This window comes from Burkholderia sp. 9779_493 (assembly GCF_015712215.1).
GTDB lineage: Bacteria > Pseudomonadota > Gammaproteobacteria > Burkholderiales > Burkholderiaceae > Burkholderia > Burkholderia cenocepacia.
Genome location: NZ_JACCQA010000022.1, coordinates 1 through 57671, shown reverse-complemented (window position 1 = coordinate 57671; position 57671 = coordinate 1). Strand labels below are relative to the sequence as shown.

General features: G+C 67.1%; 52 protein-coding genes and 1 tRNA gene (1 of these 53 running past the window's edge). 23 read left to right on the top strand and 30 right to left on the bottom strand.

The genetic code is table 11. The features are described 5' to 3' along the window. The 7 genes from esaS to def all read right to left on the bottom strand — a co-directional run. On the bottom strand, positions 1-862 hold the 5' end (the start) of the coding sequence (esaS, locus tag H0X95_RS22545; protein ID WP_034178451.1) for a sensor histidine kinase EsaS. It extends 1553 nt beyond the left edge of the window; the window shows 862 of its 2415 coding nt (coding positions 1-862); it begins with the start codon at positions 860-862; its stop codon lies beyond the left edge, outside the window. Then, positions 852-1442: a DUF4390 domain-containing protein gene (locus tag H0X95_RS22540; protein WP_006477467.1), complete on the bottom strand. Its 591-nt coding sequence runs from the start codon at positions 1440-1442 to the stop codon at positions 852-854. The genes esaS and H0X95_RS22540 overlap by 11 nt, the downstream gene beginning before the upstream one ends. Next, positions 1439-2830, bottom strand: a complete 1392-nt coding sequence (gene rsmB, locus H0X95_RS22535) for a 16S rRNA (cytosine(967)-C(5))-methyltransferase RsmB (protein WP_006485768.1) — start codon at positions 2828-2830, stop codon at positions 1439-1441. Before rsmB ends, H0X95_RS22540 begins: the two co-directional genes overlap by 4 nt. Before the next feature lie 220 nt (positions 2831-3050). Then, entirely contained in the window at positions 3051-3908 is an 858-nt protein-coding gene (gene htpX / locus H0X95_RS22530) for a zinc metalloprotease HtpX (protein WP_006485774.1), read from the bottom strand. Between the two features lie 99 nt (positions 3909-4007). Beyond that, the gene (locus H0X95_RS22525) at positions 4008-4649 is read right to left on the bottom strand and encodes a LysE family translocator (RefSeq protein WP_048987587.1); all 642 of its coding nucleotides are present in this window, start codon (positions 4647-4649) and stop codon (positions 4008-4010) included. A 120-nt stretch (positions 4650-4769) separates the two neighbouring features. Next, entirely contained in the window at positions 4770-5762 is a 993-nt protein-coding gene (gene fmt, locus H0X95_RS22520; protein WP_059720851.1) for a methionyl-tRNA formyltransferase, read from the bottom strand. Positions 5763-5796: 34 nt separating this feature from the next. After that, entirely contained in the window at positions 5797-6300 is a 504-nt protein-coding gene (def, locus tag H0X95_RS22515; protein ID WP_006485794.1) for a peptide deformylase, read from the bottom strand. A 185-nt stretch (positions 6301-6485) separates the two neighbouring features. On the opposite strand from def, the gene dprA reads away from it, so the two are divergent. The 3 genes from dprA (at position 6486) to H0X95_RS22500 (ending at position 11006) form a co-directional block, all read left to right on the top strand. Beyond that, positions 6486-7799, top strand: coding sequence for a DNA-processing protein DprA (gene dprA / locus H0X95_RS22510; RefSeq protein WP_059720850.1), 1314 nt, complete (start codon positions 6486-6488; stop codon positions 7797-7799). 36 nt (positions 7800-7835) lie between these two features. Further along, positions 7836-8216, top strand: coding sequence for a thioredoxin family protein (locus tag H0X95_RS22505; protein ID WP_006485786.1), 381 nt, complete (start codon positions 7836-7838; stop codon positions 8214-8216). A gap of 192 nt (positions 8217-8408) precedes the next feature. After that, complete coding sequence (locus H0X95_RS22500; RefSeq protein ID WP_012492332.1) at positions 8409-11006, top strand: DNA topoisomerase III; 2598 nt, start codon at positions 8409-8411, stop codon at positions 11004-11006. Positions 11007-11134: 128 nt separating this feature from the next. On the opposite strand, the gene H0X95_RS22495 is transcribed toward H0X95_RS22500, so the two are convergent. Further along, positions 11135-12184 carry a LysR family transcriptional regulator gene (locus H0X95_RS22495; RefSeq protein WP_006485796.1) on the bottom strand — a complete coding sequence of 350 codons (1050 nt, stop codon included), beginning with the start codon at positions 12182-12184 and terminating at the stop codon, positions 11135-11137. Positions 12185-12611: 427 nt separating this feature from the next. On the opposite strand from H0X95_RS22495, the gene H0X95_RS22490 reads away from it, so the two are divergent. Then, positions 12612-13625: a D-2-hydroxyacid dehydrogenase family protein gene (locus H0X95_RS22490; protein WP_059720849.1), complete on the top strand. Its 1014-nt coding sequence runs from the start codon at positions 12612-12614 to the stop codon at positions 13623-13625. Between the two features lie 50 nt (positions 13626-13675). On the opposite strand, the gene H0X95_RS22485 is transcribed toward H0X95_RS22490, so the two are convergent. Then, a complete protein-coding gene (locus tag H0X95_RS22485; RefSeq protein WP_059720848.1) occupies positions 13676-14542 on the bottom strand; it encodes a patatin-like phospholipase family protein in 867 nt (288 codons plus the stop codon). Between the two features lie 8 nt (positions 14543-14550). After that, positions 14551-14955 carry a PaaI family thioesterase gene (locus tag H0X95_RS22480; RefSeq protein WP_034201217.1) on the bottom strand — a complete coding sequence of 135 codons (405 nt, stop codon included), beginning with the start codon at positions 14953-14955 and terminating at the stop codon, positions 14551-14553. A 190-nt stretch (positions 14956-15145) separates the two neighbouring features. Here H0X95_RS22480 and H0X95_RS22475 point away from each other — a divergent pair. Both H0X95_RS22475 and H0X95_RS22470 read left to right on the top strand, forming a co-directional pair. Then, a tRNA-Lys gene (locus tag H0X95_RS22475) sits at positions 15146-15221 on the top strand. Positions 15222-15412: 191 nt separating this feature from the next. Continuing rightward, positions 15413-16459: a DUF3592 domain-containing protein gene (locus H0X95_RS22470; protein WP_059720847.1), complete on the top strand. Its 1047-nt coding sequence runs from the start codon at positions 15413-15415 to the stop codon at positions 16457-16459. Between the two features lie 36 nt (positions 16460-16495). Here H0X95_RS22470 and H0X95_RS22465 read toward each other — a convergent pair whose 3' ends face one another. Next, entirely contained in the window at positions 16496-17110 is a 615-nt protein-coding gene (locus H0X95_RS22465; protein ID WP_006495393.1) for a CGNR zinc finger domain-containing protein, read from the bottom strand. 82 nt (positions 17111-17192) lie between these two features. Here H0X95_RS22465 and H0X95_RS22460 point away from each other — a divergent pair, with 82 nt between their 5' ends. After that, a complete protein-coding gene (locus H0X95_RS22460) occupies positions 17193-18008 on the top strand; it encodes an alpha/beta fold hydrolase (protein WP_006495394.1) in 816 nt (271 codons plus the stop codon). A gap of 24 nt (positions 18009-18032) precedes the next feature. On the opposite strand, the gene H0X95_RS22455 is transcribed toward H0X95_RS22460, so the two are convergent. The 5 genes from H0X95_RS22455 to phnA all read right to left on the bottom strand — a co-directional run bounded on the left by H0X95_RS22455 (position 18033) and on the right by phnA (position 23166). Beyond that, positions 18033-18791: an amino acid ABC transporter ATP-binding protein gene (locus H0X95_RS22455; RefSeq protein WP_006485792.1), complete on the bottom strand. Its 759-nt coding sequence runs from the start codon at positions 18789-18791 to the stop codon at positions 18033-18035. Then, positions 18788-19468 (bottom strand): amino acid ABC transporter permease, encoded by a 681-nt coding sequence (locus H0X95_RS22450; protein ID WP_006495395.1) that lies wholly within the window; start codon positions 19466-19468, stop codon positions 18788-18790. The genes H0X95_RS22455 and H0X95_RS22450 overlap by 4 nt, the downstream gene beginning before the upstream one ends. 14 nt (positions 19469-19482) lie before the next feature. After that, a complete protein-coding gene (locus H0X95_RS22445; protein WP_006485790.1) occupies positions 19483-20265 on the bottom strand; it encodes an amino acid ABC transporter substrate-binding protein in 783 nt (260 codons plus the stop codon). 179 nt (positions 20266-20444) lie between these two features. Beyond that, a complete protein-coding gene (gene phnY / locus H0X95_RS22440; RefSeq protein WP_196446223.1) occupies positions 20445-21899 on the bottom strand; it encodes a phosphonoacetaldehyde dehydrogenase in 1455 nt (484 codons plus the stop codon). Between the two features lie 28 nt (positions 21900-21927). Then, complete coding sequence (phnA, locus tag H0X95_RS22435) at positions 21928-23166, bottom strand: phosphonoacetate hydrolase (RefSeq protein ID WP_006485766.1); 1239 nt, start codon at positions 23164-23166, stop codon at positions 21928-21930. 209 nt (positions 23167-23375) lie between these two features. On the opposite strand from phnA, the gene H0X95_RS22430 reads away from it, so the two are divergent. The 5 genes from H0X95_RS22430 to H0X95_RS22410 all read left to right on the top strand — a co-directional run bounded on the left by H0X95_RS22430 (position 23376) and on the right by H0X95_RS22410 (position 29997). Continuing rightward, positions 23376-24431 (top strand): putative 2-aminoethylphosphonate ABC transporter substrate-binding protein, encoded by a 1056-nt coding sequence (locus H0X95_RS22430; protein WP_006485797.1) that lies wholly within the window; start codon positions 23376-23378, stop codon positions 24429-24431. A 97-nt stretch (positions 24432-24528) separates the two neighbouring features. After that, entirely contained in the window at positions 24529-25611 is a 1083-nt protein-coding gene (locus H0X95_RS22425; protein ID WP_006485771.1) for a putative 2-aminoethylphosphonate ABC transporter ATP-binding protein, read from the top strand. Next, positions 25608-27335 (top strand): putative 2-aminoethylphosphonate ABC transporter permease subunit, encoded by a 1728-nt coding sequence (locus tag H0X95_RS22420; RefSeq protein ID WP_006498682.1) that lies wholly within the window; start codon positions 25608-25610, stop codon positions 27333-27335. Before H0X95_RS22425 ends, H0X95_RS22420 begins: the two co-directional genes overlap by 4 nt. Positions 27336-27382: 47 nt before the next feature. Beyond that, entirely contained in the window at positions 27383-28513 is a 1131-nt protein-coding gene (locus H0X95_RS22415; protein ID WP_006485770.1) for a 2-aminoethylphosphonate--pyruvate transaminase, read from the top strand. 95 nt (positions 28514-28608) lie between these two features. Further along, entirely contained in the window at positions 28609-29997 is a 1389-nt protein-coding gene (locus H0X95_RS22410) for an FAD-dependent oxidoreductase (protein WP_059721161.1), read from the top strand. A 99-nt stretch (positions 29998-30096) separates the two neighbouring features. On the opposite strand, the gene H0X95_RS22405 is transcribed toward H0X95_RS22410, so the two are convergent. Both H0X95_RS22405 and H0X95_RS22400 read right to left on the bottom strand, forming a co-directional pair. Then, positions 30097-30822, bottom strand: a complete 726-nt coding sequence (locus H0X95_RS22405) for a phosphonate utilization associated transcriptional regulator (RefSeq protein WP_006485791.1) — start codon at positions 30820-30822, stop codon at positions 30097-30099. A 195-nt stretch (positions 30823-31017) separates the two neighbouring features. Further along, positions 31018-33189 (bottom strand): phosphocholine-specific phospholipase C, encoded by a 2172-nt coding sequence (locus H0X95_RS22400; protein ID WP_012492328.1) that lies wholly within the window; start codon positions 33187-33189, stop codon positions 31018-31020. Positions 33190-33418: 229 nt separating this feature from the next. Between H0X95_RS22400 and H0X95_RS22395 the strand changes: the two genes are divergently transcribed. After that, a complete protein-coding gene (locus H0X95_RS22395) occupies positions 33419-34354 on the top strand; it encodes a LysR family transcriptional regulator (protein WP_006498685.1) in 936 nt (311 codons plus the stop codon). A 96-nt stretch (positions 34355-34450) separates the two neighbouring features. On the opposite strand, the gene H0X95_RS22390 is transcribed toward H0X95_RS22395, so the two are convergent. After that, positions 34451-36091, bottom strand: coding sequence for an L-lactate permease (locus H0X95_RS22390; RefSeq protein WP_006498686.1), 1641 nt, complete (start codon positions 36089-36091; stop codon positions 34451-34453). A 422-nt stretch (positions 36092-36513) separates the two neighbouring features. Between H0X95_RS22390 and H0X95_RS22385 the strand changes: the two genes are divergently transcribed. Next, the gene (locus H0X95_RS22385; protein WP_059721162.1) at positions 36514-36831 is read left to right on the top strand and encodes a DUF4148 domain-containing protein; all 318 of its coding nucleotides are present in this window, start codon (positions 36514-36516) and stop codon (positions 36829-36831) included. An 87-nt stretch (positions 36832-36918) separates the two neighbouring features. Here the strand turns inward: H0X95_RS22385 and gshA are convergent, their stop codons facing one another. The 3 genes from gshA to ada all read right to left on the bottom strand — a co-directional run bounded on the left by gshA (position 36919) and on the right by ada (position 41045). Further along, positions 36919-38532, bottom strand: coding sequence for a glutamate--cysteine ligase (gene gshA, locus H0X95_RS22380; RefSeq protein ID WP_059721163.1), 1614 nt, complete (start codon positions 38530-38532; stop codon positions 36919-36921). A 465-nt stretch (positions 38533-38997) separates the two neighbouring features. Further along, positions 38998-39957 carry a DNA-3-methyladenine glycosylase family protein gene (locus tag H0X95_RS22375; protein ID WP_006492382.1) on the bottom strand — a complete coding sequence of 320 codons (960 nt, stop codon included), beginning with the start codon at positions 39955-39957 and terminating at the stop codon, positions 38998-39000. Then, positions 39954-41045 carry a bifunctional DNA-binding transcriptional regulator/O6-methylguanine-DNA methyltransferase Ada gene (ada, locus tag H0X95_RS22370; protein WP_034201204.1) on the bottom strand — a complete coding sequence of 364 codons (1092 nt, stop codon included), beginning with the start codon at positions 41043-41045 and terminating at the stop codon, positions 39954-39956. The genes H0X95_RS22375 and ada overlap by 4 nt, the downstream gene beginning before the upstream one ends. A 431-nt stretch (positions 41046-41476) precedes the next feature. Here ada and H0X95_RS22365 point away from each other — a divergent pair, with 431 nt between their 5' ends. After that, positions 41477-41890: a VOC family protein gene (locus tag H0X95_RS22365; RefSeq protein WP_006498690.1), complete on the top strand. Its 414-nt coding sequence runs from the start codon at positions 41477-41479 to the stop codon at positions 41888-41890. Between the two features lie 21 nt (positions 41891-41911). On the opposite strand, the gene H0X95_RS22360 is transcribed toward H0X95_RS22365, so the two are convergent. The 3 genes from H0X95_RS22360 to speG form a co-directional block, all read right to left on the bottom strand. After that, a complete protein-coding gene (locus H0X95_RS22360; protein ID WP_006498691.1) occupies positions 41912-42466 on the bottom strand; it encodes a YaeQ family protein in 555 nt (184 codons plus the stop codon). Between the two features lie 188 nt (positions 42467-42654). Further along, positions 42655-43002 carry a surface attachment protein Sap1 gene (gene sap1, locus H0X95_RS22355; RefSeq protein ID WP_006489950.1) on the bottom strand — a complete coding sequence of 116 codons (348 nt, stop codon included), beginning with the start codon at positions 43000-43002 and terminating at the stop codon, positions 42655-42657. A gap of 487 nt (positions 43003-43489) precedes the next feature. Continuing rightward, positions 43490-44047 carry a spermidine N1-acetyltransferase gene (gene speG / locus H0X95_RS22350; RefSeq protein WP_062911472.1) on the bottom strand — a complete coding sequence of 186 codons (558 nt, stop codon included), beginning with the start codon at positions 44045-44047 and terminating at the stop codon, positions 43490-43492. Between the two features lie 151 nt (positions 44048-44198). On the opposite strand from speG, the gene H0X95_RS22345 reads away from it, so the two are divergent. From H0X95_RS22345 to H0X95_RS36205, 4 genes are all read left to right on the top strand, one after another. Continuing rightward, the gene (locus H0X95_RS22345) at positions 44199-44369 is read left to right on the top strand and encodes a hypothetical protein (RefSeq protein ID WP_006489933.1); all 171 of its coding nucleotides are present in this window, start codon (positions 44199-44201) and stop codon (positions 44367-44369) included. Positions 44370-44484: 115 nt separating this feature from the next. Next, entirely contained in the window at positions 44485-44733 is a 249-nt protein-coding gene (locus H0X95_RS22340) for a DUF2795 domain-containing protein (protein ID WP_006489924.1), read from the top strand. 109 nt (positions 44734-44842) lie between these two features. Then, a complete protein-coding gene (locus tag H0X95_RS22335; RefSeq protein ID WP_111442811.1) occupies positions 44843-46201 on the top strand; it encodes a sensor domain-containing diguanylate cyclase in 1359 nt (452 codons plus the stop codon). 150 nt (positions 46202-46351) lie between these two features. Beyond that, positions 46352-46477 (top strand): hypothetical protein, encoded by a 126-nt coding sequence (locus tag H0X95_RS36205; protein WP_257785894.1) that lies wholly within the window; start codon positions 46352-46354, stop codon positions 46475-46477. Between the two features lie 141 nt (positions 46478-46618). Here the strand turns inward: H0X95_RS36205 and mnmE are convergent, their stop codons facing one another. After that, positions 46619-48013, bottom strand: a complete 1395-nt coding sequence (gene mnmE, locus H0X95_RS22330; RefSeq protein WP_059721165.1) for a tRNA uridine-5-carboxymethylaminomethyl(34) synthesis GTPase MnmE — start codon at positions 48011-48013, stop codon at positions 46619-46621. A gap of 337 nt (positions 48014-48350) precedes the next feature. Here mnmE and H0X95_RS22325 point away from each other — a divergent pair, with 337 nt between their 5' ends. Continuing rightward, a complete protein-coding gene (locus H0X95_RS22325) occupies positions 48351-48785 on the top strand; it encodes a transcriptional regulator (RefSeq protein WP_006489946.1) in 435 nt (144 codons plus the stop codon). Between the two features lie 124 nt (positions 48786-48909). On the opposite strand, the gene yidC is transcribed toward H0X95_RS22325, so the two are convergent. From yidC to rpmH, 4 genes are all read right to left on the bottom strand, one after another. Next, a complete protein-coding gene (yidC, locus tag H0X95_RS22320; RefSeq protein ID WP_012329458.1) occupies positions 48910-50571 on the bottom strand; it encodes a membrane protein insertase YidC in 1662 nt (553 codons plus the stop codon). Positions 50572-50579: 8 nt separating this feature from the next. After that, positions 50580-50846 (bottom strand): membrane protein insertion efficiency factor YidD, encoded by a 267-nt coding sequence (yidD, locus tag H0X95_RS22315; protein ID WP_006489939.1) that lies wholly within the window; start codon positions 50844-50846, stop codon positions 50580-50582. Between the two features lie 75 nt (positions 50847-50921). Beyond that, entirely contained in the window at positions 50922-51383 is a 462-nt protein-coding gene (gene rnpA, locus H0X95_RS22310) for a ribonuclease P protein component (protein ID WP_006489941.1), read from the bottom strand. Positions 51384-51398: 15 nt separating this feature from the next. After that, positions 51399-51533, bottom strand: a complete 135-nt coding sequence (rpmH, locus tag H0X95_RS22305; RefSeq protein WP_004198824.1) for a 50S ribosomal protein L34 — start codon at positions 51531-51533, stop codon at positions 51399-51401. Positions 51534-51954: 421 nt separating this feature from the next. On the opposite strand from rpmH, the gene dnaA reads away from it, so the two are divergent. From dnaA to gyrB, 3 genes are all read left to right on the top strand, one after another. Further along, positions 51955-53532, top strand: coding sequence for a chromosomal replication initiator protein DnaA (gene dnaA, locus H0X95_RS22300; RefSeq protein ID WP_059721166.1), 1578 nt, complete (start codon positions 51955-51957; stop codon positions 53530-53532). Positions 53533-53700: 168 nt separating this feature from the next. Then, a complete protein-coding gene (gene dnaN, locus H0X95_RS22295; RefSeq protein WP_006490996.1) occupies positions 53701-54807 on the top strand; it encodes a DNA polymerase III subunit beta in 1107 nt (368 codons plus the stop codon). 191 nt (positions 54808-54998) lie between these two features. Further along, entirely contained in the window at positions 54999-57473 is a 2475-nt protein-coding gene (gene gyrB, locus H0X95_RS22290) for a DNA topoisomerase (ATP-hydrolyzing) subunit B (RefSeq protein ID WP_059721167.1), read from the top strand. The last annotated feature ends 198 nt before the right edge of the window (positions 57474-57671 follow it).

Below are 57671 nucleotides of genomic sequence, written 5' to 3'. Positions count from 1 at the left end.
GCGCGAGCGTCGGCGGCACCGGCTGCGTGAGCTGCAGGAACCGCTCCGCCGGCTGCAGCAGCGACGTCGTCGCGTCGGGAATCGGCCGCACGACGCGCAGCCGCAGCGCGCCCTTCGCGCCGTGTGCGCGCGGGTCGCCGTCGACTTCACCCTCGATCGCCGCATACGCGCCGTGTTCGCGCGCCTGGCTCAACATCAGCGGCGTCGGCAGGTCGTCCGGAATCAGCGCCGCGAAATTGCCCGACGCCTGCGCGACGATGTGCAGGTCGGGCGCGGCGCCCGAGCCGCCGCGGCTCGGCTCGACGATCGTCGCGTCCTGCACGCCGAACTGGTCGCGCAGCCGCAGCAGCGTGAGCGTCGTGCCGTTCGTGTTCGCATCGACGCTCGCGAGCTGGTCGGACATCAGCCGCGCCTTCGTCTGCAGATCGGACAGCGACGCATCGAGCATCCCGCGGCCGAGGTTCAGGCCGGCCGTCAGCGCCGTCTCGACGTTCACGTCGAACCACGACTCGATACTGCGCGACACGAACTGGTACGACACGATGTAGATGATCCCGCCCGGCACCACGCCGACGAGCGCGAAGAACACCGCGAGCTTCGCGAGCAGCCGTGTGCCGAACTTGCCCTTCCTCAGGCGCACGACGATCATCCCGATCAGCCCGAGCACCACGAGCAGGAACACGAGCGCGACGACGATGTTCGTCGCGTACAGCCACGAGTAGTAGCGATCGAAGAATTCGGTGTTCGCGCTCGCGGCCGCCAGCAGCACGAGCAGCAGCAGCGCGGTCAGCGCGACGGTCGAGACGATCACGCGGACGAGGAGGCTCTTCCCGCTGGCCGCGCGGCGTACTTTATTTAGCACGTTCGGTCACCGTGAAGTTGAAGCGCTTCCAGTCCGACCCGAGCGTCCAGTCGCGATTGTTTACCGCGTCGACCTGGAACGGCTTCGGCATCAGCGCCGTATCGAGCTGCATCCGCACCGACGCCGTGTAGGTTTCGCCGGCACGCACCTGGTTACGGTCGATCACGTGCCACGACGTGATGTGCCGTACCACCGCGAGCGCATCCTTCAGCGACGGGAAGCCGAGCTGCAGGCCGCCCGTCGACACGCGGTACTCGCGCGTGAGCGGCTGGAACGACAGGCGGATCGTCTGCGTGACCGCTACCGGCTGCTCGTCGAACCAGTACCAGCGCGCGCGGCTCAGCTCGAAGTCGGTCGTGAAGTAAAGCGGGATGCCCTTGTTGACGGCATCCTCGAGGTTCGGATTCAGCTCGAAGTCGAACCGTGCGTCGAGGCTCCAGCCGCTTCCGTCGGACTGGAGCGACGCGCGTTGCACGGCGATCGATTCGGCATGCGCCGGCCGCACGACGGCCAGGCACAGCGTCAACGCGACCAGCAAGACGGCCGCGAGCCGAAAGGGAAAAAGGTGTTTGATCGTCACCGTTTCTGAAACCGCGCGTAGAAAAATCCGTCGTGATCGGTGTTCTGGTCGAGTGCGCCGGCGGCCGCCCGTCCCTGCACGCCGCCCGGCAGCAGTTGGCCGGGGGCGTCCAATCGTACCGCATCTTCACAGGCCGCTTCAAACCAGCGGGCCTGCCCTTCGCCTTCTTCGGGGAAGATCGAACAGGTCACGTAAAGCAGTTCGCCGCCCGGCTTCACGAGCGGCCACAGCGCCGACAGGATGCGACGCTGCTCCGCGACCAGCGCCGGGATGTCGGCCTCGCGGCGCAGCCAGCGGATGTCGGGGTGCCGCCGCACGATGCCGGACGCCGAGCACGGCACGTCGGCCAGGATGCGATCGAACGGACGCCCGTCGTACCACGCGTCCGGCGCGCCCGCGTCGCCGACGCACACGTTCGCCGCGAGCGACAGGCGCACGAGATTCTCGCCGATGCGCGCCGCGCGCGTCGCGTCGCTTTCGAGCGCCACGACTTCCGCGTCGGCGAGTTCGAGAATATGGCCGGTCTTGCCGCCGGGCGCCGCGCACGCGTCGAGCACGCGCATGCCGTCGCGCGCGCCGAGCCATTCGGCCGCGAGCTGCGCGCCGGCGTCCTGCACCGACACCACGCCGTCGGCGAAGCCCGGAATGCGGTCGACCGGCAGCGCCGACGCGAGCCGCACCGCATGCCGGCCGATCGCGACCGCTTCGATTCCGCTCGCACGCAGCGTGTCGAGATACGCATCGACGTTCGCGCGACGCGCGTTCACGCGCAGCGTCAGCGGCCCCTGGCGCTCGCCGGCCGCGAGGATCGCCTGCCACGCGTCGGGCCATGCGCGCTTCACCGCATCGACCCACCACGCACGGTAGTTCCAGCACGCAACCGGATCGTCCTGCATCGCCGCGACGAGTGCGTCGCGCTCGCGCAGGAAACGGCGCAGCACCGCGTTGACCATCCCCTTCGCGAACGCGAATTCGCGCCGCGCACCGATGACGGTGACGGCCTGGTCGACCACCGTGAACGCCGGGTACGCAGCTTCGTCAGGCGGGTCGAGCAGCAGCGCGAACGCGCCGGCGAGCACCGCGTGCACGTGCGCGGGCGGCGCCTTGCTGACGAACTTGCCGATCAGCCAGTCCGCGCTGCCGAGGCGACGCATCGTCCGGTAGGCGACGTCCTGCGTCGCGCCGCGTGCGAGCGCCTGCGCGCCGGACGGCATCTGCGCGAATACCGTCGACAGTGCCGCCGGCAACGCGGTGCCGCGTCGCACCGCATCGACCGCCTGCGCGGCCGCGTCGAGCGCGAAGCCGAGCGAATCGGGCGCCAGGTGCAGCGCAGCCAGGCGCGCCGGGCGGCCGGAAGAAGTCGGAGCGGAAGAACGGGGTCGTGTCATCGGTACGGAATCGGCAAGCAGGCGCGGCAAACAAATGCGGCAAACGGCGGGATCGCAGTCGCCGGATGGCCCGGCGATCCCAAACCGCGCATTGTAGCGTGCGACCATGCTGCCCCTTTGGCCCCTTTACGGCGAGCGCAAATGAAACACCCCGCAGCACGGCGCATGCGGGGTGGCAAGGGGGCCTCCGCGCGACATCAGCCGCGCGGTACACCGGAGGTCAATCGAAGCGGCCGGTGCGCGCCATCTCCATCAGGCGCGCGATGCGTTCCTCGGTGGCCGGGTGCGTCGAGAACAGGTTCTGCAGGCCGCCGCCGTGCAGCGGGTTCATGATCATCATCTGCGCGGTGGCCGGATGGGCCTCGGCCGCCTGGAACGGAATGCCCGCCGCATAGCGATGAATCTTGTCGAGCGCGGTGGCGAGCGACTGCGGATCGCCGGAAATCTGCGCGCCGCCGCGGTCGGCCTCGAACTCGCGGGCCCGCGAAATCGCCATCTGGATCAAGGCGCCCGCGATCGGCGCGAGCAGCGCGACCGCGATACCCGCGATCGGATTGGCCGGCCGGCCGTTCTCGTCGCGCCCGCCGAAGAACATCGCGAAGTTCGCGAGTGCCGAGATCGCACCCGCCATCGTCGCGGTGATCGTCGAGATCAGGATGTCGCGGTGCTTCACGTGCGCGAGCTCGTGCGCCATCACACCGCGCATCTCGCGCTCCGACAACACGCGCAGGATACCCGTCGTCGCGGCGACCGCCGCGTGCTCGGGGTTGCGGCCCGTCGCGAACGCGTTCGGCGCATCCTCGTTGATCAGGTAGACGCGCGGCATCGGCAGGTTCGCGCGCGTGGCCAGCTCGCGCACCATCCGGTAGAACTGCGGCGCCGTGTTCTCGTCGACTTCCTGCGCGTTGTACATGCGCAGCACCATCTTGTCCGAGAACCAGTACGAGAAGAAATTCATGCCGAGCGCGAACAGCAGCGCGATCGTCATGCCGCGCGAGCCGCCGATCATCCCGCCGATCACGATGAACAGGGCCGTGATCGCGGCCATCAGCATCGCCGTTTTGACCCAATTGAACATACCCACTCCTTATCCGTCAGGGGACCGCCGCGCATCACAGGGCGCGGCGGAAAATTGTAAGCGATTTGTTAGATAAGGTCTTGCCGGAAAAATTCAATCTCAGCGTTGCGACGTTGCAAGACGAAGTCCGAGGCCGACGAACGCGCTGCCGACCGTGCGGTCGAGCCACTTCTTGACGCCCGGCTTGCCGGAAAAGCGCTGTGTGACGCTGCCCGCCACCCACGCGACCAGGCTCGTCCAGACCGTGCTCATCGCGACGAACACCGCGCCGAGGGTCAGGAACGCCCATGCCTTGTGCGGACTGTCGGCCGAGACGAACTGCGGGAAGAACGACACGAAGAACAGCACGACCTTCGGATTCAGCACGTTGGTCCAGAAGCCCTGCATGAACAGCTGGCGCAGCGGCTTGGCGGCCGCGGCCTGCGCGGCTGCGGCGCCCGACGGCGCGGCGGCCTGCTTCGCGATGATCATCCGCACGCCGAGATAGATCAGGTAGGCGGCGCCGACCAGCTTGATCACCGTGAACGCGGTGGCCGACGCGGCCAGCAGCGCGGTCAGGCCGAACGCGCAGGCGAGCGCGTGAACGCAGCAGCCGGCCGAAATGCCGAACGCCGACATCAGCCCCGCGCCGCGCCCCTGCGCAACGCTGCGGCCGACGATGTAGGCCGTATCAGGGCCGGGCGTGACGTTCAGCAGGAAAACCGCGAACACGAAGAAGCCGAAATGGGTGATGCCGAACATGAAAACCTCGAAACCGGAGAGCGCAGGGAAATTCTACGCGCGCCTGCCGCACCGCGCGACTCGGCCGTCCGGCCAGTTGCGCCGGGCCGGCAGACCGGGTCGAATGGCACTCAGGCCGTGTCAGTCGACGTCGGGCAGCGCGAACCGCTGGCCCGCGGCGAGCGGCGAACCGGCGAGGAATTCGCGCGCGGGCAGCCGCTTGCCGCCCGGCTTCTGCAGCTGAGTGACGCGCAGCGCGCCGCTGCCGCATGCGACCACCACGCCTTCCGGCGCGGCTTCGACGATCGTGCCGGGCGCCGCGTTGGCCATCGTGCTGCGCGCCGCCACGGGCTCGGCCGCCCACAGCTTGATGGCCGCGCCGTCGAGCGTCGCGACGCCGCCCGGGAACGGATCGAATGCACGCACCTGGCGCGCGAGTACGTCGGCCGGCTTGCGCCAGTCGAGCGCCGCTTCGTGCTTGCCGATCTTTTCCGCGTAGGTCACGCCGTCGGCGGGCTGCGGCGTCGCCGGCAGCGTGCCGTCACGCTCGAGCCGCACGAGCGCGTCGACGATCAGCCGCGCGCCGTCGGCGGCGAGGCGGTCGTGCAGCGTCGCGGTCGTATCGTCGGGCGCGATCGCGATGCGCGCCTCCTCGATCATCGCGCCGGTGTCGAGGCCGACGTCCATCTGCATCAGCGTGACGCCCGTCTCGGCGTCGCCGGCCTCGATCGCCCGATGGATCGGCGCGGCGCCGCGCCAGCGCGGCAGCAGCGACGCGTGGATGTTGATGCAGCCCGCGCGCGGGATGTCGAGCACCTCCTGCGGCAGCAGCAGGCCGTACGCGGCCACCACCATCACGTCGTGCGGCGTCGTGCGCAGCAGTTCGATCGCGTCGGCCGCCTCCGCCGGGTACTTGCCGGCGCGACGCAGCGACGGCGGTTGCGCGACGGTCATCCCGTGCTCGACGGCGTAGCGCTTCACGGCACTGGCCTGGAGTTTCATCCCGCGGCCGGCCGGGCGATCGGGCTGGGTAAGCACGAGCGGCACCGGGAAACCGGCCTCGTGGATCGCGGCAAGGGCAGCCGCGGCGAATTCCGGCGTGCCGGCAAAAATCACGCGCAACGTATGGGTCATGACAGCGTTCGGGGTCGGGCTGGGTGCACGCGCATCACATCGCGCGTTCGAGTTTCTTCATCTTCGTCTTGATGCGCGTCTGCTTGAGCGGCGACAGGTATTCGACGAACACGCGGCCCATCAGGTGATCCATCTCGTGCTGGACGCACACGGCGAGCAGACCCTCGCAGTCGAGCTCGAACGTCTCGCCCTGCTCGTTGAGCGCACGCACGCGCACGTGGTCGGGGCGCTCGACTTCGTCGTAGATGCCGGGCACCGACAGGCAGCCTTCTTCATAAGTCTGCTTCGCGTCGCTCGACCACACGATTTCCGGGTTGATGAACGCGCGCAGCTCGTTCTTCTCCTCGGAGACGTCGATCACGATTACGCGCTCGTGCACGTCGACCTGCGTGGCCGCCAAGCCGATGCCGGGCGCCGCGTACATAGTTTCGGCCATGTCGGCGACGAGCTTGCGGATCCGGTCGTCGACCTTGTCGACGGGCTTCGCGACCTTGTGCAGCCGCTTGTCGGGGTAATGAAGAATATTGAGCAAAGCCATGGTGTTCGGTATTCGGTGGAGCGGCGTGCCGCATCGGCCATCCGGCCGGCTGGCGCCGCCGCCGGGATGCAATGAAGATGAGGCGGATGCGTGGCATATCAATGCCGCGGATCGCGCCTCCTGCAATCGGCCGGGCGCCTGCGCGCACGGCCCTGTCGAGTATTTCGGATGATGAAAATTTTATCATGGCGCCACGCGCTTCGCTGGCCGCCGCATTCGAGGGCCGCCTCATGTCGCCGCAAGCGCTGACGCCCGCCGCGCTGCGCGCATGGCTGCAGTTCGCGCATGCGCCCGGCCTCTCGCCTGCCGTGCTGCAACTGCTGCTCGCGGCATTCGGCTCGCCGGAGGCGTTGCTGCGCGCGTCCGACGAGGCGATCGCCACCGTGAGCAGCCCCGCCGCCGCGCAGGCCGTGCGCATGAGCGAGCGCGACGATCTCGATACGCGCACCGCCGCCGCGCTTGCGTGGCTCGACGGGCCGGGCAACGTGCTCGTCACGCTGAGCGATCCGGCCTACCCGCCGCGGCTGCGCGACCTGCACGATCCGCCGCCGCTGCTATATGTAAAGGGAGGGCTCGAGCTGCTGCACGCACGCGGCCTCGCCGTGGTCGGCAGTCGCCATGCGACGCCGCAAGGGCTCGCCGACGCCACGCAGTTCGCCCGCACGTTGTCCGACGCGGGCCTCACGATCGTCTCCGGCCTGGCGCTCGGGATCGACGGCGCCGCGCACAGTGGCGGGCTCGACGGCCGGTCGGGCACCGTCGCGGTGATCGCGACGGGCGCCGATCTCGTCTATCCGGCGAGGCATCGCGCGCTCGCCCACGAGATCGCCGCACGCGGCGCGATCGTGTCGGAATGGCCGCTCGGCACGCCGGCCCGCGCCGCGCATTTCCCGCAGCGCAACCGGCTGATCGCCGCGCTCGCGATCGGCGCGCTCGTCGTCGAGGCCGCCCCGCGCTCGGGCTCGCTGATCACCGCGCGGCTCGCGAACGAATTGGGGCGCGACGTGTTCGCGATACCCGGTTCGATCCACGCCCCGCTCGCGCAGGGCTGCCACGCGCTGATCCGCGACGGCGCGAAGCTCACCGCGGCGCCGCTCGACGTGCTCGAGGAATACGGGCTGGACGAACCGGCGGCGCGCGCAACGAGCGGCGCAATGCGAGCCGGCAATCAGGGCTCGAACACCGACGCGCTCCGCGAACCTGAAACTGCCGGCATCGCGCAAGCGAATCCCACGGCGGCGACCACCACACCGGCCTCAATCGAAGCCGCTCCACCAGGCAATCCGTCGGAACGAGCGGTGCTCGCCGCCCTGGGATACGGCCCCGTGACATACGAATGGCTGGCCGAACACAGTGGCCTGTCCGACGACGTGCTGCATGGCGCGCTGCTCGCGCTGGAACTGGCCGGCCGCGTCGCGAGCGTCGCCGGCGGCCGCTTCGCGCGGCTTGACGCAGCGCCCACCCCCTCCACGCGGGGCGTGCTACATTCCCCGGCATAGGGGCGGCCCGGCCGCCGACGCTACCCAAGGAATGCCATGCCCGCGCTGAATCTCGACACCGATGCCGATCGGATCGCCGAGCGCCTCGCCGATCCCGGCACGTTGCTGGTCGCCTGCCTGTGCGCCGAGTGGTGCGGCACGTGCCGCGACTACCGCACCGCCTTCGACCAGCTCGCCGACGCGCATCCGGACGCCTGCTTCGCCTGGATCGACATCGAAACCCATGCCGACCGGCTCGACGATCTCGACGTCGAGAACTTCCCGACCATCCTGATCGAGGATGCCCACACCGCGCGCTTCTTCGGCACGGTGCTGCCGCACGCGGCGATCGTCGAGCGCATGCTGTCCGACCTGAGCGCGGTGCCAGGTGCGCCGCACGCACCGAAATTGCGCGACGTCCTGAACGTCGAAGCCTGAATCCGCGGCCGGCCCGGCGGTTTTGCGCCCGTTTGCGCGCGCCGCCGCGTCGGACGCTTGCCGCCGTTGCGGCCCCCCTCTATGATGAGCCGCTTTTTATACGCCGAGCCGCCGTCGCTGCGGCGTGTGCTATAAAGCGGTCGTAAAAGGGACCCACAACCGGCGAACCCGGTCTACCAACACACACCTGTCATGTCCAAAGCACTGATCATTGCGGAAAAGCCTTCTGTCGCGAACGACATCGCACGCGCTTTGGGCGGCTTTACCAAGCATGACGAGTATTACGAGAGCGACGATTTCGTCCTTTCGTCCGCTGTCGGCCACCTGCTGGAAATCGCCGCCCCGGAAGAGTACGAGGTCAAGCGCGGGAAATGGAGCTTCGCGCATCTTCCCGTCATTCCGCCGCATTTCGACCTGAACCCGATCGCAAAAAGCGAGTCACGCCTCAAGGTGCTCACGAAGCTGATGAAGCGCAAGGACGTCGACCGCCTGATCAACGCATGTGACGCGGGGCGCGAAGGCGAGCTGATTTTCCGCCTGATCGCGCAGCACGCGAAGGCCAAGCAGCCGGTCCAGCGCCTGTGGCTGCAATCGATGACGCCGCAGGCGATCCGCGACGGTTTCGCGAACCTGCGCAGCGACTCCGACATGCAGCCGCTCGCCGACGCCGCACGCTGCCGCTCGGAAGCCGACTGGCTCGTCGGGATCAACGGCACCCGCGCGATGACGGCGTTCAACAGCAAGGGCGGCGGCTTCTTCCTGACCACCGTCGGTCGCGTTCAGACGCCAACGTTGTCGATCGTCGTCGAACGCGAAGAGAAAATCCGCCGCTTCATCCCGCGCGACTACTGGGAAGTGAAAGCCGAATTCGCGTGCGCGGGCGGCTTCTACGAAGGCAAGTGGTTCGACCCGAAATTCAAGCGCGACGAATTCGATCCGGAAAAGCGCGACTCCCGCCTGTGGAGCCTGCCGGCCGCCGAAACGATCGTCGCCGCCTGCCGCGACCAGGTCGGCACGGTGTCCGAGGAATCGAAGCCGTCGACGCAGCTGTCGCCGCTGCTGTTCGACCTGACGAGCCTGCAGCGCGAGGCGAACAGCCGCTTCGGCTTCTCCGCGAAGAACACGCTCGGCCTCGCCCAGGCGCTGTATGAAAAGCACAAGGTGCTGACCTACCCGCGTACCGACGCGCGCGCGCTGCCGGAAGACTACCTGTCGACGGTCCAGTCCACGCTCGAGATGCTCAAGGAGAGCCACAACTACCTGCCGCATGCCAAGCAGGTGCTCGACAAGGGCTGGGTGAAGCCGAACAAGCGGATCTTCGACAACTCGAAGATCAGCGATCACTTTGCCATCATCCCGACGCTGCAGGCGCCGAAGTCGCTGTCCGAGCCGGAGCAGAAGCTGTACGACATGGTCGTGAAGCGCTTCCTCGCGGTGTTCTTCCCGGCCGCCGAATTCCGCGTGACGACGCGCATCACCGAAGTCGCCGGGCATCACTTCAAGACCGAAGGCAAGGTGCTCGTCGAACCGGGCTGGCTGCAGGTGTACGGCCGCGACGCCGAAGGCGCGGACGCGAACCTCGTGCCGGTGCAGAAGGACGAGAAGGTGAAAACGGACGAAATCGCCGCCGTCGCGCTCGTGACCAAGCCGCCCGCACGCTACTCGGAAGCGACGCTGCTGTCCGCGATGGAAGGCGCCGGCAAGCTGGTCGAGGACGACGAGTTGCGCGAGGCGATGGCCGCGAAAGGTCTCGGCACGCCGGCGACGCGCGCGGCGATCATCGAAGGCCTGCTCGGCGAGAAGTACCTGCTGCGCGAGGGCCGCGAACTGATCCCGACCGCAAAGGCATTCCAGCTGATGACGCTGCTGCGCGGCCTCGGCGTGAAGGAACTCACCGCGCCCGAGCTCACCGGCGAATGGGAATACAAGCTGTCGCAGATGGAGCGCGGCAATCTCGGCCGCGACGCGTTCATGCAGGAAATCGCCCGCATGACGCAGCAGATCGTCAAGCGCGCGAAGGAATACGATTCCGACACGATCCCCGGCGACTACGCAACGCTCGAGACGCCGTGCCCGAACTGCGGCGGCCAGGTGAAGGAAAACTACCGCCGCTTCGCGTGCACGAAGTGCGACTTCTCGATCTCGAAGATCCCGGGCAGCCGGCAGTTCGAGATTCCGGAAGTCGAGGAGCTGCTGCAGAAGAAGGAAATCGGGCCGCTGTCCGGGTTCCGCAGCAAGATGGGGCGCCCGTTCTCGGCGATCCTCAAGCTGTCCTTCGACGACGAGACGAAGAACTACAAGCTCGAGTTCGATTTCGGCCAGGACCAGGGCGGCGAGGAAGGCGAAGCGCCCGACTTCTCCGCGCAGGAACCGGTCGGCGCGTGCCCGAAGTGCAAGGGCCGCGTGTTCGAGCACGGGATGAGCTACGTGTGCGAGCACTCGGTCGCGAACCCGAAGACCTGCGACTTCCGCTCGGGCAAGGTGATCCTGCAACAGGAAATCACGCGCGAGCAGATGGGCAAGCTGCTGGCCGACGGCCGCACGGATCTGCTGCCGAACTTCAAGTCGTCGCGCACCGGCCGCAACTTCAAGGCGTTCCTCGTGAAGCAGCCGGACGGCAAGATCGGTTTCGAGTTCGAGAAGAAGGAGCCGAAAGCCGCCGCCGCGAAGAAGACGGCCAAATCGGCGACGAAGGACGCCGAAACCGTGACGGAAGGCGCCGAGGAGAAACCGGCCCCGGCCCGCAAGACAGCCGCCCGCAAAACCACGGCGCGCAAGACGGGTTCGTGACGGCCCGGCCGCCGGGCGCCGCCTGCGGCGCGTCCGGCGCCGGCCCGCAGCCATAAAAAAACGCGGATCGAACGATCCGCGTTTTTTTGTGCCGGCTGGGGCGCTGCCGGGCCTGGGCCGCCGAGCCGTTACAGCGGCGACGGCACCGCCACGCGCGTGCGCGGCGAACGCGCCAGACGCGGCTGCAGGTTCGGATCGGTCGATTCGGGCTGCTCGGCACGCATCTCGACGCCGATCGGCGGCAGCGTCGCGCCCTGCGCGGCCCACTGTTCGCCCATCATCGCGTCGGTCGAATGGCTGAAATGCTCGACGAGATGGTCGATGAACGTGCGCACCTTCGCCGGCAGATGGCGCCGGCTCGGGTAGGCGATGTTGATCTCGACCTGCGGCAGCCGGAAATCCGGCAGCAGCCGCACGAGCGCGCCGCGCGCGATGTCGCTGCCGATCAGGTAGCTCGGCAGAATCGCGACCCCCATCCCGAGCAACGCGAACTGGCGCAGCATCGCGGTGTTGTTCGCGACGATCACGTTGGTCGGGCGCACGCGCACTTCGCCGTCCGGCCCCGTGAACACGCGCTCGTCGCCCCAGTATTCGGTCGGCAGGCTCAGCGCCGGATGCTCGGCGAGCTGTTCCGGATGCGTCGGCACGCCGTGCTTCTCCAGATAGCTCGGCGTCGCGCACACGGTCATGCAGCCGGTGGTCAGGCGCCGCGTGACGATGCTCGCGCTGCGCATCTGGCGCGTGACGACGATGCCGACGTCGAAGCCTTCCTCGACGAGATCGACCTGCCGGTCGACCAGCGTGAGATCCGGCACCACCTTCGGGAAATTCTCCGTGTACGACTGCAGCACGGGCGCGAGGTTGTGCAGGCCGAACACGACCGGCGCAACGATGCGCAGCGTGCCGACCGGCTCGTGATTGCGTGCGACGACCATCTGCTCGACATCCTCGAGCTCGTCGAGGATCTGGCGGGCACGCTCCAGATAGACCTGACCCGACTCCGTCAGGGAGAGGCTGCGCGTGGTGCGGTTAAGCAAACGCGTGCCGAGCCGGCCTTCCAGATCGGCGACGTGGCGCGTCGCGACCGCGTTGGAGATATCCATTGCGCTCGCGGCCCGCGCGAAACTGCCGAGATCTGCAACCTTGACGAACACGCGCATCGACTGCAAATGATCCATAAACGACTCCTGCCGCTGTTACAACTTCAAAAAGATGAAGCAAATGCGTAATTCTCCTACGACAGCGGAAATGATGCAGAGTTGCTCAACAAGGGGCCGGTTGACGATAAAAATAGTCAAAAATCCTCGCCTTCCGCGGATAGTTGATCCAATTATTCTGCTTGGAGCAACAATTGGGTGAACCTCGTCGAGGAAGTGGCCGAATCAGGAAGGACCTATTTGATGCGACACAACAGCGCACCCCGTCGCACGGCGCAGGAGCGGCGCCGGGTGTGGCCGGCGCCGATTGCGGCGGAGCGTAACAACCTGTTAAAAAGACACCACGAAGGCGGCCGACGTTGCATCATGTCGGCCCCGGCCGGGCGGGACGGGCGCGCAACGTGCGCCACCGCCACGGCCGCTTTCAACGCGCGACACCCCGTTCACCATGAAAATTGCCATCCTCGACGACTACCAGGACGCCGTCCGCAAGCTGAACTGCTTCGAGATGCTCGCCGGCCACGACGTAAAGGTCTTCAACAATACGGTGCGCGGCCTGGGACAGCTCGCCAGCCGTCTGGCGGAAGTCGAGGCGCTCGTGCTGATTCGTGAACGGACCCCGATTACCTCGCAGCTGCTGTCGAAGCTGCCGAACCTGCGCATGATCAGCCAGACCGGCCGCGTGTCGAGCCACATCGATCTCGACGCGTGTACCGACCGCGGCATCGCGGTGCTCGAAGGCACCGGTTCGCCGGTCGCGCCGGCCGAGCTGACCTGGGCGCTCGTGATGGCCGCCCAGCGCCGCATTCCGCAATACGTCGCGAACCTGAAGCAAGGCGCGTGGCAGCAGTCGGGCCTGAAGACGTCGGCGCTGCCGCCGAACTTCGGCCTCGGCCAGGTGCTGCGCGGCCAGACGCTCGGCATCTGGGGCTACGGGAAGATCGGCCGGCTCGTCGCCGGTTACGGCAAGGCGTTCGGGATGAACGTGCTGGTGTGGGGCCGCGAGCATTCGCTCGAAGCCGCACGCGCCGACGGCTACGCGGCCGCCGACAGCCGCGAAGCGCTGTTCGAGCAGAGCGACGTGCTGTCGCTGCACCTGCGCCTGCATGACGACACGCGCGGCATCGTGAAGCAGGAAGACCTGATGCGGATGAAGCCGACGTCGCTGCTCGTCAACACGAGCCGCGCCGAGCTGCTCGAGGAAAACGCGCTCGTCAACGCGCTGTCGCACAACCGTCCGGGGATGGTCGCGATCGACGTGTTCGAAAGCGAGCCGATCCTGCAGGGCTACAGCCTGCTGCGGATGGAAAACGTGATCTGCACGCCGCACATCGGCTACGTCGAACGCGAAAGCTACGAACTGTATTTCAGCGCCGCATTCCGCAACATTCTCGCGTTCGACGACGGCGACATGTCGAGCGTCGCCAACCCGGAAGCGCTGACGCCGATCCGCAAGCGCTGATCGCACGGGCCGCGCGCGCCGCGCGGCCCCACCGTTTCATTCCCCGCTCGTCAGGCGGCCACGCGGCCGCCCGTCATCGCGCCGACGCGCGCGAGGAAGTGCTCGCCGTCGCGCCGTCCGAGATCGTACGCATGCCGCATCTGCGACGGGCTCGTGTAGTCCCAGCTCGAAATCGGTACCTTGCTCGACGGCTGCACATACAACCGCCGCTGGTCGCCATGCGCGACCGTGAACATCTGCGGACGCGGATACAGCCGGGTGACGAGCACCAGCACGTCGCCCGGCGACGGATCGAGCGCATCGACCGGCACGTTGTCGACCATCCCGCCGTCGAGCACCGGCCGGCCGCCACGCCGCAGCACCGGCGTGAACGGCGGCGTGCAGGACGACTGCAGGATCAGGTCGGCGAGCTCGTCGACTTGCGTGCAGGCCTGCGCCCGCACGAATTCGGGCCGGAAACCGAGCGTGCGCCCGAGCGTCGGGTGCAGCGTCTTGCGCACGTACTTCTCGATGTTGTATGCGACGAGGCCGGCCGCGACGGCGCTGCGCGCGCCGAGCCAGCGCGGCACGTGCGACACGCCGATGCGGATCTCCGGCGCCGTGGCGAGCTTCGCGAACGGCTCGCCGTAAATGTCGAGCAGCGCCTGACGATAGATCCGGTAATGCGGAAACACGGGCTCGCGCCCGAACAGGTTGCCCCAGTACGCATTCTTCCGGTTGTGGCGCAGCGCTTCTTCGTAATAGCGCATCACCCACGCGGCGTCGCGTGTATACAGCATGCAGGCGGTGGCCGCGCCGGCCGAGATGCCGGTGATCACGCGCGGGCGCAGGTCAAGGGCCCGCCGCGCGACGTCCCAGAAGCCGGCCTGCCACCAGCAGCGATTGCCGCCGCCCGCGAATACGATCTGGTCGAACATCGCGCCGCTCAGCTGACGAGCGCGTAGGTCGACGTCGCGTGAACGGCCATCTTGCCGTCCTCGTCGAACAGCTCGACTTCGCCGAACACGAGGTTGCGGCCCATCCGCAGCACGCGCGCGGTGACGAGCACGTCGCCCTTGCGCACGGGACGCATGAAGTTCGTGTTCAGCGACACCGTCGTCATCGGCCGGAATTCGCCGAGCGCCGACGAGATCGCGACCACCATCGCGGTGTCGGCGGCCGCCGTGAACACCTGGCCGCAGATGATGCCGCCCGAATGGCGGAACTCGCCGGAAAACGGCAGGCGCAGCGTGACGCTGTCATCGCCGATCGACACGGGGACCAGACCCAGCGAGCGGACCCACGGGGCCAGCAGGCGATCCAGCAATTCGCGGACTGCGTTTTCGTCCATCTTCGGATGTCCAGAAAACGTTGCGCGACCGCCGCGCAACGCGTGTGGCGTCATCATACCGGGAGCGCGCAAACTGCGATCGCTCGTTACCGCGCTGACAGCCGCGGTTGTCTTGACGAAATATTTTCAGGAAATTTGCACAAAGGGCTTGCCATGTCCTGAAAACCCCGGCATAATCTTTCTTCTGTTGGGGGCGTTAGCTCAGTTGGTAGAGCAGCGGACTCTTAATCCGTAGGTCGAGTGTTCGAGTCACTCACGCCCCACCAGGAATTCCAAAGGCCGGTCAGCGAAAGCTGACCGGCCTTTTCCGTTTTGGCCGCCGCATTCGTCGCGGCGCGCGCCTTTGGCGCCGATACGCGAGCGCACGCCCGTTGCACATCGTTTCCGCTAGAATCCTCCGACAAATATCACACGACCGGCGCAGGGTTCGTCGTTTGCCCGCCGGCACTGAGAGAACATGGGACGTCAGACATGGAAGCATGTGAACGAGACGCGACCATTCAGAGGGCATGGTTGCGCCGATATCGGCCCGTCCGTCGCGATGGGCCGTGCATCCGGACACACCCGACTCCGCACGGCGCACGAACCGGATCGCGTCATGCCCGGTAAGGACGCGCTGCTCGCACTGATGATCGGCGTCGTCCTGTTCGTGCTGGCCGGCGTGCTCGCCATCACGGCCGGCCGGGAACCGGGCAATCTGGTCCGCGCGCCGGGCACGGTCGTGCGCATCGTCCAGGACAGCGACGCGATGCATGCGTACCGGCCGATCGTCGCGTACCTCGCGAACGACGGCCAGCGCCGCGAAGTCGCCGGCAATACCGCGTCGACGGTCCCCGCCTACGACATCGGCGAGAACGTCGACGTCCTGCTCGACCCCGCGCACCCCGAGCGCCCCGCGCTGATCGACGATTTCACGCAACGCTGGTTTCCGGCGGCCGTGCCGGCGCTGCTCGCCGTCGCGTCGTTCGCGATCGGCGGCCTGCTGATTGCCCGCGAGCGTCGCCACCGGCAATCGGACCCGGCGCCGCGCCGCGTCGTGCACACGCCGGCACGGCGTCGCTGGGATGTCGCGATCGTGCTGATTCCGATCGCGATCGGCACGGGCTTCCTCGCCGGCGCCGGCGCGGCCGGCCTGCGTCAGTGGCAGATCGTCCATCACTATGCGCGCTCGACCGGCCATGTGGTCGAGATCGCGAAAAACGGGCGGTCGTCGCGGTCGCGCACGTCGCTGTATTCGGCCGTCGTCGCGTTCACGACCGACAGCGGGCGGCTGATCACGTTCGCGCAGGGCTCGGCGTCGTCGCACCCCGGGCTGCACGAAGGCGACGCGGTCAACGTGCTGTACGACCCCGTCACGCCCGAGCGTGCGCTCGTCGACCGCTTCTGGGATCGCTGGGGCCTGACGGCCATCCTGTTCGCGATCGGTGCGCCGTTCCTGGCGGCCGGGCTGTTCGTCGCCGCGACGCTATGGCCCGACCATCGGCCGCACAGCACTGCTCAATGACGCACGCGCGGCGCGGCCACCGCCGCAGCGCGCGTGTCACCGCTCCCTGAACGCCTCCACCTTCGCGCGGTTCCCGCACGTGCGCATGTCGCACCACCGTCGCCCGACGCCGCGGCCGCGATCGACGAAGAACCACGTACACCGGCCGCACTGCCGCACCCGCGCGAAATCGTCGCTGCGCATCAGATCCTCGAAACCGAGCGCGATCGCATCGACCCAGCGCGACGCGGCCCGCGCATCGGGCCGCCACGCGAAGCGGCCGCCGACCGCATCGAATGCGCTGCGCCCGATCGCATCGCGGATCGCCACCGCGAGCCGCTCCGCCGCGCGCGCGCCCGCGCTGCCGCCACCTTCAGCCGTCAGATGTGCGATCGCGACGTACGCGTCTTCGCGAAAGCGGCGCAGCGCCGCGAGTTCGTCGGGGCCGTCCTGCCGCGGATGACGTAGCAGCCGCGCCAGATCGTCCGGCGCCGGCAACCCCGCTTTCCCGGCCCACGCGCGCACGGCCGGCCAGTCGACGAGCTTGTCCTCGGCGCGCGTCTTGCCCGTGTCGGCCACCGTGTTGAGGAAGTCGAGCGCCGGATGGCCGCCGACGAAATCGGCCGCGCGCCATTCGTGCCGGGGTCGCACCGGGTCGGATCGAGTAACCATTTATTTTCACCTATTCGGTTTCACATTCGGAAATTCCGGCGTAACCTGTTAACAACCAAAACAGGTTAGCACGGAGAAGCCGATGCTCGAACTCCCGAACCGCTTCAATTTCGAAGGCCACCGGATTGCATGGGGCACGCTCGGCGAAGGGCCGCCGCTCGTGCTGGTGCACGGCACGCCGTTTTCGTCGCAGGTATGGCGCCGGATCGCGCCGTGGCTCGCGCGGCGCCATCGCGTGTATTTCTACGACCTGCTCGGCTACGGGCAGTCCGACATGCCGGACGCGGACGTGTCGCTGGGTCGCCAGAACGCGCTGTTCGGCGCGCTGCTGAATGAATGGAAACTCGCGCGGCCGCGCGTACTCGCGCACGACTACGGCGGCGCAACCGCACTGCGCGCGCACTTTCTCGACGGCATCGCATATGCGGATCTCACGCTGGTGAACCCGGTCGCGATCGCGCCGCAAGGCTCGCCGTTCGTCCGTCACGTCGCGCAGCACGAAGCCGCGTTCACCGGCCTGCCCGCGTACGCGCATCACGCGCTTCTGTCGGCCTATCTCGGCAATGCGGTCGCGCGCCCGCTGAGCGACGACGCGCTGTCGATCTACCGTGCACCGTGGCTCACGCCGGCCGGCCAGGCCGCGTTCTATCGGCAGATCGCGCAGATGCGCCAGCGCTACATCGAGGAAGCGGAGGCCCGCTACGCGCCGCCGGACTTTCCGGTGCGCATCGTGTGGGGCGAGGACGACGCGTGGATTCCGCTCGAGCAAGGGCAGGCGCTCGCCGATCGCATCGCGAACGGCCAGTTGATCCGGGTGCCGCACGCGGGCCATCTGGTTCAGGAAGATGCGCCCGAAGCGATCGTCGCCGCGGTGCTCGACGCGCACGCGCAACGCTGAGCGCGCCCCCATCGCGCCGCGTCGTCAGAACGCCGGCACGCCTTGCGCGAGCGTCGCGACGAACTTCGCGGTGCGCGGGTCGCGCGGCCGGCCGAACAGGTCGCGCGATGCGCCGGCTTCGACGATGCGGCCATCGGCGAGAAACACCGCATCGTGCGCGATCGACGCGGCGAGGCGCAGGTCATGCGTGGCCATCAGCATCGTCGTGCCTTCACGCGCGAGCTGGCGCAGCACCTCGACCACTTCGACGGACAGCTCCGGATCGAGCGCCGACGTCGGTTCGTCGCACAGCAGCACCTGCGGCGACGGCGCGAGCGCCCGCGCGATCGCCACGCGCTGCTGCTGGCCGCCCGACAGCGTGGCCGGCCATGCGTCGGCCTTGTCCGCGATGCCGACCTTGTCGAGCAGCGCGAGCGCGCGCTCCCGGGCCCGCTCGCGCGGCCAGCGCTGCACGGTCACGAGCCCCTCCATCACGTTCTGCACGACGCTCAGGTGCGGAAACAACTGGAAGTTCTGGAACACCATGCCGGTCTGCTTGCGCACCGCGAACACCGCGTCGCGCGACGGCCGGCGCGCCGGCACGAAGTCGATGCGTGCGTCACCGACGACCAGCGCACCCGCCTCCGGCACTTCGAGCAGGTTCACGCAGCGCAGCAGCGTGCTCTTGCCGCTGCCGGACGGCCCGATCAGCGCGGTCACGCTGCCCGGCTGCAACGCGAGGTCGATTCCGCTCAGCACGCGATGCGCGCCGAACGACTTGTCGATGCGTTCGAGGCGGATCATCGCAACTCCGCGTGGAACAGCGCGTGCCGGCCGAAGCGGGTTTCGAGGCGACGTTGCAGCGTGGACAGCACCGAGCTGAACAGCAGATAGATCAGCGCGGCTTCGGTATAGAGAATCAGCGGCTCGTAGGTCACGGCCGCGATGCGTTGCGCGGCCTGGAAGATCTCGGGCACCGTCAACACGGCCGCGAGCGACGTGTCCTTCACGAGCGAGATGAACGAGTTCGACAGCGCGGGCAGCGCGACGCGCGCGGCCTGCGGCAGGATCGCGCGGCGCAGCGCCTGCGCGCGCGTCATCGACATCGAGTACGCGGCCTCCCACTGCCCTTTCGGCATCGATTCGATCACGCCGCGAATCACTTCCGCGTTGTATGCGCCGACGTTCAGCGAGAAACCGATCACGGCGGCCGTCAGCGGATCGAGCACGATGCCGACGTTCGGCAATCCGTAGAAGATCACGAACAGTTGCACGAGCAGCGGCGAGCCGCGGAACAGCCAGATATAGAACCGCACGACGGCCTGCGCACAGCGCGGCCCGAACAGCCGCGTGAGCGCCGCGCCGAACGCAAGCAATAAACCGATCGCGAACGACGCGAGCGTGAGCGGAACCGTGAACACGAGCCCTGCAACGAGCAGGGGCCGCAGCGATTCCGCCATCAGGTGCAGCCAGGCCGGCATCGTTCAGCCTCGCGTCACGGCTGCGACACGTCGCGGCCGAAGTATTTCTGCGAGATCTTCGCGTAGGTGCCGTCCGCCTTGATGTCCGCGAGCGCCTTGTCGATCGCGGCCACCAGCGCCGGGCTGCCCTTGCGCAGCAGCACGCCGGACGCGTCGCCCGCGCCGGTCTGGTCGGTCGCCGCGATCTTCAGTTTCGCGTCGGGCTTGTGCTTGCGGAAATCGAGGTACGACAGCGAATCGTTGATCGTCGCATCGACGCGCCCCGACGTCAGCAGGTCGATCGATTCGTTGAAACCCTGCACCGGCACCACGTCGGCGCCGTGCGCGGCCGCGAGCTTGCCGAAATTGCTGGTCAGCGTGTTCGCGGATTTCTTGCCCTTCAGGTCGTCGAACGAGCGGATCGTCGTGTTGTCCGCGCGCACGATCAGCACCGCGTGCGACGTGATGTACGGCGTCGAGAAATCGTATTTCGCCTTGCGCGCATCGGTGATCGACACTTCGTTGACGACCGCGTCGTAGCGGTTCACGTCGAGGCCCGCGATCAGCCCGTCCCATTTGCCTTCGACGAACTGCGGCTTCACGCCGAGGCGCTGCGCGATCGCGGTCGCGATGTCGACGTCGAAGCCGGTCAGCTTGCCCGTCTCGTCGTGGTACGTGAACGGCGCGTAGGTGCCTTCGGTGCCGACGCGGAACACGCCGGCCGACTTGATCTGCGACAGGTCGTCGGCAGCCAGCGCACTGGTGGCCGCGGTGGCCTGCAGCAGCGCGACGACCAGGAGGGAGCGGAGGAATTTCATGGTGCGGACCCCGAATGATTGGAGAGAATCATCCCGCCGGCATGCGTGCGCCGTTCGAGAGGTCCGCGAATTCTACCGACGCGTCGAGGCGCGGCAAAAACGCAAATCGGCTAACGATATGAGCCGATCGAATAACGCCCGCACCGGCCGCCAGGCCAGCGCGGGATCTTACACACCGCTTACCAGGGCAGCGAATACGTCTTCGTATTCGTGAAGCTCTTCATCGCTTCCTGCACGCCCTCCTTGTAGCCGAGCCCCGAATCCTTCACGCCGCCGAACGGCGTCAGTTCGAGCCGATAGCCGGGCACCTCGCGCACGTTCACGCTGCCGACTTCCAGTTCGGTGATGAAGCGCGTGATGTGGTCGAAGCGGTTCGTGCACACCGACGACGACAGCGCGTAGTCGGTGCTGTTCGACATCCGGATCGCCTCGTCGATGTCGCGAAAGCGCATGATCGGCGACACCGGCCCGAAGGTTTCGTGCTTGACCAGCGGCGTGTCGGGCGTCACGCGATCGACGACGGTCGGCGAATACAACGCGCCGTCGCGCACGTTGCCGACCAGCAGCCGCGCGCCGCGCGCGATCGCGTCGTTGACTTGCTGCTCGCAGAACTTCGCCGCCGCTTCGTCGATCACCGTGCCCATGTCGACCGACGGATCGGACGGGTTGCCGTACGACCAGGCGCGCGTCTTCTCGACGACGAGCGCCGTGAAGCGATCGGCCACCGCCTCGTGCACGAGCATCCGCTTGATCGCCGTGCAGCGCTGCCCCGAATTCTTGTACGAGCCCGACACCGCGAGCGTGCTCGCTTCGTCGAGATCGGCATCTTCCATCACGATGATCGGATCGTTGCCGCCGAGTTCGAGCACCGCGCGCCGGTAGCCCATCCGCGCGGCGATCGACTTGCCGATCGACACGCCGCCGGTGAACGTGATCAGGTCGATCGCCGGGTTCGTGATCAGCTCGTCGGCGATTTCCTTCGGGTCGCCGGTGATCACCTGCAGCATCTGCGGCGGCAGGCCGGCTTCGTACAGGATGTCCGCGAACAGATAACACGACAGCGGCACCTTCTCCGACGGCTTCACGACGATCCGGTTGTTGGTCGCGACCGACGGCACGATCTTGTGCGCGACCTGGTTCATCGGGTGGTTGAACGGCGTGATCGCCGAAATCACGCCGAGCAGCGGATCGCGCTGCGTGTACACGCGGCGCTTCTTGCCGTGCGGCGTCAGATCGCACGAGAAGATCTGCCCGTCGTCCTTCAGCACTTCGCCGGCGCCGAACGTGAGCACGTCGGCCACGCGGCCGGCCTCGTAAGTCGAATCCTTGATGCACAAGCCGGCCTCGGCCGTGATCAGCGCCGCGATCTCCGCGGTGCGCGAGCGCACGATGTCGGCCGCGCGGCGCAGGATCGCCGCGCGATCGTGGCGCGTGAGCGTCGGCCGGTACGCACGCGCGACCGCGAATGCACGGCGCACGTCGTCGAGCGTCGCCTTCGGCACGGTGCCGACCAGCGCGCCGTCGTACGGGTTGCGCACGTCGATCACCGCGTCGCGGTGAATCCGTTCGCCGTCGATTCGCAGTGCTTCGCGACGAATCTCGCGGACGGCCGTCGATGCTGCAATGGCGTTCATGACTGTATCCTCCAAGGATGCGCGTGCATCACTGCAGATGGTTGAGCGCGATGTCGATGATGTCGAAGTTGCGCAGCCGCGCGCGACCGGTGACGTCGGTCGCGACCGGCTTGCTGAAGATCAGCGGCACGATCTGCTCGGAGATCCCGCCGTGCGAACGCAGCGGCACGTCGAGGCCCGACAGGTCGTGCTTGATGCGGCGCGTGCCGAGCACGACGTCCTGCTTCGAGATCACGATCAGGTCGCCCATCCGCGCGGGCGGCAACTCGAAGCGCGCGCAGCCTTCGGCGCCCGTCAGCACGACCTCGATGCCGTCGACCGCCGCGAGCCGCGCGCGCAGCGCGTCGGCATCGGCGGTGGCCGGCACGTAGACGGTCGCGAACGAGCCGAGCGCACCGTGGTGCACGACGTACGGATCGGTGATCGGCAGGATCACGCGCGCCGCATCGTGGCCGAGCCATTCGTCGAACAGCTCCTGCAGGTAGATCACGTTCGGCTCGCCGGTCGCGTCGTCGTGCTTCGCGTTCATCCCGTGATCGGCCGTGATCGCGACGATCGCGCCGAGTGCGTCGAGACGCTGCAGGTACGTGTCCATCATCGCGTAGAACGCGTTCGCGCCTTCGGTGCCGGGCGCGCACTTGTGCTGCACGTAATCGGTGGTCGACAGGTACATCAGGTCGATCGGGCGCGTCTCGAGCAGGCGCACGCCGGCCGCGAACACGAATTCCGACAGGTCCGCGCTGTACACGCTCGGCACCGGCTTGCCGACCAGCTCGAGCACGTTGTCGATGCCATTTTCCTCGACGCTCGCCTCGTCGGCCTTTTCCGACGAGAAGCAGATGCCCTTCAGCCCCTTGCCGAGCAGACGGCGCAGCTTGTCCTTCGCGGTGACGACCGCGACGCGCGCCCCTCGTTCGGCGAAGGTCGCGAGCACGGTGGGCGCGACCAGGTACTTCGGATCGTTCATCAGCACTTCGGCGCCGGTGTCGCGATCGTAGAAGTAGTTGCCGCTTATCCCGTGGATCGCCGGCGGCACGCCGGTGACGATCGACAGGTTGTTCGGGTTCGTGAAGCTCGGCACCACGCACTCGCCCTTGAGCGCGGTGCCCGGCTTCAGCAGCGTGCGCAGGAACGGCGCGACGCCGGCCTCGGCGGCTTCCTCCAGATATTCGTATGCGCAGCCATCGACGCACACGACCACCACGGGCCGGCTCATCCAGTTGTAGCGGCGGCCGTTCACTTCCACGGATACAGGCGTTTCAGTCATGACGTTCATTCCTTTCAGGTCGAAGGGTGTGAGCCGTCGGCGCCCGCGCCGCGCCGAAGGGAGGTGTTTTCCATGCTTGACATTAAAATTGATGATTTGTAGATTGTCAACAACATGCAGAGAACAGAAAGCAAAACAACGAAGCAGCAAGAGGGCTGGTCTCCACTCATCCGCCGTGTGCCGCGGCGCCACAGTCAAGGGGTCTGAAGATGAACGAAGTGCCGGTAAACAAGCGTTTGAACGCATGGGCGGCGGGCGCGGCCCGCGTCGCGCTGGCTGCCGCGGTGGCGCTCGGCGCCGCGCACGCGGCGTACGCGAAGACGTCGCTGCTGGTCTACACCGCGCTGGAAGACGAGGCGATGAAGCCCTACAAGGACGCGTTCGAGAAGGCGAACCCCGATATCGAGATCCGCTGGGTGCGCGACTCGACCGGCTCGGTCACCGCGAAGCTGCTCGCGGAGAAGAACAATCCGCGCGCGGACGTCGTGCTCGGCCTCGCCGCGTCGAGCCTCACGCTGCTCGACCTGCAGGGCATGCTGATGCCGTACACGCCGAAGGGCTTCGACCAGCTCACGCGCAAATACAGCGACGCGAACACGCCGCCGCACTGGGTCGGCATGGACGTGTGGGGCGCGACGATCTGCTACAACCGCGTCGCCGCGCAGGCGAAGAACATCCCGAAGCCGACGTCGTGGGAAGACCTGACGAAGCCCGTCTACAAGGGCGCGATCGTGATGCCGAGCCCCGTTTCGTCGGGCACCGGCTATCTCGACGTGACCGCTTGGCTGCAGACCTTCGGCGACGATCGCGGCTGGAAATTCATGGACGCGCTCGACAAGAACGTCGCGCAGTACGTGCACTCGGGCTCGAAGCCGTGCACGCTCGCCGGCACCGGCGAATTCCCGATCGGCATCTCGTTCGAGTTCCGCGGCCACGAACTGCAGGCGCAGGGCGCGCCGATCGATCTCGTGTTCCCGAAGGAAGGGCTCGGCTGGGACATGGAAGGCACGGCGATCATGAAGACGACGAAACAGCCCGACGCCGCGAAGAAGCTCGCCGACTTCATGGCGAGCAAGGAAGCGAACCAGATCACCGCGCGCTGGTGGGCGATCGTCGCGTATCCGGGCGTCGCGCGGAAGCTGGCCGGCATCCCCGACAACTACTCGGACCTGCTCGTGAAGAACGACTTCGTGTGGTCCGCGAAGAACCGCCAGTCGATCCTCGATACGTGGCAGAAGCGCTACGGCGCGAAAGCGCAGCAGTAACGCCGCGACCGGCTGCGGGGCCGCGCCGCGCGCCGCCCCGCGTCACCCTTTCCGTCGTCGAATCCGGCCCCCGGGCCGCCCCTCCATGGAGGCGCGCATGGCACCTTATCTGAGCGTAGAACGCATCGAGAAGCGGTACAACGACACGCAGGTCCTCACCGACATCAACCTGAGCGTGATGAAGGGCGAGATGATCTGTTTCCTCGGGCCGTCCGGCTGCGGGAAGACCACGCTGCTACGGATCATCGCGGGGCTCGAGACGCAGAACGCCGGCCACATCATGCAGGACGGCCGCGACATCTCGCGGCTGCCGCCGCAACTGCGCGACTACGGAATCGTGTTCCAGTCGTATGCGCTGTTCCCGAACCTCACCGTGTACGACAACGTCGCGTACGGGCTCGTGAACCGCAAGATGAAGCGCGACGCGATCCACGAGCGCGTGCATACGCTGCTGGCGCTGGTCGGTTTGCCCGACAGCCATCGCAAGCATCCGGGCCAGTTGTCCGGCGGCCAGCAGCAACGCATCGCGCTGGCGCGCGCGCTCGCCACCTCGCCCGGCCTGCTGCTGCTCGACGAGCCGCTGTCGGCGCTCGACGCGCGCGTGCGCGTGCGGCTGCGCCAGGAGATCCGCGCGCTGCAGCAGCGGCTCGGCGTGACGACGATCATGGTCACGCACGATCAGGAAGAAGCGCTGTCGATGGCCGATCGCATCGTCGTGATGAACCACGGCGTGATCGAGCAGATCGGCACGCCGCTCGAAATCTACCGGCAACCGGCATCGCCGTTCGTCGCGGACTTCATCGGCCGCGTCAACACGATTCCCGCCGAGGTCGCGCAGGACGGCACGCTGCGCGCGGGCGGCATCGGCTTCGACTGCCGCCACGGCACCGCGCAAGGCGCGGCGGTGTCGGTCTACGTGCGGCCCGAGGACCTGCGCATCCGCGTGCCGGGCGAGACGGCCGACAACGTGCTGGCCGGCCGCGTCGAGAAGCTCGAATTCCTCGGCGCGTTCTGCCGCGTGAGCTTCCGGATCGACGGGCTCGACGGCCAGGAGATCGTCGCCGACCTGTCGTATCACGACGTCGACCGCACCGGCGTGCAGGCCGGCGCGCGCATCGACCTCGCGCTCGATCGCGAGCATGTCCGCGTGTTCCCGTGCGCGAAGGAGCGACTCCAATGAGCACCGTCCTGACCGAGCGCCGCCGCGGCGCGTCCGCCCCCGCCGACGTCCGGCAGCTCACGCACTGGCACGATCGCCTCGCGCAGCTCGCGCTGGTCGCGATGGCCGCGCTGATGTCGCTGTTCCTGCTGCTGCCGCTCGCGCTCGTCGTGCAGAAATGCTTCGTCGACGCGGACGGGCGCTTCGTCGGCGCGCACAACTTCGTCGAGTATCTGGAGGACAGCGGCGTGCTGCGCTCGATGCTGCATTCGCTGACGGTCGGCGCGCTCGTCACGACGATCGTCGTGCCGATGGCGTTCACGTTCGCGTATGCGCTGACACGCTCGTGCATGCCGCTGAAGAACGCGGCACGCACGATCGCGCTGCTGCCGCTGCTCGCGCCGACGCTGCTGTCGGCCGTGTCGTTCATCTACTGGTTCGGCAATGCGGGGCTGCTGAAGCCGCTGCTGCACGGCCATTCGATCTACGGGCTGCCGGGCATCGTGCTGAGCATGGTGTACGCGTCGTTCCCGCACGTGCTGATGATCCTCGTCACCGCGCTGTCGCTCGCGGACGGCCGGCTCTACGAAGCCGCCGACGCGATGGGCACGGGCCGCCTGCGCAAGTTCTTCACGATCACGCTGCCCGGCGCGAAGTACGGGCTGATCAGCGCGACGATGGTCGCGTTCACGATGTGCATCAACGACTTCGGCGTGCCGGTCGTGATCGGCGGCGCGTACAACGTGCTGTCGACCGACATCTACAAGCTGATCATCGGGCTGCAGGATTTCAACCGCAGCGCGGTCGTGAGCCTGATGCTGCTGTGCCCGGCGCTCGTCGCGTTCGGCGTCGACTACTTCATCCGCCGCCGCCAGCAGTCGCAGCTCGGCGCGCGCTCGACGCCGTACCAGCCGAAGCCGTCGCGCGGCTTCGACGCCGCGATGCTCGCGTACTGCGCGCTCGTGTGCGCGTTCTTCATCGCGGTGGTCGGCATCTCGGTGTTCGCGTCGTTCGTCAAGTTCTGGCCGTACCAGATGACGCTCGGGCTGCAGCATTACGAGATGGGGTTGATCGCGGCCGGCATCTTCGACGCGTACAAGAACAGCTTGCGGATGGCCGCGACGGTGGCGCTCGGCGGCACGATCGTCGTGTTCGGCGGCGCCTACCTGATCGAGAAGACCCGCGGCGCACGCTGGCTGCGCGGCTTCATCAGCCTGTGCGCGATCCTGCCGATGGGCGTGCCGGGGCTCGTGCTCGGCATCAGCTACATCTTCCTGTTCAACGCGCCCGGCAATCCGCTGAACGGGCTGTACGGATCGCTGTGGCTGCTCGCGATCGTCACGGTCGTCCACTACTACGCGTCGAGCCACCTCACCGCCGTCACCGCGCTCCGGCAGATCGACAGCGAGTTCGAGGCGGTATCCGCGTCGCTGAAGGTGCCGTTCTACAAGACCTTCCTGCGCGTGACGGTGCCCGTGTGCCTGCCCGCGATCCTGCTGATCGCGCGCTACCTGTTCGTCAACGGGATGACGACGGTGTCGGCCGTCGCGTTCCTGTACTCGCCGGACACGCAGCCCGCGTCGGTCGCGATCCTGAACCTCGACGACGCGGGCCAGATGGGCCCGGCCGCCGCGATGGCCACGCTCGTGCTCGCGACCTCGTCGTTCGCGTGCGTACTGTTCGCCTGCATCTCGCACCGCCTGCTGCGCCGTACGCAGGCATGGCGCAACCCGCATCGCCGTTGATTCCCTGCCGCATTCACGTGACGTCCCGACTTCATCGAGGAGACACCATGACGCTCGCTGCCCAGCCCATCCTGCTGACCCCCGGCCCCCTGACGACCTCCGAGCGCACGCGCGACGCGATGCTGCGCGACTGGGGCTCGTGGGACGGCGATTTCAACGCGATCACCGCGCGGCTGCGCGAACGCCTGCTGCAGATCGTGCACGGCGAAGGCACGCACGAATGCGTACCGCTGCAAGGCAGCGGCACGTTCTCGGTCGAAGCGGCGATCGGCACGCTGGTGCCGCGCGACGGCCACGTGCTGGTGCCGAACAACGGCGCGTATTGCCAGCGCCTCGCGAAGATCTGCCGCGTGCTCGGCCGCCGGCTCACGACGATCGACTACCGCGAGGATCGCCGCGTCGATCCGGCCGACGTCGAGCGCGCGCTCGCCGCCGATCCGTCGATCACGCACGTCGCGCTCGTGCACTGCGAAACCGGCGCCGGCGTGCTGAACCCGCTGCACGACGTCGCACAGGCCGTCGCGAAGCACGGGCGCGCGCTGATCGTCGACGCGATGAGCTCGTTCGGCGCGATCGACATCGACGCGCGCACGACACCGTTCGACGCGGTGATCGCCGCGTCCGGCAAATGCCTCGAGGGCGTGCCGGGGCTCGGCTTCGTGATCGCCAAGCGCAGCGCGCTCGAACGCTGCGAAGGCAACAGCCACTCGCTCGCGATGGACCTGTACGACCAGTGGGTCTACATGCAGCGCACGACGCAGTGGCGCTTCACGCCGCCGACGCACGTGGTCGCCGCGCTCGACGCGGCCGTCGCGCAATACATCGACGAAGGCGGGCTCGCCGCGCGCGGCGGCCGCTACCAACGCAACACCCGCGCGCTGCTCGACGGGATGCGCGCGCTCGGCTTCCGGCCGTTCCTCGATCCGGCGATCCAGGCGCCGATCATCGTCACGTTCCATGCGCCGGATGATCCGAACTACGACTTCAAACGGTTTTATCAGGAGGTCAAAAAGCGCGGCTACATTCTGTATCCGGGCAAGCTGACCGAAGTGGAGACGTTCCGCGTCGGCTGCATCGGCCATTTCGGCGAGGCCGGGATTCCGGGCGCCGTCGCCGCGATCGCCGACACGCTGCGCGCGATGGGCGTACGCCGCGTGTCGGCCGAAGCGGCGGCATGACGATGTGACGCGATGCCCCGGCCGCGTGCGCAGGCGCAGGCGGCCGCCCGTTTTCCCGGCCGTGCGCCGCACGGCCCCTTATCGACGACTCTCCGATGCGACCCTTCTGGATCGAACAAGCGCTGTTCAACGACGGCGATCTCGCCCCCGCGCTGCAAGGCGCGACGCAGGCCGACGTGTGCATCGTCGGCGGCGGCTTCACGGGCCTCTGGACCGCGATCCAGGCCAAGCAGCAGCATCCCGCGCTCGACATCGCGATCCTCGAAGCCGACCTGTGCGGCGCCGGCGCGAGCGGCCGCAACGGCGGCTGCCTGCTCACGTGGTCCGCGAAGTTCCTGACGCTGCGGCGCCTGTTCGGCGAAGCCGAGGCAATCCGGCTCGTGAAGGCGTCGGAAGCGGCCGTGCAGCACATCGCCGATTTCTGCCGCGCGCACGACATCGATGCGGAACTGCGGCTCGACGGCACGCTGTACACCGCGACGTCGCGCGCGCAGGTCGGCACGCTCGCGCCGGTGCTCGATGCGCTTGCCGCGTGCGGCATCCACAGCTACGAGCCGCTGCCGCCCGCCGAAGTCGCGCGCCGCTCGGGCTCCGCGCGCAATCTCGACGGCGTCTACTCGCCGATCGCCGCGACCGTGCATCCGGGCAAGCTCGTGCGCGGGCTGCGCCGCGTCGCGCGCGCGATGGGCGTCCGGATCTACGAGCGCACGCCGATGCTCGACTTCACGCCCGGCCAGCCGGCCGTCGTGCGCACGCCGTCCGGCAGCGTCACGGCGGGCAAGCTCGTATTCGCGATCAATGCGTGGATGGCGAGCCGCTTCCCGCAGTTCGAGCGGACGATCGCGGTCGTGTCGAGCGACATGGTGATCACCGAGAAATGCCCGGAGCTGCTCGCGCGGACCGGGCTCGTGGATGGCGTGTCGGTGCTCGATTCGCGGATCTTCGTCTACTACTACCGCACGACCGCCGACGGGCGGCTGATGCTCGGCAAGGGCGGCAACACGTTCTCGTGGCGCAGCCGCATCGCGCCGGTGTTCGACCGCCGCTCGCCGTACGAGGCGCAGCTCACGCACAGCCTGCGCGAGTTCTTCCCGTCGCTCGCGGGCGTGCCGGTCACCGCGAGCTGGAACGGGCCGTCCGATCGTTCGGTGACGGGCTTCCCGTTCTTCGGCCGCCTCGACGACGCGCCGAACGTGTTCTACGGCTTCGGCTATTCGGGCAACGGCGTCGGGCCGACCTACATGGGCGGACAGATCCTGTCGTCGCTGGTGCTCGGCCTCGACAACGCGTGGACGCGCAGCCCGATCGTGCGCGGCCCGCTCGGCCATTTCCCGCCGGAGCCGATCCGCTATGTCGGCGCGCACGTCGTGCGCAACGCGATCCGCCGCAAGGAGCGCGCGGAGGACGAGAGCCGGCGGCCGTCGGTGGTCGATACGTGGCTCGCGAAGTTTGCGAGCGCGGCGGGGAAGGCCGACAAGGCATGACGACGGATTGATCCGCTGAACCGAAGCGCAACGAAAAAGGGACGCGGCGACGCGTCCCTTTACCTGTGCGCGACAGCTCCCGCGGGCGTTGCCGGGCTTTTATGCGCCGGCCTTCTCCCGCGCCGCCTTGCCCGTCGCAGGCAGCCCCTGCTCGTGCGTACGGCGCATCCGCGCGAGGCCGTGCGCGACATGCTCGCGCACGAGCGCGACGGCCTTGTCCTCGTCGCCGGCCGCGAGCGCCTGCACGATCTTGTCGTGCTCGGCCGCCGACACCGCGATCGCATCCTCCTCGGCCTCGATCGCCGCCTGGCGCAGCAGGCCGAGCTGGCGCACGAGCCGCCGGTAGGTATCGGTGAGATGGGTATTGCCGACGCCGACGACCATCGCGTCGTGGAACTGCACGTTCAGCTCGGTATAGCGCGTGACGTCATGCGTCTTCGCGGCGTCCTTCATCGACTGGATGATGCCCTTCAGCACCTTCAGCGTCTCGGGCGAGATACGCTTCGCGAGCGCGCGCGCGACCGACTCGTCGAGCATCGCGCGCACTTCGTAGATTTCCTCGGCCTCGCGCAGCGGCACGACGCGCACGGTCACGCCGCGGTTCTTCTCGTTGCGCAGCAGGCCGGCCTGTTCGAGCGCGCGGAACGCTTCGCGCACTGGGCCGCGCGACACGTTCAGCCGGGTCGCGATCTCGACTTCGTTGAGCTTTTCGCCCGGCGCGTATTCGCCGGAGACGATCGCGCGCTCGAGCATGTCCTGGACGATCATCGCGAGCGACTGGCTTTGCAGGAGTTCGATGGCGCTGAGCGCGTTCGGGGCAGTCATGGTCGGGCAGGCAGCGGGCTATGGATGAAAACGAGGGCGCCATATCGGCGAATGATCCTTGTATACCCTCGGCCCGGCATATTGTCAACAGTTTTCAGTTTCCAAAATCCAATCCGGCGTGCCGGAATGCGGCCGGCACGCGAGGGGCGCGCGCGGCGGGCGAACCGCCCCGCTTCGCGCGACCCTGCGCAACCGTCAGGCCGTGTGCTTCACCGGCCCCGGATCGCTGTGGCTCGGCCGGCCCGTCTCGACGTGGCCCGCGAAGCGGCGCACGACCTTGTCGTCGCCGCCGCGCAGCGTGGTCGCGGTGATCGTCAGATCGTACCAGCCGTGGCTCGACGACAGCTCGAAGTGCGCCTCGATGCGCTCGCCCGGCGCCAGCGTGTAGGTGCGTGCATGCGCATGGCTGTACGCGTTGTCGACCGTCACGCGGCAGCTCGCGCGCCCGCTGTTGCGCAGTTGCAGGTACACGTGGCGATTGCGCACGTCGTAGCCGATCTTCGCTTCGGGGTTCGCGTGGCGGCCGTCCGCGGCGAGCCGCGTGTTGCCCTGGAACTCGCACAGATAGCCGTTCGGGCCGTAGGCCGCGAGATGGTAGTCGCCGCGCGCGGCCGACGTGCTCCACGTGTCGACGAAGCGGTCGCGCGCGGACACCGCGTAGCGGCGCGGCGGCGTCGCCGGGTTGCGGCGGTCGTACACGTAGAACGCGGCGCCCGCGTCGCCGGTGTTCGCGAAGTCGAGCGACACGGTGTCGTCATGCGCGCCCACGCGGCTGTGCACGAACAGCTCGTACGGCAGCGCACGCGCCGGCCGCGTACCCGGCTCCTGCGCCGGCATCGACTGTTGCGCGGGCACCTGGTACGCCTGGCCGGCCGTCGCGAGGTGCTGCGGCACCGTGAAGCTCACCGTGCGCGTGTCGGGGCGCGCAGAGAAGTCGAACGCCGACGTGAGGTCGCCGCAGATCGACCGGCGCCACGCGCTGATGTTCGGTTCCTTCACGCCGAAACGCGCTTCGAGGAAACGCAGCACCGACGTATGGTCGAACGTCTCCGAGCAGACCCAGCCGCCCTTCGTCCACGGCGAGATGATGATCAGCGGCACGCGCGGCCCGAGGCCGATCGGCTGGATGCCGCCCGGGTCGGCGCCCGGCACGAGCGGGCTCATTTCGCCCGGATACTTGTTCAGGTCGAGCAGCTCGTCGCCGAGGGTCGACAGCAGGTTCGACGACACGATCCCCTGCCCGCCCACGCCGCTCGTGACCGGCGGCACCGGCGGCACGACGTGATCGAACAGTCCGTCGTTCTCGTCGTAGTTCAGGATGAACACCGTCTTCGCCCACACTTCCGGGTTCGACGTCAGCGCCTCGAGCACCATGTTGATGTAGAACGCGCCGTCGGTCGGCGACGCCTGCGGGTGCTCGCTGTACTTGTACGGCGACACGATCCACGACACCTGCGGCAACCGGTTCGCCTGCACGTCGGCCTTCAGCTCCGCGAGCGTGTGGTTCGATGCGCCCTTGTCGACCAGCGGGCCGCTCGCGCCTTCCTTCACCTGGAAGCGCTTGAAGAACATCAGCGAGTTGTCGGTGTAGTTGTCGGTCGGGTCGCCCGGGATGCCGGTGCCGCCCTGGTACACCTTCCAGCTGATCTTCGCGTTCTCGAGGCGTTCGGCGTAGGTCGTCCACGTGTAGCCGTTCACGTCGTTGCGCTCGCCGATGCCCGGGCCGTTCGGCGCGCTGCCGTAGACGTTGCGCGAATCGATCGTGCCGGTCCACAGGTAGATGCGGTTCGGCGCCGTGTCGGCGTGCGCGGAGCAGAAGTACGAATCGCAGATCGTGAACGCGTCGGCCAGCGCGTAGTGGTACGTGAGATCCTGGCGCTTCAGGTAGCCCATCGTCAGCACGTCCTGCTTCTGGTTCACCCACTGATCCCACTGGCCGTTGTTCCAGGACAGGTGGCCGCTGCTCCAGCCGTGGTTGGTGCCCGGCTGGAATTCGGTCGTCTGCTTCGGATCGAGGTAGAACGGCAGCACGTACGGCGCGGACGGATCGAGCCCGCGCGAGTGGTAGTTCTTCGTGAACACCGATGCCGGCGGCTGCTGCCACACCGGTGCGCCGTTCGGCAGCAGGTGCGGACGCGGGTCGTCGAAGCCGCGCACGCCGCGCAGCCCGCCGAAGTAATGGTCGAACGAACGGTTTTCCTGCATGAAGATCACGACGTGCTCGACGTCGCGGATCGTGCCGGTGCGATAGGCGGCCGGCATCGCCAGCGCATTGCGGATCGCGGGCGGAAAGCCCGCGTAGGCGGCCATCGCGCCGGCCGACTGCGCGGCGAGGCGCAGGAAATCGCGTCGATTGTTCGAGGACATGAAAAGCACCCTGTGGTCGGTGGGAGTGGGGTCGCCGGACGAGCGGGCCGGCGATCTGCGTCGCCGTTATTACCCCGCACCGGCATGTCCCGGCCGTGACCGGTTCCCGCAGGTTTCTTTGGGTGACCCACAGGATTTTTTTGGAAGCGGCGCACGGCGCGCCTTTCATGCGGCCGACATATGCGTGCGCTACGCTGACGCGCGATGAAGAGGGGGGAGAAGCCGAGTCGTGTTCGATCAGCTGAAGGCGTTCCACGCGACCGTCCGGCAGGGCAGCATCACGCGCGCCGCGCGCCACCTCGGCGTGAGCCAGCCGACGATTGCCGCGCAGATCCGGCAGGTCGAGCAGGTGTACGGCGTCGAGCTGTTCTACCGCAGCGGCCGCAAGCTCGAGGTGACCGACACGGGCATCGAGCTGCTGCCGCTCGTCGAGCAGATGATCGCGCTCGAGGCGCAGGCCGACATCATGCTGCGCAACGTCGGCGGCCTGTTCGAAGGCCACCTGCGGATCGGCGCGACGGGCCCGTACTACATCATGGACGCGGTCGGCCGCTTCTCGAGCGCGCACCCGTCGATCGCGCTCACGTGCCGGATCGGCAACTCCGAGGAAATCCTGCAGGCGCTGCAGGAATTCCGCATCGATCTCGCGGTCTCGTCGCAGCGCAACGACGCCGACGGCCTCGAACGCAAGGTGATCTCGACCGATCCGCTGGTGCTCGTCGTGCATCGCCATCATCCGCTCGCGCGGTTCGATTCGATCGACCCGGCGCAGCTCGCCGACGTGCGGCTGCTGATCCGCGAGGAAGGGTCGGTCACGCGCCGCTGCACGGAGACGATCCTCGCCGCGGCCGGCGTCGCGGCCCCATCGGTCGCCGAGATCGGCAGCCGCGAAGCGATTCGCGAGGCGATCCTGCATGGCGTAGGCGGCAGCCTGTTTCCGCTCGGCGAGGCCGAGCGCCATCCGGACCTGCGCGTGATCGCGCTGCGCGGCGTCGACACGACGATCGACGAATACGTGTACTACCTGAAGGCGCGCCGCCAGAGCCCCGCGATCGACGCGTTCCTCGCGTGCATCCTGCCGGGCGACGGCGAAGCGGCCGATGCGACCGATGCGGCCGACACGGTTGAGACCGGACGCACGATGCGGCGGGTGAACGCGCGCTGAGCCGCCGCGCGTTCACCGCTTCCGCACACTACGTGGCGCTTTTCCCGCGCCTTCCCTCGTTGCTTTCCTCGTGCCTTCTTCTGTCGCGGCGCCGCGTCACTTCGGCAGCGCCGGAATCATCCAGGTCAGCACGTGCTGCTGCAGGAACACCAGCACGCCGAGCAACAGCGTGAGGATCACGCTGTGCCAGAAGGTGCGCGCGAACACGACGCCCTCCTGCCCTTTCAGGTCCGTCGTCGATACGCCCGTCGCGATGTTCTGCGGCGAGATCATCTTGCCCATCACGCCGCCCGACGAGTTGGTGGCGGCCATCAGCACCGGATCGAGGCCGAGCTGGCGCGCGGCGACGACCTGCAGGTTGCCGAACAGCGCGTTGCCCGACGTGTCGCTGCCGGACAGGAACACGGCGATCCAGCCGAGCGACGCGGACACCAGCGGGAACAGCGCACCGGTCGACGCGACGCCGGTGCCGAGCGTATAGCTGATGCCCGAGTAGTTCAGCAGGTACGCGAGCCCGACGATCATCATCACCGTGACGATCGCGATCCACGTCTGCCGCCACGTCTTCACCACGCATTCGACGAACGCGCCGGGGCCGGTACGCGTCAGCGCGGCCGTGACGATCGCCGACAGCAGGATCGCGGTGCCCGTGCCGAGCGGCTGGAAATCCCAGATCGCCGCATACGGCTTGTGGTACAGCGACACGTACACGGCGTTGTGCAGGCCCGGCCACTTGATCTTCACGTCGCCGATCGCCGCGACGTTCGCGTGTACCCACACGATCACGACCACCGACACGACGAGCCACGGCAACCAGCCGCCGAAGCCCGCGCGCGCGGCGCCGGCGGCGGCCGGCACGCTGCGCGCCAGCGCGTATTGCGGATCGGGCTGCGGCTTCCACAGCTGCAGGAAGCCGATCGTCACGATCAGCGACGTGAGCGACGACAGCACGTCGGTGAGCTGGTAGCCGAGGAAGTTCGACGTGACGAACTGCGCGAGCGCGAAGCTGCCGCCCGACACGAGCAGCGCGGGCCACAGCTTCGCGATCGAACGCAGCCCGCCGTATGCGCCGACCACGTAGAACGGCAGCAGCAGCGCGAAGAACGGCAACTGGCGGCCGACCATCTGCGCGAGCGTCGCGGGCGGCAGCGACGTGACCGCGCCGAGCACGGTGATCGGCACGCCGAGCGCGCCGAACGCGACCGGCGCCGTGTTGAACAGCAGCGTGTAGGTGAGCGCTTCGAGCGCGGGGAAGCCGAGCGCGATCAAGAGCGCGCTCGTGATCGCGACCGGCGTGCCGAATCCGGAGATCCCTTCGAGCAGACAACCGAACGAGAACGCGACGACGAGCAGCACGAGGCGGCGATCGTCGGGCAGGTTGTCGAGCATCCACTGCCGGAACTGGTCGAAGCGGCCCGACTTCACCGCGATGTTGTAGAGCAGCAGCGCGTTGAAGACGATCCACATCACCGGCACGACCGCGAGCGCCATGCCGGCGCCGACCGCGTTGAACGCGAGCCCGGCCGGCATCCCCCACGCGCCGATCGCGACCGCGAGGCCCGCGACGAGCCCGGCCAGCGACGCCTGCCACGCGGGGCGACGCAGCACGCCGAGCGCGATCAGCGCGACCGCGATCGGGATCGCGGCGACGAGGAACGACAGGAGCAGCGAGTGGGCGACGGGCGTCAACGGTTGCGCGAAGACGATGCCGGGCGGTAGGGCGTCGGTGGGATTCATCGTGTCTCCAGAGTCGACCCGGGCGCGCATGTCGATGTGCCGGGTTCGGGTCAAGGCGATGTCCTGCGGTCACGACCACGATCGGGCGCTTGCGTACGCAACGACGTTGCGCGGCCAACCGATCGGTCGCTTAAAAGAGGTTAGGAGGCGCGACGCGCTTGTACAAGGGGGGAGAAGCCCGATGCGGGCGAGCCGATGCGGATCGTCCGCCGCACGATGACCGGCAGATGGCGCGCAGCTGTCGCGTTCGACAGGCAACCCGTCGCGGCCGGCTCACCGGTGCGCGCGCAATGTTGCGCGACCGGAAAAGGTGACTGCCAGCCACGAGGATGTTTCGTTTGGCCTCCGAAGCCTAGACTGGCTGCATCGTTTCCGCCCGCGCCAGCAACGGCGCGGCACCGGAACCTCACGGAGCACACACGATGAAGACGATGAAACACGCGGCATGCGCGTTCGTGCTGATCGGCGCGGCGTTCGCCGCTCACGCGCAAGCCGCGTCGACACTCACGCGCGCGCAGGTCCGCCAGGAGCTCGTGGAGCTGCAGGCGGCCGGCTACCGGACGAGCCTCGCAAGCAGTCCGGACTTTCCGGAAAATATGCAGGCGGTCATGCAGCGCGCGGCGCAGGCGCGCAGTGAGGGCCACGCGGCCGGTTACGGCAGCGACGGCCGGTCCCACACGGAATCGGGCAAGCCGGCGCTGCCGCACGCGGCCGATCGCGGCACGTACGCGCATCACTGACCGGATCACCGACCCGATCACCGACGGAATCGGACGGATCGCGCGGCAGCGGCGCGGCGCACCCTGCGCCGGCCGCATGCGCGATCGTCACACGCTGAAGCGGTTCAGCGTATAGGCGCGATAGGCGGCGACGAATGCGTCGAACGATCCGGCCTCCTTCGCTTCGAGCTCGGCCTGCTCGGCCAGCGACTTCGCGGCGAGCGCCTGCTCGGTGCGCAGCGTCTCGGCCGACGGCGGATGCGCGCGGAAATGCGCGGCATGCGCTTCGCTCTGCGCGAGCGCGAACGCGAGGAACGACTGGCCGTTCTCGCGCATCGTGCGCAGCACGCGCGCGGACGGTGTGCGTTCGGGATCGGCGAGCTTGTCGCGCTGCGCGGCGATCGCGCGCGCATGCTCGTCGCCGCCGCGGATTTCGTCGAGCCGGCGACCGACGATCTCGATATCGGCCATCAGTTCGTCGGCCCACTGCTGCAGCGTGACCGATTGGCCGTCGCGCGTCAGCGTGAGCCCCGGCTTGCGGCCGTCCATCGTCACGCTGCCGAAGTTCGCGTTCGCTTCCTTGTACGCGTCGCAGTCGAGCGGCGCGCTTTCGTCGAGTGCGCACGCGAGCAGGAACGCGTCGATGAAGCGCGCGGTCTCCAGCGCGATGCCGGTCGGCTCGAACGGATCGATGTCGAGGCAGCGCACTTCGATGTACTGGACGCCGCGCGACGCGAGCGCATGCAGCGGCCGCTCGCCCGAATACGTGACGCGCTTCGGCCGGATCGTCGAGTAGAACTCGTTCTCGATCTGCAGCACGTTCGTGTTGATCTGGATCCACTCGCCGTCGCGATGCGTGCCGATCGCCTCGTACGCCGGATACGGCTCGCTCACGGCCTTCGACAGCGCGTCGAGATAACCGGGCAGCGTGTTGTAGTCGACGTGCAGCGCGGCCTGGGCCGTCGTGTTCGAGTAGCCGAGATCGCTCATCCGCAGGCTGGTCGCGTACGGCCGGTACAGCGTATCGGCGTCGAACGTATCGAGTTTGTGCGGCTTGCCGCGCAGGAACCTGGTGTCGAGCACCGGCGACGCGCCGAACAGGTACATCAGCAGCCAGCTGCGGCGGCGGAAGTTGCGGATCTGCGCGAGATAGCGTTCCGACTGGTAATCGACGAGCGTCGCCGTGGACCCTTCTTCCGCATGCAGGCGCCGCCACACTTCCTCGTGCAGCGAGTAGTTGTAGTGGATACCGGCGATGCACTGCATCGTGCGGCCGTAGCGATACGCGAGGCCGCGCCGGTACACCGTCTTCAGGCGGCCGATGTTCGACGTGCCGTAATCGGCGATCGGGATCTGGTCGTCGGCCGGCAGCAGGCCCGGCATCGAGTCGTTCCACAGCATCTCGTCGCCGAGCGATGCATAGACGTAGCGATGCAGATCGTCGAGGCGCTCGAGCGTGAGCGCGGCGTCGCGCTCGGCGGGCGTGATCAGTTCGATCAGCGCTTCGGAATAGTCGGTCGTCAGCGCCGGATGCGTGAGCGCCGAACCGAGCGCGCGCGGATGCGGCGTGAACGCGATCATCCCGTCGCGCGTCACGCGCAGGCTTTCCTTTTCGATGCCGCGCAGGCCGTCGGGCAGATGCTGCCGCGTCGGGCCCGAGCTCAGCGCGTCGAGGCGATTCAGCAGCAGTTCGGACTGGCGGTGAGTCATGGTGTTCGACATGGAGACGCAAGTGCGTGACGGCCGCGTGCAGAACGCCGCGCGCGGCCGGCTGGATTGTTGGTCGCTTCGTTGGTAGCGGGCACTTTAACATCTCGCCGGAACCCGCGCTTGAGGTGGCTCCGGGCATGGCGCACGGGCCTGAGCGGGCGATCGGACGGGCCGGGCGCGGCAGCGCCGGCCCCGATCGCCGGGTCGGGACGAGGCCGATCGGCACGCCGGTCAGCGGAATTCGTCGGATGGAACGGGCGCGGCGAACGGGGGGCGGCAGGTGCAACCGTGTCGCGGAATGGATCGGGAAACCCCGCATCCGGAGACGTCGCACGCGCGGCATCCGGCCGTTGCCGGAGGCGTGGCATCGCCATGACGGGCCACGTCACGCCGGCACTTGTCGCATGCCGGCGCCGCCTGCGCACCGGGTTGCAGCCCCGCCTTCCGGCGGTCGCGCCCGGCCGCGGGCCGCCGCGCTTACCCGCCGCGCGCGCCGCCTGCCCGGTCGGCCACTTCGTTCCACAGATGCAGCGCCGCATACGCGCGCCACGGCCGCCAGCCTTCAGTGCGGCGCTTCTGGCTGGCGAGCCGGTCGAGCGCCGGGTCGCGCGCGGCGATCGACTGCATCAGCACGAGATCGGATGCCGGCCACGCGTCCGGGTCGCGCCATGCACGCATCGCGATGTACTCGACCGTCCACGGGCCGATGCCGGGCAGGTCGAGCCACGCGCTGCGCAGCGTCGCGAGATCGGCATGCGCGCGATCGACCGGCACGTCGCCGGCCGCCACCGCGCGCGCCACGCCGGTCAGCGCGGCCACCCGCTTGCCGGGCATCCCGATCTTGTCGAGATCGCACGCGGCCAGCGCGTCGGGTGTCGGAAACCGCCACGCGGGCGCGCCGTCGTCGTCCTGCATCACGCGTTCGCCGGCCCGTTCGACGAGCCGGCCGACGATCGTCGTCGCGGCCTTCACGCTCACCTGCTGGCCGACGATCGCGCGCACGGCCAGCTCGAACCCCGACCACGCGCCCGGCACGCGCAGCCCCGGCGCGGCGTCGACGAGCGGCGCGAACCACGGATCGCGCGCGAGCCCGTCGCCGATCGCGGCCGGATCGGCGCCGAGGTCGAACATCGTCGCGACGCGCGCGGCGAATGCATCGTCGACGTGACGCGCGACCGCCCCTTCGACGGTCGCGATCAGACAATGCTTGCGCGGGTGTTTCGTGACGGTAAGCCGGCCCGCATCGCCGTGCAGATCGACGATGCGGCGATATACACCGTCGGCGACCTGCTCGACACCCGGAATCGCGCGCCCGCTGAAGAAGCGCAGCACGCGCGCCCAGTCGTACGGCGCCTTGTAGCGCAGCTCCATCTGCGCGGACGGCGGCACCGGGCCGCCGTTCGCGAGGGACTTGATCGTTGTCGTCTCGATGCTCAAACCGCACTGCCCTCCGTCTCGGCTTCGGCTTCATCGTCGTGAACGTGGCGCGCCTCGGCCGCGAGCAGCGTCGCCTTGCGGCGCACGCCCCAGCGATAGCCGGCGAGCGCGCCGCCCTTCTGCACGACGCGGTGGCACGGGATCGCGAGCGCGACCGGATTCGACGCGCACGCGGACGCGACCGCCCGCACCGCGCGCGGCGAGCCGAGCGCCTCGGCGATTTCCGAATAGCTGCGCGTCTCGCCGTACGGGATGTGCGTCAGCGCTTCCCACACGCGCTGCTGGAATGCGGTCGGCGCGATGTCGAGCGGCAGGTCGAATGCGTGCCGCGTACCGTCGAGATACGCGCGGATCTGCGTGACGAACGGCGCGAGCCGCGCGGACGATTCGACCAGTTCGGCGCGCGCGAACGTGTCCTTCAGTTCGCCGACGAGCGACGCCGCGTCGTCGCCGAACGCGATCCGGCAGATGCCCTGTTCGGTGGCGGCGACCAGCACCGTGCCGAGCGACGTCGACGCGGTCGCATAGTCGATCCGCAGGCCCGCGCCCTGACGGCGGAACGCGGACGGCGCCATCCCCAGCTCGCGCGGCACCGACGCATAGAGCCGCGACGGCGAGTTGAACCCCGCGTCGACGGCCGCCTGCGTGACCGGCTGCCCGCTTTGCAGCGCCTGCCGCAACGCCGCGCCGCGCTGCGCGGCCTGGTACTGCCGCGGCGACACGCCGACCACGCGCTTGAAGAGCCGCTGCAGGTGGAACGGGCTCACGTGCACGGCGTCGCTCAACTGCTGCAGCGTGAGCCGCTCGGCCTGCGCGTCGAGCACCGCGCATGCGCGATTGACGATGTCCAGTTCGCGCGGCAGCCCTTCCGGCTGGCAGCGCTTGCAGGGCCGGAAGCCGGCCGCGCGCGCGGCCGCCGGATCGGTGAAAAAGGACACGTTCTCGCGGCGTGGCTGCCGCGACGCGCAGGTCGGGCGGCAAAACACGCCGGTCGTGCGGACACCATAGAAGAACGCGCCGTCCGCATGCGGATCGCGCTCGGTCACGGCGCCCCAGCGGGCATCATCGGTCGGATAGGCGGTTTTCATTTGAACCTCGCACTCTCTAGTGTAGATGGTGCCTACTCTAGCCATCGGCACATGCCGTCGCGCCCTGAATCTTGCTCTGTGATTCATGCCGACGAATCGGGGCCACATCGATCGAGATAAATCCGACGAAACCCGCGCGGCGGCCGCTCCAGCGCGGTTTTCGTCATCGTCCCGTCACCATTTTGCTGCAGTGCGGATGCGACAAATCGCCGTCCTGACGTTTTTTTGCAATCGGAATATTGCGTCGCACCATCGCCGTGTGTATAGTTGGAACTGTCTCCTCCATGTCTCCTCCTGATATGGATTAAGCCCGTTCCGCGCTGCGTGAACGGGCTTTTTTTCGTCCGTCGATTGTGCCGCGTTCCGGCCGGCGGCGCAGGCGCGATGCGTCTACACTCGATGCTCGTCGACTGCGAAGGAGTCCCCCGCTCATGAAACCCACCATCCGCGGAATCGATCACATCGTGCTGCGCGTGACCGACATGGCGGCGATGACGCGCTTTTACTGCGACGCCGTCGGTTGCCATGTGGAGAAGGAACAGCCCGATCTGGGCCTCGTGCAACTGCGCGCCGGCGACGCGCTGATCGACCTGCTGACGGTCGGCGGCCCGATCGACCGGCCCGACAGCGGGCCGCCCGGCACCGGGCGCAACCTCGATCACCTGTGCCTGCGCGTCGAGCCGTTCGATCCCGACGCATTGATCGCCCATTTCGCCGCGCATGGCGCGCGCCCCGGCGCACCGGCCGAACGCTACGGCGCCGGCGGCTACGGGCCGTCGATCTACCTGTTCGATCCCGAAGGGAACATGGTCGAATTCAAGGGGCCGCCGGCGGCGCTCGGCTGAATGCGGCCGGCGCGCGGGCCGTTACGCGTCCGCGCGCGCCTTCAGTACCGTCCACTCGACCGCGACCGGATCGTGATCGGCGCTCGAGATCCACGCGGCGCCGTCCTGCACCGTGCACTGCAGGCGCATCGTGCGCTCGGCGAGCCGCCCGAGCGCGGCCGCGACGCCGTCGGCGAGCGACAGCACCTGCACGTTGCGCAGCCGTTCGACCTTGCTGCGCACGCCCTGCCACCAGATATCCGACGTCTTGCCGCCGTACGCGATCACCGTGACCTGTCCGGCGCGGCCGGCCGCCTTCGAGATGCGTCGTTCGTCCGGCTGGCCGGCCTCGATCCACACGTCGATCGCGCCCGTCAGATCCTTCTGCCACAGGTCGGGCTCGTCGACGTCCGACAGCCCCTTGCAGAACTCGAGCCGCTCGTGCGCGAACAGCGCGAACGCGACGATGCGCACCATCATCCGGTCGTCGGTTTCCGACGGATGGCGCGCCACCGTCAGCGCGTGATCGGCGTAGTAATGCCGATCCATGTCGGCGATTTGCAGCTCGGCTTTGTAGATCGTGGATTTCAGCGCCATGCGGATGCGGCCCGGGCGGGCATTCGGTTCGGTCGGGCCGTGATGATACCGAATGCGCGCCGTCCGGCGTGCGTGATGCGCGATCCACAGCGCAACGGCCCGGCATGCGCCGGGCCGTGATCGGTTCGCGCCGCCGGCTCCTCGAGCCGGCGCGCTCGCGCGTCGTGCGACTGCGCGGGAATGGACGGTTATTGCTTGACGAAGCGCGAATCGGTCCAGAGGCCTTGCTGGTCGCTGTTGTCGGCGCTGACGAACTGCACGTCGCCCTGATCGACCGACACCACGCGGAAGCGCTGGCCTTCCGGCACCGACAGGCAGCGGAAGTCGTCGAAATACTGCTGCTTCGCCTGCGACTTGCCGTCACGCTCGTGACTCAATACGGAGTCCAGATTGTCTTTCGACAGACAGCCCCATGCGTTCTTCGTCAGCTGGATTTCCTGCTTCGGCTTGACGGCCGAATCGCCGCCGGCCTGCGCAATCGACACAGCGCAAAATGCGCCGACAAGGGCAAAGAGGACACCGGTACGCTTCATCATGTTCTGTCTCCAGGCTTGCGGGCACCAGGCTGGGTTAGCTATGTGTTTAAAGGTGATCGTGAACCCGCGTTTTTCACTTTAGAAGACCGGCAAACGATAGCAAGCACATTTGTTGTGCGACCGCAATAGCGGCGGATTGTCGCACCCCGTGCGCAGCCTGTTTTCGCGCAGTGTGCGCGACGGGTAAAAGCGGGCTGCCCGGCGGACAGCCTCGTCATGCCGGGCGGAAAGCGTTATCCGGCAAGGCTTTCATCCCAGTTACACTGCAGCGATTGAACGGTTTGGATAATCCATTTCGATATCCGGATCATTTTGATGCGCCGCACATAAAGTCATCCGAAACGATTCCACTTTACCGCAGCGCGCAATCGCATTTACCTGATACAAGAAAAATGCCAGGTATAAGCGGATCCGTATTTATCCGTAGTTCCCCGCGTCTATTCGGCGCCCGCGAAGCCCCGTCGCAAGCGCCTTTCACCGATGGCGTTTACCCTGCGTTATTCACACCGGCCCGCTGCCGCTCGAAATAATCGCGCTGGAAGATGCACATCCGATAAGCGTTGTGATACGCGCCATTCCCGAAAAATTCTTCCTTCAATTCGGCCTCGTGCTGGAATCCGCATTTCTCGTACACGTGAATCGCCGCCGCATTCGACGTATCGACGATCAGGTACAGCTTGCGCATGTTCAGCACCTTGAACGCGTACTCGATCGCGAGGCGCGTCGCCTGGCCCGCATAGCCGCGCCCCTGGCGCTGCGGCGCGATGATGATCTGGAACTCGCCGCGGCGGTGGATGTAGTCGAGCTCGATCAGCTCGACGAGGCCGACGAGTTCATCTTGCGCATCGACCGCGACGAAACGGCGCTCGCGCTGGTCGTGTACGTGGCGGTCGTACAGTTGCGACAGTTCCGAGAAGGTTTCGTACGGCTCCTCGAACCAGTAACGCATGATCTTCGCGTCGTTGTTGAGTTCGTGGACGAAGCGCAGGTCCTGGCGCTCCAGCGGCCGCAGCGCGAGCGTGTTGGTATCGTTCTGGAGTTGCATGTTCATGTCCTTTTTGAGGCCGGCGCACGTGCGGAACGCCCGCGCGGCGCGGCCGCGCTCGGGCCCGTTTCGCACTGTAAGAAATTGAACGCGGGCGAAGTTCAGAGCCTAGAATGGGAGCAAGGGTTCCTGCCACCGCAAGGAGGCTATCGTGATCGAGCAAGTCATCCTCGGAATTTTCCTCGTGCTGCCGCTCGTCATCGTGGCTGCGCTGTTTTCCGACGAACTCTGGCAGGAGCACCGTCGCCAGCATCCGCGCGACGAGAACGCACCGCACATCGACTGGAAGCATCCGTGGCGCCGCGTGCGACGCGGGCATTGACGTCGATCGCCGCCATCCGCAACCCGCGCCGGCCGGGGCACCGCGGGCCGCGTAACATGCCGGGCACGGCCCTTGCGCTTCGATCCGATTCCCGCCCCACCCGCGAGACGCCGACGTGAACGACAAGCCCACCATTCCTCCGCACGATATCCCGAACGAAACGATCGACCTGCAGATCGCCGATGTCCTGGCGGCCGTCCGCTATCCGGCGAACAAGGACGCGATCGTCGATGCCGCGCGCGACGCCGGCGCCAGCAACGAAGTGCTGTCGATGCTCGACGGCCTGCCCGAGCAGGACTACGCGGACGTCGATGCCGTCACGCGCTGGGTCGCCGGCAACTTCGGCCCCGGGCTCGGCATTTGAGCGCAGCCCGATAACGCGATAGGATCGGGCCGCACCGGTCGCGCCGCGATCGGCAGGCGTGCCGCCCGGCGCAAGATCGGGTGCGTCGCACGCGTGTCCGGGGGACTCCATGGAAGGCATCCTGATCCAGCACACGACGCAACGTCAGCTGTGGTTCGGCGCGCTGACGGCGCTCGTCATCCTGCTCACGCTCGGGATCGCCGCGCCGCATGCGAACGTCGCGCTGCCGCCCGTCGAGCCCTTCATGCCGATGTGCGCGCTCACCGTGTTCACGACCGCGAGCATCGCCGCGTTCTTCCTCGGCGCGCAGTTCACCGTGACACGCCAGCCCGTGCTCGGTGCGCTCGGCGGCGCCTATGCGTTCACCGCGCTCGCCGTCGCGCTGCAACTGCTCACCTTTCCCGGCGTGTTCGCGCCACATGGCCTGCTCGGCGCGCGCCCGCAAAGCGCCGCATGGATGTGGGTCTTCTGGCATGCCGGCTTTCCGTGTTTCGTGATGGGCGCGCTGTTCGCACGCGAACGGCTGACGCGCGCCCCGGTCGGCGCGAAAGAGACGCGCCGCTGGACCCTCGCGCTCGTCGGTGGGCCGGCCATCGCGGCGGCGCTGCTGTGCGCGCTCGCGCTGAACGTGTCGCTGCCGCCCGCGTTCCATCCGCCGCGCGACGCGGCCGTGCTGCCCGTCAACGGCATCGCGCTCGTCGTGTGGATCCTCAACGCGCTCGCGCTCGTGGCCGTGCTGGTCACGGGCCGGCTGCGCACGACACTCGACCTGTGGCTCGCGATCGCGGTGCTCGCCTGTCTCACCGATACGACGCTGAACCTGCTGTCCACCAACCGCTTCACGGTCGGCTGGTATGTCGCGCGCGTGTTCAGCATGTTCACGCCCGGCGTGCTCGTGTGCGTGCTCGCGTGGGAAGTGACGATGCTGTATCAGCAGTTGTTCGAAGCGCACGCGACGCTGATCCGCTCTTCCGCGCGCGACGGTCTCACGGGCGCGTTCAACCGCAGCCACTTCAACGACCATTTCCATACGCTGTTCCTGCAGGCGCGGCGGCAAGGCGAACCGCTGTCGCTGCTGATGGTCGACGTCGATCGCTTCAAGGCGTACAACGACGCGTTCGGTCACGTGAAGGGCGATGCGTGCCTGATCGCCGTCGCGAATGCACTGGCCGGCGCGGTGCGGCGGCCGGCCGACATCGTCGCGCGCTACGGCGGCGAGGAGTTCGCGATCGTGCTGCCGAACACCGGCGCGCGCGGTGCGCGGGTGGTGGCCGACGAAGTGCGCGAAGCCGTGCTGCGGCTCGACCTCGCGATGCCCGACTCGCCGGCCGGGCGCGTGAGCGTCAGCGTCGGCTGCGCGACCGTGTCGGCCGACGATCTGTCGACCCCCGACGCGCTGATCGAAGCTGCGGATGCCGCGCTGTATCGCGCGAAGGATGCGGGGCGAAACCGGGTCGTCGTCGCCTGAAAACGTCTGCTGTTTGGCGAATTGTTACGGTCAATGTGACCGGAATAATCCGCCGTTACGGATTGCGGCGCGGGGATACGATCGCTTACAGCCTGGGCCGGAGCCGCTCGCTATGCTGGGTTTCATATTGAACCCGAGCAGGTGAACGCGATGAAGAAGGCCTTTTTGCTGATTGCCGGCGTCGCCGTGTTGTTGAGCGGCTGTATCGTGGTGCCTGACGGTGGCGGGTATTACGGTGGGGGTGGGTATTACCATCATCATCGTCATTGGGATTGACGTCTTCCGACCGAGCACTGCGTCATCATTCCGGATGTTTGAATTCGTTTCGGCATCCGGCAATGACGATGCGTGAGCGCCCATGCCGTTCGTACTCGATGGCACGCCGCTGGCAGCGGCAACGGACAGTTCCGTGCCCGCTCACTTCCCAATACAAAACCTGCTGAAAATCACCCCCAGCAGATCATCCGACGTGAACTCCCCGGTAATCGCATTGAGCTGCTCCTGCGCGAGCCGCAGCTCTTCGGCAAACAGATCGAGCGACTGCGCACGCTGCTCCGCATGATCCGCCGCCTGCGCGAGATGTTCCTGCGCGGCCCGCAGCGCGATCAGATGCCGCTCGCGCGCCAGATACACACCCTCGGCCCCCGCCTGCCACCCGGCGATCCGCAACAGCTCCGCGCGCAGCATGTCGATCCCGTCGCCGCGTTTCGCCGACAGATGCACCTCGGTCAGATCGCCTTCCGCCGCCGGATGCTCGACGCATGCCGGCACGCCGGTCAGGTCCGTCTTGTTCAGCACGCGCACCACCGGCACGCCGGCCGGAAACCGCGCGGCGATCGTTTCGTCGTCCGCCGTCATCCCCGTGCGCGAATCGAGCAGATGCAGCACGACGTCCGCGCGCTCGATCTCGCTCCACGTGCGCGCAATGCCGATCCGTTCGACTTCGTCCTCCGTCTCGCGCAACCCGGCCGTATCGATGATGTGCAGCGGAATCCCTTCGACCTGGATCGTCTGCGCCACCTTGTCGCGCGTCGTGCCGGCAATCGGCGTGACGATCGCCAGCTCGGCGCCCGCCAGCGCATTCAGCAGCGACGACTTGCCGACGTTCGGCTGCCCCGCGAGCACGACCGACAGCCCTTCACGCAACAACGCGCCCTGACGCGCATCGCCGAGCACGTGCGCGAGTTGCGCGCGGATCTTCGCGAGCTTGCCGCGCGCGTCGGCCGCTTCGAGGAAGTCGATTTCCTCCTCCGGAAAATCGAGCGTCGCCTCGACCAGCATCCGCAGCGTGATCACGTCGTCGACGAGCGTGTGGATCTGCCGCGAGAACGCGCCGTCGAGCGAACGTCCGGCCGAGCGCGCCGCGGCCTCGGTGCTCGCCTCGATCAGGTCGGCGACGGCCTCGGCCTGCGCGAGGTCGAGCTTGTCGTTCAGGAACGCGCGCCGCGTGAATTCGCCCGGTTCCGCGAGCCGTAGCCCGAAGCCGCGCCCCGCATCCAGGCAGCGCTGCAGCAGCAGCTGCATCACGATCGGCCCGCCATGCCCCTGCAGCTCGAGCACGTGCTCGCCGGTGTACGAATGCGGCGCCGGGAAATACAGCGCGATCCCGCGGTCGAGCGGCGCGCCGTGCGCGTCGAGAAACGGCACGTAGCTCGCATGACGCGGCGCGAGCTTCTGCCCGCACAACGCGTCGATCAGCGGCAGCGCGGCCGCCTCGCCGCCGCGCCCGAACGACACGCGGACGACCCCGATGCCGCCCCGGCCGGCAGCGGTGGCAATAGCGACGATCGGATCGGAATCGGTAGCGAGCATGGGAATCGGAGAAATCGGGTAATCAGCGAGTCAATGGTGCGCCCGCGCAACAGTTCGGGCACCGGAACGCCGGCATTGTAGCGTGCCGGCTCACACGCCACCGGCCGCGCCGCCGGATTCGGACACGCCCGAATTTATCCCGCCGGGGATAAGCCGAGTATCAGTTCGGCGTCATGACACACCGGCCATTTCGGACGAGTATGCGTGCCGGAGGGGCTTGGCACTACGTCCCTCAATTTCATTCCCCATTCTGATCAAGGGTGAGATTCGTCCGAATGAGATACGTTTATCCCATATGGTTGTCTGGGACGCGGCGATGGAATTGCACAATCTCCCCATGCCGACATCCGAAGAAAAAGCCGCGTTCTCGGAACGCCTGAAATTCGCCCTGCGGCGCAGCCCGGAGAAGGTCACGGGCGCGACGGAACTGGCGAACCGATTCAATCTGCGTCATCGCGGAACGCACCCCGTTTCGCCGCAAACCGCGCACAAATGGCTGACGGGCCGCACGATCCCGACGTCGGACAAACTCGAAACGCTCGCCGAATGGTTGCGCGTCGAAGTGCACTGGCTGCATTACGGGCCGTCGCCAAGCGTAATCGAACATCCGACGCCGCAACCGCTGCCGCGCGACGAACGTTATCCGCCGACACCCGAGACGATCGAACTCGCATCGAAGATCGAGGCCTTGTCGCCGCATCAGCGCTACCTCGTGCAGGAACTGGTCGAGCAGTTCTACGGCGATCCGAAACTCGAAGCGAAGAAAGCCTGAACGGCAGCAGCCGCACGCGCCGCCGGCGTCGTCGCCGCGAAACAAAAAAGCCGCATGGTCATGAACCATGCGGCTTTTTTTGCGAGCATCGCGGACGGCGGGCCGCCCGCGGCTGCAACGCGCGTCAGGCCGGCTTCTTCTTGACGCCGCCGAGCTTGCGCGTGATGTAGTACTGCTGCGCGATCGACAGCACGTTGTTCACGACGTAGTACAGCACGAGACCTGCCGGGAAGAAGAAGAACATCACCGAGAACGCGATCGGCATGAACTTCATCATCTTCGCCTGGACCGGGTCCGGCGGCGTCGGGTTCAGGCTCGTCTGCACGAACATCGACACGGCCATCAGCACCGGCAGGATGAAGAACGGATCGCGTTGCGACAGGTCGTGAATCCACAGAATCCACGGTGCGCCGCGCATTTCCACCGACGCGAGCAGCACCCAGTACAGCGAGATGAACACCGGGATCTGGATCACGACCGGCAGGCAGCCGCCGAACGGATTGACCTTCTCGGTCTTGTACAACTCCATCAGCGCGGCGTTCATCTTCTGCGGATCGCTCTTGAAGCGTTCGCGCAGCGCCTGCATGCGCGGCGTGATTTCCTTCATGCGCGCCATCGACTTGTAGCTCGCGGCCGACAGCGGGAAGAACACGGCCTTGATCAGCACCGTCAGCAGCACGATCGCCCAGCCCCAGTTGCCGACATAGCCATGGATCTTCTCGAGCAGCCAGAACAGCGGCTTCGCGATGATCGTCACCCAGCCGTAGTCCTTCACGAGCTCCAGGCCCGGCGCGATGCCTTCGAGCATGCGCTCTTCTTCCGGACCGGCGAACAGGCGCGCCTGCACGTCGGCCGACTGGCCCGGCGCGATCGCGGCGACCGGCTGCTTCACGCCGACGCGGTACAGCGCCGGATCGATCTTTTCAGCGTAGATGTCGCGCTTCGCGCCCTGCTGCGGGATCCACGCCGACGCGAAGTAGTGCTGCACCATCGCGACCCAGCCGTTGTCCGCGGACTTCTCGAAGTTCGCCTTGTTCTTGTCGAGGTCGCTGAAGTCGATCTTCTGGAAGTGCTTCGCGTCCGTGTAGACCGCCGGCCCGAGGAACGTGTGCGAGAACATCGGCGTTTCGACGGCCGTGTTGTCGCGAACGAGTTCCATGTAGACCGTCGGCGTGACGGGCGCCGTGCCGACGTTGTCGATCTTGGTGTCGACGCCGATCACGTAGCTGCCGCGCGTGAACGTGTAGGTCTTCACGACCTTCACGCCGCCCTTCACCGGCGATTCGAACGACAGCTTCAGCGTGTTCTGGTCGCCCGTCAGCGACGTCGAGCCGGGGTTCAGCTGCGTGTAGACGTCGTTGTGGTTCGGGAAATCGCCGCCGAGCAGGCCCGTGCGTGCGAGGTACGTGTGGCCGGCCGTGTGGTCGAACAGCGTGATGTACAGGTCGGGCTGCTTGCCGTCGCCCTGCTTCTTCAGCGTCAGCTTCGCGAGCGTGCCGCCGCGCGTGTCGATTTCGCCGTCGTACACGTCGGTCGAGAACTTCACGAGCTGCGCCTGCGCGGCCGGGGCCGTCGTCGACGGCGCGGCGCCGGCTGCGGCGGCAGGCACGTCACCTGCGGTCGTCGTCGCGCCCGTGCCCGATGCGCCGCCGGCAGCGGCCGGAGCCGTGTGCGTGGCGCTCGGGAAGAACATCGACGGGCGTCCATGGTCCCGCTGCCAGTTGTCGTACAGCATGACAGCTGACATGAAGAAGATCACCCATAGGACGGTGCGTTTGATATCCATGCGTTGTCTCAGAGTCGATGGGACCGCGCGTCGGCTTCGCCGCGAGCGCGAGTGTCGGAGTTGGGCGGCGGGACGAGGTCGATGCCGCCCGCGGAAAACGGATGGCATCGGCACACGCGCCTGACGGCGAGATACGTGCCGCGCGCGGCGCCATGATACTGGATTGCCTCGCGCGCGTAATCCGAACAGGAAGGATAAAAACGGCAACGGTTGCCGAGCATCGGGCTCACGGCAACCTTGTAGAAGCGCAGCAAGGCGATCAATACCGTTTTCATACCTTGGGCGGCGCCGTACGACGCCGCGTCAAAACCGGCCGGGCGGGCGCGAACGCCGCGCGGGGCACGGATGCGTCACTCGGACGCGGGCTTCGACGCACGGCGGGCGATTTCCCGGACTGCCCTGTCGAGCAGTTCGCGGATCTCGGCCGCGCACATCGCCGCGAGCGGGGCGGAAGCCGCGCTCGGCAGCGCTTTCTTGTCGAAGCGCGTGTGCTGCCGCAGCAGCAGGTCGTAACCTGCGAATTCGGCGCGGCGCAGGCGAAACTGATCGCGCGCCAGCCGCTTCACGAGGTTACGGGTGACCGCTCGCGGCGCATACTTCTTGCCGATGACGAGCCCCAGGCGTGCGGGCTGACCGGTCGGCTTGCCGTAAATCACGAAGTGCGCGGAGCGCCGCCAGGGGCGCAAACGAAAAACGGATGAAAATTCATCCGTTTTCAGAAGTCGCGCAGCTTTCGGGAAGGCGGCTTTCGTCTGCGACGGATTCGCACCCGGCTCGACGGCACCTTCCGCAGGACTGCGGACGGCGGACACAGCGCGCAACCTGCCTTAGATGGCGAGGCGCTTGCGGCCCTTCGCGCGGCGAGCGTTGATGACCTTGCGGCCACCTGCCGTCTTCATGCGGACACGGAAGCCATGGGTGCGCTTGCGGCGCGTCACGGACGGTTGGTAAGTACGTTTCATGATGTTCTCACTTGTTCGAGAATGTCGAAATTCAGGGGACCGCGTGCCCTTAACCGGAGGCATTCGGGCGAACGCAATCGCCGGGAATACAGGATTGGTTTTCGCGGAACCCGCTATTTAAACCGTTTTTCTCTTGACGGTCAATACTTTACGAGTCGTCCGCCTGTGCCGGCCCGCGCCGATCCGGCCCCGCGACCCACACAACCGGCCTGTGGATAAGTCCCGCTGTGGCCGCGTTTGGCGTTAGAATCTCGCCTTATCTCCAAGAATCCCGCACGCCGCTTCGGCTCGCGCCTGCCCCTCCAAGACTGTGACGCAGGCGTCCGAGGCACGCTCGCACGACCGCTTCGGGCCTTGTTGCGCAACCGCGACAAGGGCGCCGGCGAGCCGCGCTGTGCACGCAAAAAACGACAGTTACTTGATGAACGATTTCTGGCAACACTGTTCCGCACTGCTGGAGCGCGAGCTGACGCCCCAGCAGTACGTGACGTGGATCAAACCCTTGGCCCCGGTGGCCTTCGATGCGTCGGCGAACACGCTGTCCATCGCCGCGCCGAACCGCTTCAAGCTGGACTGGGTCAAGAGCCAGTTTTCGGGCCGGATCGCCGATCTGGCCCGCGAATTCTGGAACACGCCGATCGAAGTCCAGTTCGTCCTCGATCCGAAGGCCGGCATGCGCAGCGCCCCCGCGGGTGCCGCACCGGCCGTCCCGCGTGCACCGCTGGCGCCGAACGGCCCCGCCGCGACGGTCGCCGCGATCGCCGCCAACCTGACCGCGAATGCTTCCGCTGCGCCCGCCGCGCCGGCCGACGTGCCGATGACGCCGTCGGCGGCCGCCGCGCACCACCTGAACGCCGACGACGCCGACATCGACCTGCCGAGCCTGCCCGCGCACGAAGCGGCGGCCGGCCGCCGCACGTGGCGTCCGGGCCCGGGCGCCGCGCCCGCGAACGGCGGCGAAGCCGATTCGATGTACGAACGTTCGAAGCTGAACCCGGTGCTCACGTTCGACAACTTCGTGACCGGTAAAGCCAACCAGCTCGCGCGCGCCGCCGCGATCCAGGTCGCGGACAACCCCGGCATCTCGTACAACCCGCTGTTCCTGTACGGCGGCGTCGGCCTCGGCAAGACCCACCTGATCCACGCGATCGGCAACCAGTTGCTGCTCGACAAGGCCGGCGCGCGCATCCGCTACATCCACGCCGAGCAATACGTGTCGGACGTGGTGAAGGCGTACCAGCGCAAGGCGTTCGACGACTTCAAGCGCTACTACCATTCGCTCGACCTGCTGCTGATCGACGATATCCAGTTCTTCTCCGGCAAGTCGCGCACGCAAGAGGAATTCTTCTACGCGTTCGAGGCGCTCGTCGCGAACAAGGCGCAGGTGATCATCACCAGCGACACGTATCCGAAGGAGATTTCGGGCATCGACGATCGCCTGATCTCGCGCTTCGACTCGGGCCTCACCGTCGCGATCGAGCCGCCCGAGCTGGAAATGCGCGTCGCGATCCTGATGCGCAAGGCGCAGTCGGAAGGCGTGAACCTGTCGGAAGACGTCGCGTTCTTCGTCGCGAAGCACCTGCGCTCGAACGTGCGCGAGCTCGAAGGCGCGCTGCGCAAGATCCTCGCGTATTCGAAGTTCCACGGCCGCGAGATCTCGATCGAGCTGACCAAGGAAGCGCTGAAGGACCTGCTGACCGTGCAGAACCGGCAGATTTCGGTCGAGAACATCCAGAAGACCGTCGCCGACTTCTACAACATCAAGGTCGCGGACATGTATTCGAAGAAGCGTCCCGCGAACATCGCGCGGCCGCGGCAGATTGCGATGTACCTGGCGAAGGAACTCACGCAGAAGAGCCTGCCGGAAATCGGCGAGCTGTTCGGCGGGCGCGATCACACCACCGTGCTGCACGCGGTGCGCAAGATCGCCGACGAGCGCAGCAAGGACGCGCAGCTCAACCACGAGCTGCACGTGCTGGAACAGACGCTGAAGGGCTGAGCGCGCGCCGCGCTTGATAATTCGGCCTCCGCCCCAATTTAAGGGGGGCGGTTCGGTTTTGAGGCACAATACTGGTTTGACCGCCCCGGTGGTGGCGGGCCAAGAGCCCGGCCGGCGGGGCGCTGCGTGGCTGCTGCGCTGCAGGCCGTTACTCAACGAAGGAACTCTATGCAACTGGTCAAGACCGAACGAGACACCCTCCTCAGGCCGCTGCAAACGGTCAGCGGCATCGTCGAACGCCGCCATACGTTGCCGATCCTCGCCAACCTGCTGATCACCAAGAACGGCCCGGACGTTTCATTCCTGTCGACCGACCTGGAGCTGCAGATCACCACGCGCGCCGATTTCGGCGTCGGCGGCGACCAGATCGCGACCACCGTCGCGGCCCGCAAGCTGCTCGACATCCTGCGTGCGATGCCTGACGGCCAGGTCACGCTGTCGCTCGCCGACAAGCGCCTCACCGTTCAATCGGGCAAGAGCCGCTTCGCGCTGCAAACGCTGGCGGCCGACGAGTTCCCGACCGTCGCGCAGGCGAAGGATTTCGGCGCCACGCTCACCGTCCCGCAGAAGTCGTTCCGCCAGTTGCTCGGCATGGTGCACTTCGCGATGGCGCAGCAGGACATCCGCTACTACCTGAACGGCATGCTGCTCGTCGTCGACGGCGACCAGCTGATGGCCGTGGCCACCGACGGCCACCGCCTCGCGTTCTCGTCGATGAAGCTCGAAGGCGGCACGTTCGGCCGCCAGGAAGTCATCGTGCCGCGCAAGACGATTCTCGAGCTGCAGCGCCTGCTCGAAGACATCGACGACACCGTCACCATCGACATCGCGCAGACCCAGGCCAAGTTCACGTTCGGCCAGGTCGAGCTCGTGTCGAAACTCGTCGAGGGCAAGTTCCCCGACTTCCAGCGCGTGATCCCGAAGGCGCACAAGAACACGTTCGAGATCGGCCGCGAAGAACTGCAGCGTTCGCTGCAGCGCGCGGCGATCCTGACCTCGGACAAGTTCAAGGGCGTGCGCTGCATCATCGCGCCGGGCCAGTTGAAGATCATGTCGACCAACGCCGATCAGGAAGAGGCGCAGGAAGAACTCGAAATCGCCTACCAGGGCGATACCGTCGACATCGGCTTCAACGTCACGTACCTGCTCGACGTGCTCGCGAACCTGAAGGTCGACACCGTGCAGGTGAGCCTCGGCGACGCCAGCTCGAGCGCGCTGATCACCGTGCCCGAGAACGACGAGTTCAAGTATGTCGTGATGCCGATGCGCATCTGACGCGCTCGACATCGCGACACACACCAGGGGGCGGCAAGCCCCTTTGGCGTTTTTATGGCGAACTGACAACCCGTCCCTTTGGTGCCTTTTCGGCACCTGGGGCGGGCCAGGAAACTGGAGCGGCCCGGCGATTTCTCGCTGAAACGCACCGCGCCGCCACGAGAGTGGCCCCGCAGAACCGGAAGATATCCATGAGTGAACAGCACAATTCGCAACCCGATAACAGCAGCTACGGCGCCTCGTCGATCCAGATCCTCGAAGGTCTGGAAGCGGTGCGCAAGCGCCCCGGGATGTACATCGGCGACACGTCGGACGGCACCGGTCTGCACCACCTCGTGTTCGAGGTGCTCGACAACTCGATCGACGAAGCGTTGGCCGGGTACTGCAACGACATCCACGTGACGATTCACGCCGACAACTCGATTTCCGTGACCGACAACGGCCGCGGGATTCCGACCGACGTGAAGATGAACGACAAGCACGAACCGAAGCGCAGCGCCGCCGAGATCGTGATGACCGAGCTGCACGCCGGCGGCAAGTTCGACCAGAACAGCTACAAGGTGTCGGGCGGCCTGCACGGCGTGGGCGTGTCGTGCGTGAACGCGCTGTCGAGCTGGCTGCGCCTCACCGTGCGCCGCGACGGCAAGAAGCGTTTCATGGAGTTCCACCGCGGCGTCGCGCAGGATCGCGTGATCGAGGTGGTGGACGGCGTGGAAGTGTCGCCGATGCTCGTGACCGGCGACACCGAGAACCGCGGCACCGAAGTGCACTTCATGGCCGATCCGACCATTTTCGGCACGGTCGAGTATCACTACGACATCCTCGCGAAGCGGATGCGCGAGCTTTCGTTCCTGAACAACGGCGTGCGGATTCGCCTCACCGACCTGCGTTCGGGCAAGGAAGACGATTTCGCGTTCGCCGGCGGTGTGAAGGGCTTCGTCGAATTCATCAACAAGACGAAGAGCACGCTGCACCCGACGGTGTTCTTCGCCAACGGCGAGAAGGACGGCGTGGGCGTCGAAGTCGCGATGCAGTGGAACGACAGCTACAACGAAAACGTGCTGTGCTTCACGAACAACATTCCGCAGCGCGACGGCGGCACGCACTTGACCGGCCTGCGGGCCGCGATGACGCGCGTCATCAACAAGTACATCACCGACAACGAAATCGCGAAGAAGGCGAAGGTCGAGACGACCGGCGACGACATGCGCGAAGGGCTGTCGTGCGTGCTGTCCGTGAAGGTGCCGGAGCCGAAGTTCAGCTCGCAGACGAAGGACAAGCTGGTGTCGTCCGAAGTGCGTGCGCCGGTTGAGGAAGTTGTGGCGAAGGCTCTGGAAGAATTCCTGCTGGAAACGCCGATCGACGCGAAGATCATCTGCGGGAAGATCGTTGAGGCTGCGCGGGCGCGTGATGCTGCGCGGAAGGCGCGTGAGATGACGCGCCGTAAGGGCGTGCTCGATGGCGTTGGCCTGCCGGGCAAGCTCGCTGACTGCCAGGAGAAAGACCCGGCGAAGTGCGAAATCTACATCGTCGAGGGTGACTCGGCAGGCGGGTCGGCCAAGCAAGGGCGTGATCGGAAGTTCCAGGCGATCCTGCCGCTGCGCGGCAAGGTGCTGAACGTCGAGAAGGCACGCTACGACAAGCTGCTGTCGTCGGAACAGATCGTCACGCTCGTGACCGCGCTTGGGTGCGGGATCGGCAAGGAAGACTACAACCTCGACAAGCTGCGCTATCACCGCATCATCATCATGACCGACGCGGACGTCGACGGTGCGCACATCCGGACGCTGCTGCTCACGTTCCTGTATCGCCAGATGCCGGACATGATCGAGCGCGGGTACGTGTATATCGCGCAGCCGCCGCTTTACAAGATCAAGGCGGGCAAGGACGAACGGTATCTGAAGGACGACGTGGAGCTCAACGCGCACATGCTGCGGTTGGCGCTGCAAGGGTCGGAGCTCGTGCCGGGTGAGAATGCGGCGGCGATTTCTGGGGATGCGCTTGGGGAGCTGGCACGGTCGTATCTGCTGTCGCAGAGCGTGATCGAGCGGTTGAGCCGGTTGTATGACCCGGCCGCGCTGGAAGCGGTCATGGATGGGGTGGTGATCGATCTCTCCAATGAGGCTTCGACGGAGGCTTCGGCGAAGGCTCTTCATGCTGCTTTGCATGATGAAGCGCTGAAGAACGAAGTGCGGGTTGTGCCTTCGTATGACGCGGTTCGCGAACAGCGGGCGCTGCATGTCGAGCGGACGCATCACGGCAACGTGCGCGTTTCGGTCATCGACCAGGAATTCCAGCACACGGCGGATTATCAGCAGCTCGTGACGACGGCGAATACGTTCAAGGGGCTGATTGGGGAAGGTGCGGTCATCAAGCGCGGTGAGCGCAGCATGGCCGTGGCGGACTTCAAGAGCGCGATGAAGTGGCTGCTTGCGGATGCTGAACGCAACGTCTCCAAACAACGCTATAAGGGGCTCGGCGAGATGAACCCCGAGCAGCTGTGGGAAACGACGATGGATCCGGCGGTGCGGCGCCTGCTGCGTGTGCAGATCGAGGACGCGATTGCGGCGGATGGGATCTTTACTACCCTCATGGGGGATGACGTCGAGCCGCGACGGGCGTTTATCGAGTCGAATGCGTTGCGGGCGGGGAATATTGACGTTTGATGTTCTGTAGATAGACACATAACCTGAGAAAAACGGCCCCATAAGTTGAGAAACTTTGAACTGACCCCACGAAGTTGGACTAGATCCAACCTTTGGGGTGTTTTTCATGACGAAGTACGACGAACGTTTTCGGCGTCGAGTGGTTCAGGCGTACCTGGCTGGAGAGGCCGGCACCAAGACACTTGCTCACCGTTACGG

Coding starts and splice junctions, on each gene's coding strand:
- H0X95_RS22445 (WP_006485790.1), bottom strand. CDS start 20,265: ATGAAATTCCTCCGCTCCCTCCTGGTCGTCGCGCTGCTGCAGGCCACC.
- H0X95_RS22365 (WP_006498690.1), top strand. CDS start 41,477: ATGAAACCCACCATCCGCGGAATCGATCACATCGTGCTGCGCGTGACC.
- rsmB (WP_006485768.1), bottom strand. CDS start 2,830: ATGACACGACCCCGTTCTTCCGCTCCGACTTCTTCCGGCCGCCCGGCG.
- H0X95_RS22335 (WP_111442811.1), top strand. CDS start 44,843: ATGGAAGGCATCCTGATCCAGCACACGACGCAACGTCAGCTGTGGTTC.
- H0X95_RS22485 (WP_059720848.1), bottom strand. CDS start 14,542: ATGTTCGACCAGATCGTATTCGCGGGCGGCGGCAATCGCTGCTGGTGG.
- H0X95_RS22455 (WP_006485792.1), bottom strand. CDS start 18,791: ATGATCCGCCTCGAACGCATCGACAAGTCGTTCGGCGCGCATCGCGTG.
- H0X95_RS22390 (WP_006498686.1), bottom strand. CDS start 36,091: ATGAATCCCACCGACGCCCTACCGCCCGGCATCGTCTTCGCGCAACCG.
- H0X95_RS22360 (WP_006498691.1), bottom strand. CDS start 42,466: ATGGCGCTGAAATCCACGATCTACAAAGCCGAGCTGCAAATCGCCGAC.
- ada (WP_034201204.1), bottom strand. CDS start 41,045: ATGAAAACCGCCTATCCGACCGATGATGCCCGCTGGGGCGCCGTGACC.
- yidC (WP_012329458.1), bottom strand. CDS start 50,571: ATGGATATCAAACGCACCGTCCTATGGGTGATCTTCTTCATGTCAGCT.
- H0X95_RS22425 (WP_006485771.1), top strand. CDS start 24,529: ATGGCACCTTATCTGAGCGTAGAACGCATCGAGAAGCGGTACAACGAC.
- H0X95_RS22450 (WP_006495395.1), bottom strand. CDS start 19,468: ATGCCGGCCTGGCTGCACCTGATGGCGGAATCGCTGCGGCCCCTGCTC.
- H0X95_RS36205 (WP_257785894.1), top strand. CDS start 46,352: ATGAAGAAGGCCTTTTTGCTGATTGCCGGCGTCGCCGTGTTGTTGAGC.
- H0X95_RS22405 (WP_006485791.1), bottom strand. CDS start 30,822: ATGACTGCCCCGAACGCGCTCAGCGCCATCGAACTCCTGCAAAGCCAG.
- H0X95_RS22470 (WP_059720847.1), top strand. CDS start 15,413: ATGGGACGTCAGACATGGAAGCATGTGAACGAGACGCGACCATTCAGA.
- H0X95_RS22480 (WP_034201217.1), bottom strand. CDS start 14,955: ATGGACGAAAACGCAGTCCGCGAATTGCTGGATCGCCTGCTGGCCCCG.
- H0X95_RS22500 (WP_012492332.1), top strand. CDS start 8,409: ATGTCCAAAGCACTGATCATTGCGGAAAAGCCTTCTGTCGCGAACGAC.
- H0X95_RS22490 (WP_059720849.1), top strand. CDS start 12,612: ATGAAAATTGCCATCCTCGACGACTACCAGGACGCCGTCCGCAAGCTG.
- phnY (WP_196446223.1), bottom strand. CDS start 21,899: ATGAACGCCATTGCAGCATCGACGGCCGTCCGCGAGATTCGTCGCGAA.
- H0X95_RS22420 (WP_006498682.1), top strand. CDS start 25,608: ATGAGCACCGTCCTGACCGAGCGCCGCCGCGGCGCGTCCGCCCCCGCC.
- phnA (WP_006485766.1), bottom strand. CDS start 23,166: ATGACTGAAACGCCTGTATCCGTGGAAGTGAACGGCCGCCGCTACAAC.
- dprA (WP_059720850.1), top strand. CDS start 6,486: ATGGCGCCACGCGCTTCGCTGGCCGCCGCATTCGAGGGCCGCCTCATG.
- H0X95_RS22385 (WP_059721162.1), top strand. CDS start 36,514: ATGAAGACGATGAAACACGCGGCATGCGCGTTCGTGCTGATCGGCGCG.
- H0X95_RS22460 (WP_006495394.1), top strand. CDS start 17,193: ATGCTCGAACTCCCGAACCGCTTCAATTTCGAAGGCCACCGGATTGCA.
- sap1 (WP_006489950.1), bottom strand. CDS start 43,002: ATGATGAAGCGTACCGGTGTCCTCTTTGCCCTTGTCGGCGCATTTTGC.
- gshA (WP_059721163.1), bottom strand. CDS start 38,532: ATGTCGAACACCATGACTCACCGCCAGTCCGAACTGCTGCTGAATCGC.
- H0X95_RS22465 (WP_006495393.1), bottom strand. CDS start 17,110: ATGGTTACTCGATCCGACCCGGTGCGACCCCGGCACGAATGGCGCGCG.
- speG (WP_062911472.1), bottom strand. CDS start 44,047: ATGCAACTCCAGAACGATACCAACACGCTCGCGCTGCGGCCGCTGGAG.
- H0X95_RS22430 (WP_006485797.1), top strand. CDS start 23,376: ATGAACGAAGTGCCGGTAAACAAGCGTTTGAACGCATGGGCGGCGGGC.
- rpmH (WP_004198824.1), bottom strand. CDS start 51,533: ATGAAACGTACTTACCAACCGTCCGTGACGCGCCGCAAGCGCACCCAT.
- H0X95_RS22415 (WP_006485770.1), top strand. CDS start 27,383: ATGACGCTCGCTGCCCAGCCCATCCTGCTGACCCCCGGCCCCCTGACG.
- H0X95_RS22505 (WP_006485786.1), top strand. CDS start 7,836: ATGCCCGCGCTGAATCTCGACACCGATGCCGATCGGATCGCCGAGCGC.
- H0X95_RS22325 (WP_006489946.1), top strand. CDS start 48,351: ATGCCGACATCCGAAGAAAAAGCCGCGTTCTCGGAACGCCTGAAATTC.
- fmt (WP_059720851.1), bottom strand. CDS start 5,762: ATGACCCATACGTTGCGCGTGATTTTTGCCGGCACGCCGGAATTCGCC.
- dnaN (WP_006490996.1), top strand. CDS start 53,701: ATGCAACTGGTCAAGACCGAACGAGACACCCTCCTCAGGCCGCTGCAA.
- yidD (WP_006489939.1), bottom strand. CDS start 50,846: ATGAAAACGGTATTGATCGCCTTGCTGCGCTTCTACAAGGTTGCCGTG.
- dnaA (WP_059721166.1), top strand. CDS start 51,955: ATGAACGATTTCTGGCAACACTGTTCCGCACTGCTGGAGCGCGAGCTG.
- H0X95_RS22525 (WP_048987587.1), bottom strand. CDS start 4,649: ATGTTCGGCATCACCCATTTCGGCTTCTTCGTGTTCGCGGTTTTCCTG.
- gyrB (WP_059721167.1), top strand. CDS start 54,999: ATGAGTGAACAGCACAATTCGCAACCCGATAACAGCAGCTACGGCGCC.
- htpX (WP_006485774.1), bottom strand. CDS start 3,908: ATGTTCAATTGGGTCAAAACGGCGATGCTGATGGCCGCGATCACGGCC.
- H0X95_RS22495 (WP_006485796.1), bottom strand. CDS start 12,184: ATGGATCATTTGCAGTCGATGCGCGTGTTCGTCAAGGTTGCAGATCTC.
- H0X95_RS22410 (WP_059721161.1), top strand. CDS start 28,609: ATGCGACCCTTCTGGATCGAACAAGCGCTGTTCAACGACGGCGATCTC.
- def (WP_006485794.1), bottom strand. CDS start 6,300: ATGGCTTTGCTCAATATTCTTCATTACCCCGACAAGCGGCTGCACAAG.
- H0X95_RS22400 (WP_012492328.1), bottom strand. CDS start 33,189: ATGTCCTCGAACAATCGACGCGATTTCCTGCGCCTCGCCGCGCAGTCG.
- mnmE (WP_059721165.1), bottom strand. CDS start 48,013: ATGCTCGCTACCGATTCCGATCCGATCGTCGCTATTGCCACCGCTGCC.